This is a genomic window from Stenotrophomonas sp. Steno-Z4 (assembly GCF_056393145.1).
The window spans coordinates 342,661-395,892 of record NZ_JBWJPC010000004.1; the positions used below are offsets into that span (position 1 = coordinate 342,661).

Consider the following 53,232-nt stretch of genomic DNA (forward strand, 5'->3'; position numbering starts at 1 on the left):
ATGTCATGCACCAGCAGCGCGATGCGCGCCGGGTCAGGCTGCCACGGTCCGCGCGGAGTGGGCAGTTCGGCCGCCATGGGCAGCGCGTAGGATGGAATGGTGGGCAGCGCCATCAGCGCGGTTCTCCTGTCTGTTCGATATGGCGCGCGCGCAGCTGCGCACGCAGTTCGCGGCGGCTGACCTTGCCCACCGCCGTGGTGCCGAAGGCGTCCACGAAGACCACCTGGTCCGGCACCTTGAAGGCGGCAAGACCGCGGCTGCGCACCCACGCCTTCAGGCTGGCCGCGGTCGGGCGCTCGCCACGCGTGATGACGAAGGCACAACTGCGCTCGCCCAGGTACGGATCGGGCATGGACACCACCGCCGCGTCGAAGACGCTGGCGTGCGCGAGCAGGTGGTCTTCGATCTCCTCGGCCGAAATCTTCTCACCCGCACGGTTGATGTGGTCGCCGGCGCGACCCTGCACCACCAGGTAGCCGCCCGGCAGCTGCTGGACCCTGTCGCCGGTGCGATAGAAACCATCTTCGGTGAACGACCGCGCGTTCGCGCCGGGGTCGTTGTGGTAACCGCGGATGGTGTAAGGGCCCCGCGTCAGCAGGTGGCCCACCTCGCCCGGCGCGACCGGGTGGCCGTGGTCGTCCACCACCAGCACTTCATCGTCGGGCGAGATCGGGCGGCCCTGGGTGCTCAGCACGCATTCCGGCGCATCGTGCAGGCGGGTGTAGTTGACTAGGCCTTCGGCCATGCCGAACACCTGCTGCAGCTGGCAGCCCAGCCCGTCGATGACCCGGCGCGCGGCTTCCGGCACCAGCTTGGCCCCGCCGACCTGCAGCACCTGCAGGCTGGACAGGTCATGCGGGGTGCTGGCTGCGGCCTGTGCCCACAGCAGCGCCAGCGGTGGCACCAGGCCCACGCAGGTCACCCGCTCGCGCGCGATCAGCGGGAACGCGGTGTCCGGGCCTGCGCCGGGGCTGAGCACCACCCGTGCCCCGGCATACAGTGCGCCGAAGAAGCCCGGCGAACTCATCGGGAAATTGTGCGCGGCCGGCAGCGCCACCAGGTACACGCTGTCGCGGCCGATGCCACAGATCGCGTTGCTGGCGCGGAACGAATACAGGTAGTCGTCGTGGGTGCGCGGAATCAGCTTGGGCAGGCCGGTGCTGCCACCGGAGAGCTGCAGGAACGCCACCGACTGCGGGTCGGGGTCTGCCGGCAGCGCGTCAGCGGATCCGGCCAGCCCGGCGACGGAAAGGAATTCCGCTGCATCGCCGACAATCAGCACGTGGCGCACACTGGAGATGGACGCCTGCAGTTCGCGCGCGAGCGTGCGGTAGTCGAAACCCTCATATGCCGACGCAGCAATGTAGGCGCTGGCTTCGGCCGTGCGCACCACGTGCGCTATCTCGGTCAGGCGATGGGCCGGCAGTGCATATACCGGGATCAACCCGGCGCGGAACAGCCCGCAGACCACGCTGACGAATTCGACCGTGTTGCCCAGCTGCACCACCACCCGGTCACCCGGCGCCAAGCCAGCGGCCAGCAGGCCCGCACCGATGCGCCCTGCCTCCTGCCACAGCTGTGCGTAAGTCAGGCGGGTCTCGCCGCCGACCACGGCCACGTCGTCGGCGAACTGTGCGGCGCGCTCGCGCAGGAAACCGGGGAATGTTTCGCCACGCCAATAGCCGGCGGCGCGGTAGCGGGCGACCAGCGCCGGCGGCCAGGCCTGGCGCAGTGGCACACGCACCGGAGAAGCGACTGCATTCATCAGAGTGTCCATCCTTCAATCCGTAGGGCGGCGTCCGCGCCCAGCGCGGCCAACAAGGCCCCGAACTTCACCCCGGTCTCGGCAACCTCCGCGGCCGGCTCCGAACCGGCGACGATGCCGGCGCCGGCATGGATGCGGGCCTGGTGGCCCTGCACGCGTGCGCAGCGGATCGCCACGTACCAGTCACCGTCGCCGTGCGCGTCCATCCAACCCACCGCGCCTGCATAGAAGCCGCGCTGCACCGGCTCAAGGCGGCGAATGGTATCCAACGCCAGTGCGGCAGGCGTGCCGCACACCGCCGGCGTGGGATGCAGTGCAGCCAGCAGCGTGGCCACCGAGGTGGACGGATCGCGCAGGCGTGCTTCGATGCGCGTGCCCAGGTGCCACAGGGTGGTGGTGGCGTGCAGGGTCGGCCGCGCTGCAGCGTCGATCCAGTCGCAATACGGACGCAGCGCCGCCACGATGGCGTCGACCACATAGCGGTGTTCGTCATGGTCCTTCGCCGAGCCCAACAGCGCGCGGGCCGCCTGGGCGTCCTCATCCGGATCCGGGCGACGCCTGGCCGAGCCGGCCAACGGATGCGAAAACACCTGCGGTCCACGGCGCGACACCAGCAGCTCCGGGCTGGCACCGACCAGCCATGCTGGCGCATCGCCGGCGGCCACCGGCAGCGGACACAGGTAGGTGACCGCGTCCGGGTCCTGGCCCAGCCGCGCCACCAACGCACGCGGGTCGATCGCCGCGCGGCTGTGCACACGCAGCGTGCGGGCCAGCACCACTTTCTTCAGCTCGCCATCGCACAGGCCTGCCAGTGCATGCCGAACCGCGTCCGCGTACAGCGCAGCACTCGGCTCGGCATGGATGTCGCCGCTGAATGGAAGCGCCGGCGCGATTGCTTCCAACGCACCCTGCGCCAGTGACGCGGGCTGGTACAACGCATCGTCACCCTCGGGATCAAACGGCAGCACGCCCAACAGCAGTGCCGGTGCGCGCCCTTCGTGCGCGAAGAAGGTCCGCGCGCGGGCATCCAGCGTCGCGGTGCCGCCGGACGGAAGCGTGGCGTGGCAGCCACGTGCATCCAGCGTGCGCCCAGGCAGGCGCAGCAGGAAGTGCTCCGCTGCATCGCCGGCACCGGGATCGCACGCCTGCGCGATGGTGTCGCTGTCCGCGCGCAATGCGTCGTTCATGCCGCGCGCCTCCCACCCAGCGTAGCCGCAGCCGCCAGCCCCAACAGCACCAGACCCACCAGCAGGTACGGCGCACTGGGGGCCGCGCGATACAGCAGCGTACCCAGCATCGGCCCGATCACCATGCCCAGTCCCTGCACGGAAGCCACGGCACCGGCAGTCGCGCCCTGCTCGTGCGCCTGCACCGAATCGGCGGCCAAGGCCTGGAACGAGGGAAACACAAACCCCATGCCGAACGCCGCCACCGCATAGGTGGCCAGCAGCTGCCAGGGCGCCTGTACCAGCGCCACCGACGAAAACCCGATACCGGAGATCACTGCACCCAGCGCGATCCAACGGCGTGGCGGCATGGTCTTGAAGGTCATCACCAGCACCTGGGCCACGATCAGCCCAGCCCCGACCGCCGTCAGTGCCAGGCCGGCCATGCGCGCGCCGGCCGCCGGCGCCAGCTGCAGGCGGTCGATGGCGAAGAACCCCACTGTTACCTGTGCAATGGTCACCGAGATCATCGCCGCGAACACCGCCATCACCGGCAGGCGCAGGCGCCGGTCATGCCACGCCAGTGCCGCACGCGGGCCGCTGGCGGGCGCCGCCGGTGGTGGCGCCGACGGCAACCGCCAGGCGATCACCAGCAGCGCGAGCACCGGCAGCAGGGCGGCTACGTACAACGTGAGCGCAAGATCGTGGAACGCGACCCAGCCCGCTGCGGCGGGCCCGATCACCATGCCCAATGCATTGGCGCTGCCCAGTTTGGCCATCGCGCCGGCACGCTGCCCGGGAGCGGCTTCGTCGGCCACCAGCGCCGCGGCAGTGGGCGGCACGGCCGCATAGAACAGGCCGACCAGGGCGCGCGTGCCCACCAGCACCAGCACCGACAGCCACACCGCCGGCGGTGCCTGCAACGCAGTGTCCACGAACACCGCCATCACGATATAGATCACCGCATACGCGGCCAGTGCGATCAGCAGTACACGGCGGCGCCCGATGCGGTCGCTCAGTGCGCCCCACCGTCGGGCCGACAGCATCCACAGCACGCCGGCCGCGGTGACCGACAACCCCGCATGCCATTCGGACAGCCCCAGCAGGCGCACCACCGGGCCGATCACCGCCACGAACGCCATCATCGCCATGGTGCCGACCCACGCGGCGAAGACCAGAGCCGGCAAGCCGGATACCACGGGAATTGAACGCATGCATCACCACGACCGATCAGGATTGGACACGCACCGCGCGACGGCGGGCGTTTGATTGATTCGGCTTCGTCGATTCAAGGACCGGCGTGGCTATCGCTTCAAATGATAACAGCTCGCATTTAGGTTTGCGCGATCAATGGTTCCGGTGTTCATGATGCGGATCAACGCCGTCTTCCGCCGGCCCGACTAAGCTGCTGGCAACGTTCCACGGACATTCCCCCATGGCGTCACCTCCCCTGCCCGCACTGCTTGCCGACGCACAGGGCTTCTCGCTGCAGATCCTCAGCCTGGCCGGTGAACTGTGGAACGGCGAGGTGCGCGAGGTGAGCATGCCCGGCAGCAACGGCCGCTTCGGGGTGATGGCCCGGCACGCACCGCTGCTGGGCACGCTGCGCGAAGGCATGGTGTCGGTGTATCCGCTCACGGCCGAACCGCCGCTGCACGTGTACGTGTCCGGTGGTTACGTGGAAGTGCAGCCCGGCAAGGTGATCGTGATGGCCGACCTCGCCCTGCGCAGCGATGATCTCGATGAAGCACGCGCACGCGTGGCCGCAGAGGCCGCACGCTCACCGATGGCACAGGCGTTCACCGACGAGGACTACGTGCGCCTGCACGCCGAGCTGATGCACCAGCGCGCCCTGCAGCTGCGCGTGCTGCCCTGGAAATAGCACCTCCGCCTTCACGCGAGCCCCACATAGACGTGCTCATGCTGAACAGGCGGTAGTGATAGATGACGCATACAAGATGTTGCATGGATACAGCGGCCTTTGGACCGGAGGATTCGGTCCCTCGCTGATCCTGGTACGACGTTGTGGTGCTACGGGGGTCGTGCGGTCCACCCAGTTCCGTTTCGGAGTCCAGTCATGACAGCCATTACCCCATGCGGCCCGCGCCGCATGCTCGTTACGGCCATCGCCGTGACGCTCGCGACCCTGCCCCTTGCTGCAGCAGCAGGCACGCTCACCGGCCCCGGCAGCACGCACACCATCCAGCCCGGCGACCTGCGTGAGGACTGGACCGTGTCCGACGGCGCCGAACTCACCATCGCCGCAGGTGGCCTGGCAGGTCCCACCCAGGTCGACAATGCGAGCCTGATCGGCACCGACGTGGACATCAGCGGGCTGTTCGGGATCCGCGTCGCCAACGGCGGCAGCGCCGACATCAACGGCGGCACGATGACCTTCACCTCTCCCTTCGCCGACGCTGGCGGGGTCTCGTCTGGCAGCACCATGGGCATCAACGCGGTGACCGTCACTTCCGCCGGGCGCGGCTTCAGCGCCACCGGCGACGGCAGCGAACTCACGTTGACCAACACGACCATTACCGCCGGCGGCGAAGCGCTGCAGGTGGACGATGGTGCACTGCTGGTGCTGGACAACGTACAGGCCAGCTCGGATGGCAGCGCCAGTGGCGCGCTCGGCTACGGGCTGGAGATGGCCGGCGGCACCGCCCGCGTCAGCAACAGCACGCTGTCGGGCTCGCTGGCCGGGGTGGCCATGACCGGCGGCGAGCTGGTCATGGACGCCTCGACGATCACGTCCAGCGGCACCGCGCTGTCGATGGTCGGCACCGGCACGGCCGGGCCTGCCGCAACGCTGTCGGGCTCCCAGGTGGCCGGCAGCACCGGCGCCACCGTCACGCGCGGCGCCAGCCTCACCCTGGTGGGCAGCCAGGTGCGTGGCACGGCGGGCAGCGGCAGCGGTGCCAACAACGGCGTGGGCGTGGCGCTCAACAATGCCACGCTGGTCGTCTCGCAGGGCAGCACCCTGGAGGGCAGCAACAGTGCCCTGTCGATCACCGGCAGCGCGGCCGGCACCAGCAGCGTGGTGGTGGACCAGTCGCGCCTTGTCTCGACCAACGGCCCGGCGATTGTCATGCCGCAGTCCGGCAATGCCGACCTCCGCATCGCCAACGGCTCCACCGTCGAGGCCGGCAACGGCGTGATCCTGCAGGTGGGGTCAGGCGCTACGGCCAACCTGGAGGTGGTCGCTTCCGCGCTGGTCGGCGACATCATCGGGCAGACCCGCGGGACCAGCAGCGCCGAGGTCAACATCGCGCTGGGCGAAGGCGCATCGCTGACCGGCGCGATCGTCAACGGCAACACGGTGGCACTGACCGGCGCGCAATGGCGACTGACCGGCGACAGCACGGTGCAGGACCTGTCGTTGAGCGGGGCTTCGCTGCTGGCGCTGGGTGACGGCACCACCTTCAACACCCTGCAGGTCGCCGGCAATTACGTCGGCGACGGCGGCACGCTGCTGTTCAACACCGTGCTGGCCGGCGACGACGCGTCATCCGACCGGCTGCTGATCGACGGTGATACCAGCGGCCAGACCAACGTACGGGTCAACAACGTGGGCGGCGCCGGGGCGCAGACCAGCCAGGGCATCAGCCTGATCGAGATCGGCGGTGCGTCCAACGGCACCTTCGACCTTGCCGGGCGCGCGGTGGGCGGCCAGTACGAGTACTTCCTGTTCAAGAGCGCTGCCGACGGCAACTGGTACCTGCGCTCGGAACTGCCCGACCCGTGCGACGCCGACCCGACCCAGCCCGGCTGTGTCGATCCCGAACCCGACCCCTGCCTGATCGATCCGACGGCGCCGGGCTGCGTGGATCCCGAACCGGACCCGTGCGCGATCGATCCCACCCTGCCCGAGTGCGTGGACCCCGAGCCGGTGCCGGTGCTGCGGCCGGAACCGGGCGCGTACCTGGCCAACCTGCAGGCTGCCGAAGGCATGTTCCGGCTCGGCTACCACGAGCGCCACGCGGGCCAGAACAGCGGGCGTGCCTGGGTGCGCGTGGACGGCGCGCGCTCGCGCTTCGATGCCGACAGCCGCCAGCTCGACGTGCACGGCAGCAGCCAGGCACTCAGCGTCGGCACCGATCTGCTGCGCACCCCGCAGGGCAGCGGCTTCGGGGTGATGCTGTCCAGCGGCAATGCCTCCAGCACCTCGACCAGCACACTGACCGGGTACTACGCGCGCGGCAAGGTGCGCGGGGCCGCATTGGGCGTGTATGCCACCTGGCGCGCCGCCGGCGATGGCGACCCGTACACCGGTTTCTACCTGGACGGCTCGCTGCAGCACGCGCGCTTCTCCAACCGGGTGGAAGGCGCCGCGCTGGCCACCGAACGCTACGACACCCGCGCCTGGCAGGGCGCGCTGGAAGCCGGCCACGCGTTCCGCCTCGGTCGCGGCGAACACGGCGGCGTGTTCATCGAGCCGCAGCTGCAGGTGGGCTACACGCGCTGGAACGATGTGCGCCATCTTGAACAGAACGGCACCCTGGTCACCACCGAGGACGCCAACGGCACCTTCGGCCGCGTGGGTGTCCGCCTTTCCGGCGTGACCCGGTGGGACGGCCTGGCGGCCAGCGTGCAGCCGTACATCGCCGCGCACTGGATCCGCACCGGCGCGGACGCGCGGGTGCGCATGGATGATGAGCGGGTGGATGCACGCATTCCGCGCAACCGCGGCGAATTCAGTGCTGGTGCCTCGCTGGTGTTCGCCAACGGGTTTGGCGCGTGGGGCGGGTTGTCGCTGCAGCAGGGCCAGGGCTATTTCCAGCGCAGCGCGCAGCTGGGACTCAGCTATCGGTGGTGAGCCGCGTGGACAACAGGCCACGCCGCTTGAACCACCCTTCCAGCGGCAGCGTCACCAGCGGCGGCACCGCTGCCAGCAGCGCCAGGCCGACGGCCCACCACGGCCAGCGCAGCTTCACTGCCGCCAGCACGGTGACCACCACGTAGACCATGAAGGCCACGCCATGCACCGGCCCGAACAGCGCCACGCCGGCGGTGGTCGGCTCGGCGGCGTGGTACTTCAGGTACATGCCGACCAGCAGCCCGGCCCAGGTAAACGCCTCGAACAAGGCGACAACGGCAAACACACGACCCATCGGGTGCAACGGTACGGAAGCGCGCAAGACAGTCTCTGCAGGGGCGACAAGGCCGCCCATCATACCGTCTTGCGCGAATGCGACGCTTTCGCACTCAGACGAACATGCCGCCCGATGCTTCCACGCGCTGCCCGTTGATCCACGCCGTACGCGGCGACAGCAGCGCGGCGACGACCGGCCCGATATCGTCCGGCTGCCCTGCGCGACCCAGCGCGGTGTTGCCGGCCACCATCGCATTGATGTCGGCGTTGTCACGCACGTGCCCGCCGCCGAAGTCGGTTTCGATCGCGCCCGGTGCCAGGGTGTTGGCACTGATGCCGCGCGCGCCCAGTTCCCTGGCCAGGTACCGGCTGAAGACCTCGATGCCGCCCTTCATCATCGCGTAGGCCGAACTGCCCGGCAGCGAGAAGCGGGCCAGGCCACTGGACACGTTGAGAATGCGGCCACCATCGGCGATCAGCGGCAGCAGCGCCTGGGTCAGGAAGTACGGCCCTTTCAGGTGCACGGCGACCAGCTCGTCGAACTGGGCCGGCGTGGTGTCGGCGAAACCGGCATACAGGCCTTCGCCGGCGTTGTTGAACAGCCCCTGCAGGCCGGCCGCGCCCCAGGCCTGCAGTTGCGCCTGCACGGCCTCGGCGAAGCCGGCAAAGCCGGCGCTGTCCGCCATGTCCAGCGGCAGCGCGGCGGCACGTCGGCCCAGCGCCTGGATCTGGGCGACCACGGCGTCGGCCGCATCGGCCCGGCTGCGGTAGGTCAGCAGGATGTCGGCACCGTCGGCGGCCAGCGCCAGCGCAGCATTGCGGCCGAGACCGCGGCTGCCGCCGGTGATCAGGACAACGCGTGAGGGGGAGTGGGACATGGGGTGCTCCTGGGTGAGGTGTGACGCCAGACTATTGGCATTGCGCCATCACATAAACCGCGCGATCCTGATTTGACTGTCCAGCCAGAGCGAACAATCCATGGACCGCCTCGACCACCTGCGCAGTTTCCTGCGTGTTGCCGAACTGGGCTCGTTTACCGCCGCTGCCGAGCAGCTGGGCCTGCCCAAGGCCAGCGTGTCGCTGGCCGTGCAGCGGCTGGAAGCGGAAGTGGGCGTGCAGCTGCTGCACCGGACCACCCGCCGGGTGCGGCTGACCGCCGACGGCGCGCAGTTCCAGCAGCGCGCCCGCGACCTGCTGGACGACATGGAGGATCTGCAGGGCATGTTCCGCCGTGACACCCAGCTCAAGGGCCGGCTGCGGGTGGACATGTCCAGCGGGCTGGCCCGGCAGCTGGTGATTCCCCACCTGCCGGACTTCCTGGCCCGCCACCCGGGACTGGAGATCGAGCTGAGCGGCACCGACCGCCGCGTCGATCTGGTCCGCGAAGGCTTCGACTGCGTGGTCCGGGTCGGCCCATTGGACGACAACACGCTGGTGGCGCGCCCGCTGGGGGTGATGCACATCGTCAACTGCGCCAGCCCGGCCTATCTCACCGAACGCGGCGTCCCGCGCGCGGTGACGGACCTGGCGGCGCATGCGCTGGTGCATTACGTGGGCACGCTCGGCCAGCGTTCGCCAGGCTTCGAGTACCACGACGGCCAGGACTACCGCAGCCTGCCGATGGGCGGCGCCATCACCGTCAACAGCGGCGAGGCCTACAGCGCGGCGGCACTGGCCGGGCTGGGCATCATCCAGGTCCCGCGTCTGGGCGCCCGCGCGGCACTGGCGGCCGGAACCTTGGTGGAAGTGCTGCCGGACTGCGTGGCCGAGCCGATGCCGGTGACCCTGCTGTATGCCCAGCGACGGCATCTGCCGCGCCGGGTTTCAGCATTCATGGACTGGTTGGCGGCCCTGCTCACGCCCGAGCTGCTGCGGGCGTCGTGAACCGCAGAACTTGCAGGTAAGCTGGGCGCCCCTCGTGTAACCGTTTCCAGCGCCATGCAGGCATCGCCCGACGTTCTGACTGCCCCCCGCCAGCGCGCCGAACAGCACGCCACCCGTGCGGCGTTTTTCCTGCCCGGCTTCGCCACCGCCGCCTGGGCACCCCTGGTGCCGTTCGCCAAAACCCGTACCGGGCTGGATGAAGGCTCGCTGGGCCTGGTGCTGTTGTGCCTGGGCGCCGGTTCGCTGCTGGCGATGCCCTTGGCCGGCATCCTGGCCGCCCGCCATGGCTGCCGCGCGGTGATGATCGCCACCCTGCTGATGGTGATGGCCAGCCTGCCGCTGCTGGCCATCGCGCCCTCGCCATGGACGCTGGGCCTGGTCCTGTTCGTGTTCGGCGCCGGTGTGGGCGCCTGCGATTGCACCATGAACATCCAGGCGGTGATGGTGGAGCGCGACAGCGGGCGGCCGATGATGTCCGGCTTCCACGCCTTCTACAGCATCGGCGGTGCGGTGGGGGCCGCGGCGATGACCGCGCTGCTGTCGCTGCGGCTGCCACCGCTGTGGGTGTGCGTGCTGGCCTCGATGGCAATGGCGGTGCTGCTGGCGGTTTCAGTGCCGTACTGGCGGCGTGACCGCGCGCCGAGCGGCGCGCCGGTGTTTGCGATCCCGCATGGCGTGGTGCTGGCGATCGGCGTGCTCTGTTTCGTCGCCTTCCTTGCCGAAGGCGCCATGCTCGACTGGAGCGCGGTGTTCCTGCATGAAGTGCAGCAGGTACCGCCGGACCGCGCCGGCCTGGGCTTCATGACCTTCGCCATCGCCATGACGCTGACCCGCCTGGTCGGCGACGGCATCGTGGCGAAACTCGGCCGCCTGCGCGCGATCCTGCTGGGCAGCATCGTGGCCGCGGCAGGTTTCGGCATCGCCACCTTTGCCAGCGCCCTGCTGCCGGCCCTGCTCGGCTACGCACTGATCGGCCTGGGCTGCGCCAACATCGTGCCGGCGCTGTTCTCCATGGCCGGCAACCAGAAGACCATGCCCGAAAGCCTGGCCATCCCCGCCATCACCACGCTGGGCTACGCCGGTGTGCTGGCCGGCCCGGCCCTGATCGGTTTCGTCGCCCAGGCCAGCAGCCTGGTAACGGCCTTCTGCCTGGTGGCCGCTGCCCTGCTGCTGGTCGGCATCACCGCACGCTGGGTGAAGGCGTAGGACCACGCCCTGCGTGCCTGCAACGCTCAATCAATGGGCAAGCGCGTAATCGATTGCCGCGCACACTGCCGCCACCTGTGCATCGTTGCACTGCTGCGGAGTCGCACGCGGGCTGTCCGGATACACCTCGGTGGTGGTGGTGAAGCGCGCGCCGGTGATGCTGGCGCACAGCCCCAGCTTCTTCAGCGGATATTCGATCACGCCCGGCGCCACCACCGGCGAACCGATGATTTCGTTCTTGTCGTCGGCCGGGGCGATGTGGGTGACCTGCTCCACCGCCGCATTGACCGCCTGCTGGAACGCCGGCTGCGGGTTTTCGGTGTCGTCCACCAGGTAGAAGCCATCGGGAATCAGGCCCGGGGCGAACGGCTTGCCATCGCGCGCGGCCAGCGCCGGGCGGAACTCGCTTTCGTCGCTGTCGGTGGTTTCGTGCAGGTCGATGTGCAGCACCATGCCGTCACGCAGGGGTGCCACCAGCGCCATCAGCGCCGCCGATTCCTGCGCCGGGCTGTTGGCCACGAACGAGCGGTTCGGGTCGATCGCATCGGCATTCCAGCGCTGGAAGCGCTCGTAGCCCCACGGGCTCACGCACGGCGCCACCAGCACATTGGCACGCCCGGCGTAGTCGGCCGCACGCGTGGCCAGGAACTGCAGCGCGCCTTCCACGCCGCTGGTTTCGTAGCCGTGCACGCCACCGGTGACCAGCACCGACGGCAGCGCCGGGTTCCAGTCGCGGCTGCGCACGGCAAACAGCGGGTAGCGGTCCGGTGCGTACTCCAGGGTGCCGTACTGGACCACCTCGAACTGGGCGCGCAGCTGGTCCAGCACCGGCAGCACATCGTCGGCATAGCGCCGCACCGGCAACTGCCGCGCCCGCCACTCCGCCTTCTCTGCAGCGCCCCAGGGCTGGCCGGGGGTACCGATGGGATAGAAGCGGGTGTCATTCATGGCAGGGCTCGCGGTTGTCACGGAAGAACCGCGATTTTAGCCTGCACCCCACGCCCCTACCAATCGCCGTGGCTCCCGGCCATCATGGGCTGGCATGACCGTCATGCGCCTCCGCTGCCCTCATGGCCCGCGAAAACTTCAACGATCTGCAGGTCTTCGTGACCGTGGCGCGCGAGCGCAGCTTTACCCGCGCTGCGGCGCAACTGGGTGTTTCGCAATCCGCGCTGAGCCATACCGTGCGCGCACTGGAGGAACGGCTCGGGGTGCGGCTGTTGACCCGCACCACCCGCAATGTGTCGATGACCGAGGCTGGCGAGCGTCTTTACGTGAGCGTGGCACCGCGGCTGGAGGAAATCGAAGCGGAAATCGCGGCGGTGGCGGAGTACCGTGACCACCCGGCTGGCACCATCCGCATCACCGCGTCCGAACACGTGGCCAACACGGTGGTGTGGCCCCGCCTGGCCGACGTACTGCCGCGCTACCCTGATTTGAAGGTGGAACTGACCATCGACTACGGGCTGGCCGATATCGTCGAACAGCGCTACGACATCGGCATCCGGCTCGGTGAACGGGTCGCGCAGGGCATGATCGCCGTGCCGGTCACCGGCCCGCAGCGGATGGCGATCGTCGGCAGTCCGGCGTACTTCAGGACCCACGCCGCACCGCAGCGGCCGGGCGACCTGGCCGCGCATGACTGCATCGGTCTGCGCCTGCCCACCCATGGCGGTTTGATGGTGTGGGACCTGCGCAAGGACGAGCAGAACGTCAACGTGCGCGTACAGGGCCAGTGGACCTTCAACAGCAGCATCGCCATGCACCGCGCCGCACTGGCCGGCGCCGGGCTGGCCTACCTGCTGGAAGACATGGTGCTGGAGGACATCGCGGCCGGGCGCCTGCAACGGGTGATGCAGGACTGGTGCGATGTGTTCGACGGCTTCCATGCCTACTATCCCAGCCGCCGGCAGTCCTCCAGTGCGCTGCGGGTGGTGATCGACGCGCTGCGCGTGTAACGCCACGCCGTCACGGGCGCAGCAGCACCTTGCCGTTGCGGCCCGGTTCGAGGCTGGCTTTCGCCGCTTCGGCTACCTGGTCCAGCCCGAACACGGCGTCTACAGGCAGGCTCAACCCGCCCGTGGCGGCCAGCTTCAGCAGCTCGCCCACCAGCGCACGTTTCTTTTCCGGGGCCATGTTCTGGCTCACCTTGCTGCCCCAGAAGCCCTTCACCACGGCCTGCTTGAAGATCACATCACCCGAGCCCAGCTGCATCGGCTCGCCGGTCATGGAGCCGAACGACACCAGCGTGCCGCCCTCGCCCAGCAGGCCCAGCAACTCGCCGCTGGCACGCCCGCCGACCGAATCGACCGCCGCTGCCGCACCCTGGCCTACCCGCGCCTGCACCTGCGCCAGCCAGTCCACCTGCGTGGTGGAAATCGTGTTGTCGATGCCCAGCGCCGCCATTTCGGCCACGCCCGCATCGCGCCGCACCAGGTTCACGCAGTGCACGCCACGCGCCTTGGCCAGCATCGCCAACGCCTTGCCGACCGCACCATTGGCCGCGTTCTGCACGATCCACTGGCCGGCGTCCACCTGCAGGAATTCCAGCAGCATCAACGCGCTGAGCGGCATCGCGATCAGCTGCGCGGCCGTTTCATCGTTGATGCTGTCCGGCATCGGAATCACCATCCGCGCCGGCGCAATGAACTGTTCGGCCCAGGTGCCATGCACCGACGCGGCACTCACCCGCTGCCCCACCTGCAGGCCGGTCACGCCCTCGCCCAGGGCGTCGATCACGCCGGTGCCTTCGCTGCCGCCGATGGCAGGCAGCTCGGGCTTGTAACCGTACTGGCCGCGCACGGTCCACAGGTCATGGTTGTGGATCGGCGCCAGCACGGTGCGGATGCGCACCTCGCCCGCACCGGGTTCAGGCGTGGCGGCCTCACCGCCATGCAGGACGACGGTCGGGTCACCAAACTGTTCATGCAATGCAGCGCGCATGCGAATCTCCTGTATCAACGACGATGGCGGTGTGCGGCGACCACGCCCACGCGCGGTGCGCGCCAGGCCCGGGTGCGCAGCAGCAGGGTCTGCAGCACCAGCAGCGCGGCCACGGCCAGCGCCAGCACCGCAACGGTATCGGCACCCGGCAGGCGCCAGCCGGATTGCTTGATGTACACGCCCACCAGCGCCCAGATCACCGCCGCCGGGTAGGCGAAGTGCCCACGCAGGCGGTAATTCATCACCCACGCGAGCAGCGTGGCCAGCGCCAGCAGCACCACGCTCCACGACAGCATGTCGCCGGTCGGCAGCCACTGGTAGGCCACGATCACCTGGGCGGTGTTGAGGAAGGCGGCCATGGTCAGCCAGCCCGCGTGCAGCGCCAGCGGATAGGCGGCGAAGGCGCGCTGCCCGGCACTGGCGGTGGACGGCGCCGCGCGTACCGCAGCAACCAGCAGGCACACCAGCGCCAGCCAGATGATGGCCAGCGCCGGCAGGAACGCCTGGTTGGAGAACACCGGCATCCACGCCGCCGTCAGCGCGAACCCGGCGGCGGCCCAGCCGCGCGCGCCGGCGTTGTCATCGGGCCGGCGCTGGCGCAGCTGCCACAGCCCGAAGGCCACGTCCCACAGGAAGATCAGGCCCCAGATCGAAAACGCATAGCCGGCCGCGACCAGCAACGTGGGATAGCGGTCGGAGATCGCACCGTTGGTCGGGCCGAACTGACCGGTCTGGGACAACCACGCCACCAGCGGCATGGCCAAGGCGGCCAACAACACGATCCAGCGCATGCATCTACTCCAGCTCAAAGAGCACCGACCATACGCGCATTGCGGTTAAGAAGATGCCATCATCCCAGCGCCGGATGCTCGTGACCGTGCTGCAACGCCTTCAAGGCGCCGGTGCCGCCTACGAAATGGCGCACGATCGGCGCGTGCTCGTTGCGGTGCAGCGCCCTGACCTTTTCCTGCAGGATCCGGTCTTCAGCGGTGACCCGCTCATGCTGGCGCAGGTGCTCGATCCAGGACGGGGTCACGAAATATTCCAGGTGGATGCCCGGCGTGGCCACGTCCTCGGCCACGCCCCAGATCACCGCGCCATCGCGGCGGCGGGTACGGCCGAGCTCACCCAGCAACGCATGGAACGCGGCGCGGTCGGCGTCATCGATGTGGTACTCCACCGTCACCAGCACCGGGCCGCGGTCGTGGGTGACCGGCACCGCCAGCTCGGGCGCGGGCCAATGCCCGGCCGGGCGCAGGTCCAGTTCCTCGCTGCCGGCGATGCGCACCCGCCACACCAGCAACCCGCCGATCACTGCGCCGACCGCTGCGATGGTCAGCGCCAGCGGAATCGAGGTGCGCTGGGCGATGCTGCCCCAGCTCAGCCCACCGGCAGCCATGCCCAGCGAGAACACCATGATGTACAGCGACAGCGCGCGCGCCCGCACCCACGCCGGCACCGCGGTCTGCGCGGCGATCTGCAGCGAGGACAGCACCGTGATCCAGGCAAACCCGTTCACCAGCATCGCCAGCGGCAACAGCGCCATGTGCCGCAGCCAGGCCAGCCCGAACAGGCTCAGCGCGCAGGCCAGCGTGGCCAGCAGCACCAGCAGGTCGCGGTCCAGCCGCGCACGCAGGCTCGGCAGCACCAGCGCGCCGCTGACCGCACCGATGCCGATGCAGCCCAGCAGCAGCCCGTACGTGCCTGCCCCGCCGTGCAGTTCGCTGCGTACCACCAGCGGCAGCAGCGCGGTCACCGCGCTGGCGAAGAAGAAGAATCCGGCCGACTTGATCAATACCGCCTGCAGGCGGCCGGCGCGCAACGCGTAGCGCACGCCGGCGCGCAGCCCGGCGCCGAAGCCCTCCGGCGGCAGGTTGGATGCCGCCGCTTCCTGCTTCCAGTTGAACAGCACCCACAGCATGGCCGCGAAACTCAGTGCGTTCAGGCCGAACGCCCACCCCGCGCCCAGCTGCGCCACGATCAGGCCGCCGATGGCCGGGCCGAGCGAGCGCGCGATGTTGATGCCGATCGAATTCAACGCCACCGCCGAGGCCAGCATCGGCCGCGGCACCAGCTCGGACACGATGGCGGCCTGTGCCGGCATCGCCATGGCTGCGCCACAGCCCATCGCGAAGGTCAGCAGGACCAGCAGCGGGGGCGTGAGCATGCCCAGTGCCGTCAGGGTGGCCAACGTGGCGGCCACCAGCAGCATCCAGCCCTGGGTGAACAGCAGGTAGCGCCGGCGGTCGACGATGTCGGCCAGCGTGCCGGCGACCAGCGCCAGCAGCACCACCGGCACCGTGGTGGCCGACTGCACCAGCGCCACCATCAGCGGCGATCCGGTGCGCTCGGCCATCACCCAGGCGGCGGCAACGTCATTGACCCAGGTGCCGACGTTGCTTCCCAGGATGGCCAGCCACATCGCGCGGAACAGCCGGATCTTCAGCGGCGCCCACGCGCCGGGGGCGGCGCTGTCATGTGTACTTACCATTGCCATGCTCCTACTACCGATGCAAACAGGGTGTCGCGGCCGCCGGCCGCGCGCAGGCCGGGACCGGCCTCGAACCAGGCCAGCTGGCCTTTCCAGGTCCAGTGGTCACTGGCCTCCCAGCTGGTTTCCCACTTGTACTGCTGACCGATGCGACGCGGCGTGCCGGCCGTGCCCGGCACCGCGGCCAGTGGTGCCGGCGTGGTGTAGACCGCGTCGCTGCGGCGATGCTTCCACGCCAGCTGCCAGCCGATGTCGGTGGTCAGGCCCGGGCGCAGGGTCAAGGTCAGCGTCGGCTGCACGTCCATCAGGTTGGCCGGCGCCAGCAGGCTGGCTTCGCTGAAGTACGCCGACTTGGGGTACATCGCATTGAAGGTGTTCAAGCGGCCATCGCCGGGGTCCTGGTCGCCACTGGCGATGTCCAGCTTGACGCCCAGCCGCGGCTGCCAGCGCCGCGCGGGCCAGCGCAGCCCGCTGTCGGTGGCCAGCGTCCAGGCACGGATCGCCAGGTTGCCCTGGGCACGCGACAGGGTGCCGCGCTGCGCGACCAGCTCGATGTTGGCGTCCCAGCGTGGCTGCAGCACGAAGACGCGCGTGCCGAGCGAGGTACGGCGTTCGTCGCCGACCGCGCTGGCGAAGCGTGCGCCATCGCGACCGTAGTCGAGCACGTACAGGTCGATGCCGGTGCCCGGCCGCCCAGGCTGCCAGGTGGCGTAGCTGCCGAGCAGGTACTGGCCACGGTCGCCGCGGTCATCGAAGGCGCCGCTGCGGTTGTCGACCGGGCGCAGCGCCATCACGTCGAGTTTCAGCGCGCCCTGTTGCCACCGCCCGCGCACGCCATCGAACGCCAGCCGGATGTTGGGCCCATCGCGTACCGAGAGCAGGCGCGAGCTGCCATAAGCGGCCTCCTGTCGGCCGAATTGCCACGTGGCATGGTCGCCCTGCCACCGCACGAAGCCCTGCTGCAGATCGAGTGCGCCCTGGTCGGTGCCGCCGGGCCCGCCGGCGCGCCCCTGCTCTGCGTGCACGCCAAGCTGCACCAGCCCATCCCAGCGACCGCGGTGCGCCGCCACCGACCCCAGCGCGCGCAGCAGGCCGTATCCGTCCTCTCTACCCTGTATGCCGAACCGGGTCGGGTCGTAATACATGCCACGCAGGCGCAGCGAGGCATCCACCTGCACCCCACCGCCGCCGTCCAGCGCGATGCAGCGACCGGTATCGCCAGGCGTGCAGGCAGATGCCAGCGACGGCAGTGCCGTCGCCAACGCCAGGCTCAGAACGCGAAGCACGAACACCCCAGCGCGCCCCAGAACGCAGTGGGCGCGTCGGTCGGCACCGGGTGCGCTGCTGCATGGCCGTGGCCGTGGGTGCGGCAGGCGCCGCCGTGGGCGTGCGCATGCGCGACCAGGCCGGTGGCGGCACCGCCCACGTGGTACCCGCCAAAGCGGTTCACCGGCGACCAGTCCGGCATCGCCGGAGGAAGGGTCGGCGCAAGCGGAGCAAATTCGCCATCGCCGTGCACCACCCGCCCGCCGACCACGGTCAGCACGCTGGTGATATCGGCGATGCCGGCATCGTCCACCGCGAAGAAGTCCGACGAGAGCACGCAGAAGTCGGCCAGCTGGCCGACCGCCAGCGTGCCCTTGCGGTCCTCGTCGCCGGAGAACCAGGCACTGCCCTGGGTCCACAGCCGCAGCGCCTCTTCGCGCTCGAGCAGGTTCTCTTCGCCATACAGCGCCAGTCCGCCGACGGTGCGACCGGTGACCAGCCAGGACAGCGCCACCCACGGGTTGTAGCTGGCCACGCGGGTGGCGTCGGTGCCGGCACCGACCGGAACCCCGGCCTGCAGCATGCGCCGTACCGGAGGCGTGTGGCGCGCGGCGTCGGCGCCGTAGCGCTGCACGAACGCCTCGCCCTGGTAGGCCATGCGGTGCTGGATCGCCAGGCCACCGCCGAGCGCGCGGATGCGGTCGATGTTGCGCGGGGTGATGGTTTCGGCATGGTCGATGAACCAGTGCAGGCCATCGAACGGGATCTCGCGGTTGACCTGCTCGTACACATCCAGGATGCGGTCGATGCTCTCGTCATAGGTGGCATGGATGCGGAACGGCCAGCGCTTTTCCACCAGCAGCTTGACCACTTCCTCCAGTTCCGGCTCCATGCCCGGCGGCAGTTCCGGTCGCGGCTCGTTGAACAGTTCGAAGTCGGCCGCGGAGAACACCAGCATCTCGCCCGCACCGTTGTGGCGCAGCAGGTCGTCGCCCTGGCGCGGGGCCAGGATCTCGCTCCAGTGCTGGAAGTCCTGCGCTTCCTTGCCCTTGTTCTGGGTGAACAGGTTGTAGGCGATGCGCACCGTCAGTTCACCGTCGCGGTGCAGCTGCTCGATGACCTGATAATCCTCGGGGTAATTCTGGAAGCCACCGCCGGCATCGATCACCGAGGTGATCCCCAGCCGGTTCAGCTCGCGCATGAAGTGCCGGGTCGAATTGGCCTGGTATTCGATCGGCAGGCGCGGGCCCTTGGCGAGGGTCGCGTAGAGGATCAGTGCGTTGGGCTTGGCCAGCAGCAGCCCGGTGGGATTGCCCAGGCTGTCGCGCACGATCTGCCCGCCCGGCGGGTCCGGCGTGGTCTTGTCGTAGCCGCAGGCGCGCAGCGCGGCGCGGTTGAGCAGCGCGCGGTCGTACAGGTGCAGCAGGAACACCGGCGTATCCGGCGCCAGGCTGTTGAGCTCGGCCAGGGTCGGCAGGCGTTTCTCCACGAACTGCTCGGCGGTGAATCCGCCCACCACCCGCACCCACTGCGGAGCCGGCGTGATGTCGACCTGCGCCTTGAGCATGGCCATGGCGTCGGCCAGCGAGCGCAGCCCGTCCCAGCGCAGTTCCAGGTTGTAGTTGAGGCCACCGCGGATCAGGTGCGTGTGGCTGTCGTTGAGCCCGGGCACCAGGCGGCGGCCGCCCGCGTCGATCACGGTTGCCTCGGCCAGTCCGGCGCGCACCTCGGCTTCGGTGCCGATCGCGGCGATGCGCCCGTCCACCACCGCCAGTGCGTCGGCCTGCGGCAGGCGCGGGTCCAGCGTTGTGATGCGGGCATTGCGGATGAGCAACGTGGTCATGGGTTTCTCTCTTCAATCAAGGATGCAACGCCAGCGCGCCCGGACCGGCCAGGGCAATGGCCGACAGGGCCAGTGTCCAGAACAACGGATACTCGATCCCGCCCCGCATCCAGAACCAGCCCTTGGGCAGGGCCAGCACGGCGGTCATGGCCAGGAACAGCGCGCCCACCGTGGCGGCCGGGCGGGCCTGCCAGCCGATCAGCACGGCCAGGCCGGAAAGCACCTGCACCACGGCCAGCAGCAGTGGCACCGGTGCCGGCGCCGGCAGGTGGTACCCGCGCAGTTCCTCGGCAAAACCGGCCAGCCCGGGACCCCCGAACCAGCCGAACAGCTTGCCCAGCGCGTGCGGCAGCAGGAAACCGCCTGCCGCCAGCCGCAGCACCAGCAGCCCCACATCCAGGCCGGTGGCGCCGCCCATGCTCAGTGGCCGCCTTCCTGTGCGCCGAACATGCTCTTGGCGTACTGGATGCCCAGGCCATAGCCGCCGGCGTGTTCGCGGGCGATGCCGGTGGTGAGGTCGTAGGTGGCGCTGCGGCCCCAGTCGCGCTGCAGTTCCAGCAGGTACTGCACCGAGGTAAGCGGCACCGCGCCGGCCTGGACCATGCGGGTGACCGCACGCTCGTGCGCTTCGTCGCTGACATCGCCGCAGGCATCGGTGATCACATACACCTCGAAGCCCTGGTCGATCGCCGACAGCGCCGGCCCGACGATGCAGACGCTGGTCCACAGACCGGCGATGACCACGCGCTGCTTGCCGATGCGATTTATCTCATCGATCACCGCCTGGTCTTCCCAGCAGTTCATCGAGGTGCGGTCGAACACCTTCTGGCCGGGGAAGACAGGCGCGATCTCCGGGAACATCGGGCCGGAGAATGACTTTTCGGCCACGGTGGTCAGCACCACCGGCACCTTGAAGCCGGCGGCACCCTTGGCGATCAGCGCTACATTGTTGCGCAGCGCGGCGACATCGATGGTGCGCGTGGCGAATGCCATCTGCGACTGGAAGTCGATCAGCACCAGGGCGTGGTCGGCGGGCGACAGCAGCGAGGCGCCGGGAACGGCGGTGGCGGTGGTCATGGGACATCCTTGGTGGGCGGGTAAGGCCATGGTGGCGGCGGCGGCCCGGTTGCCCTACCCCCCTTGGGTGGTGAATGCAGCTACTCTTTTGGGGGAGGCGCTCACCCGAAAGAGGGGGCGTGGCCGGCCCCGCGCCTGCGACAATCCTTCCCTGGCGCTGGCGGCGCACCCTGGAGATCCCGCATGACCCCTTCCTCCCCGTCGATCGGCATCCTGGTGGTCGACGACCATCCCCTGCTGCGCGATGGCCTGGCTGCCCTGCTGGACATGCAGCCGGACATGCGCCTGCTCGGGGAAGCCGCCGATGGCGAGGAGGCCGTGGCCCAGTACCTCGCCCTGCACCCGGACGTGGTGCTGATGGACCTGCAGCTGCCGGGCGTGGATGGCGTGGAAGCGATCACCCGCATCCGCCACCATGACCCGCGCGCGCGCATCATCGTGCTCACCACCTACCGTGGCGACGTGCGGGCGGTGCGCGCGCTGCAGGCCGGGGCCAGCGGCTACCTGCTCAAGGACATGCTGCGCCACGAACTGGTGGACACCATCCGCACCGTGCACAGCGGCCGCCGCGCCGGCATTCCGGCCACCCTGGCCGCCAGCATCGCCGCGCACGTAGTGGAGGACAGCCTGTCCCCCCGCGAAACCGAAGTGCTGGGCCACGTCGCCAGCGGTCGCTCGAACAAGGGCATCGGCGAACAGATGCGCATCTCCGAACAGACGGTGAAGGCGCACATGAAGAACATCATGGAAAAGCTCGGGGCCCGCGACCGGACCCACGCGGTCACCCTGGCCCTCAAGCGCGGCATCATCAGCCTGGACGACGCCACCCACGACCGCTAGGGCCGGCAACCGCGGCCTCAGCGCATGCGGACCAGCAGGGCGGCGCCTGCCGACACGGTTGCCAGCGTCGCCACGCCCGGCCACCCAAAGTGCGCCAGCACCACCGCGCCCAGCGCACCACCGGCCGCCATGCCCAGGAATACCCCGGTGAACAACAGCGCATTGAGCCGGCTGCGCGCTTCCGGCGCCAGCCCATAGACCAGCGTCTGGTGCGAGACCAACGCGGCCTGGAAGCCAAAGTCGAACACCACCGCACTGATGGCCAGCAACGGCACGATCGCCACCCGCGGCAACCACGCATCCAGCAGCAGCATCGCAAAGCCCAGCAGCGCAATCCCGATGGCGATGCGCGCCACCGCGTGGCTGCCCAGCCGGTCGGCCCAGCGCCCGGCCAGCGGCGCCGCCAGCGCACCCGCAGCACCGGCAATGCCGAAGGCACCGGCCACCGCACTGCCCAGCTGGTAGCGGTCGTGCAGCATGACCGCCAACGTCGACCAGAACGCACTGAAGCCCACCGCCAGCAGCCCCTGCGCGAACACCGCACGGCGCAGCTGCGGCTGTCCACGCCACAGGTGGGCCAGCGAACGCAGCAACGCCGGATACCGCAACGACGTGGTCGGTGCCAGGTGCGGCAGCTCGCGCGCCAGTACCAGCGCCATCACCACCACCGAGCCGGCGGCAATACCGAACATCGCCCGCCAGCCCAGTGCCTCGGCGACCAGCCCGCTGGCCACGCGCGACAGCAGGATGCCCAGCAGCAGGCCGGTCATCACCTTGCCCACCACCGCGCCGCGTTCGGCTTCCGGCGCCAGCATCGCCGCCGAGGGCACCACGTCCTGGGCCACGGTGGCCATCAACCCGATCAGCAGGCTGGCCAGCAGCAGCGTCGGCAGGCTGCCCGACAGCGCCGCGCCGGCCAGCGCGGCGGCCAGCACCAGCGACTTGAGCAGGATCAGCTGCCGGCGGTCGACGCGGTCGCCCAGCGGCGCCAGCAGCAGGATGCCCAGCGCGTAGCCCAGCTGGGTCAGGGTCGGGACCATGCCCGTGGACTGCGCGTCGCTGCCCAGCCCGCTGGCGATGACGCCCAGCATCGGCTGGCTGTAGTAGATCGAGGCCACCGAAAACCCGGCCCCGGCCGCCATCGCGACGATCAGCCGCGACGGCACCGCAGGCCGGGGGACGGCGACCGCCGGAATATGCACGCTGGACATGAACCACTCCACGCCTGAAGAAAGTGGCGCCAGCATCCTCCTTGAACGAGAAGGCGTGTAGTAGGCTTCGGTACATATCCATCATACGAAGGTTGTATGAGCACTCCCTCCGCGGCACCGGGTGCGGACCGTATCGACCTGCTGGCCACCTTTGTCCGCATCGTCGAAAGCGGCAGCCTGTCCGCCGCCGCCGTACAGCTCGGCACCACCCAGCCCACCGTCAGCCGCCGCCTGCAGACCCTGGAACGGCTGTTCGGCCTGCACCTGATCAAGCGTTCCACCCACCAGATGACGCTGACCGAAGACGGCGAACGCTGCTATGCGCACGCCCGGGCCCTGGTGGACGACTGGGACGCGATCCAGGCCGACCTGCGTGGTGACGTGGACTTGCCACGCGGGCGCCTGCGGGTGGTGGTGCCACATGCCTTCGGCCAGGCCCAACTGCTGGAACCGATGCTGCAGTTCATGGCCCGCCATCCCCAGGTCACGCTGGAGTGGATGCTGGAAGACCAGCCGGTGGACTTCATTGCCGACGGGATCGACTGCGCCATCCGGGTGGGACGCGTGGAGGAACCACAACTGGTGGCGGTTCCGCTGGCCGAAGTACCGCGCATCGTCATCGCCGCGCCCTCGCTGCTGGAGGCGGCCGACCCACGCGACCCCACCCTGCTGCCCGGCCTGCCGTGGATCGCCCTGACCACCTTCTATCGCGACCGTTTCACCCTGCTGCCGGCCGATGACGGTCCAGCGCTGCGGGTCGACATCCAGCCGCGCCTGCTCACCGACAACCTGTTCGTGGCGCGCCGCGCGGCGGTGTCCGGACTGGGCGCGGCGGTGGTGTCGGCGTGGCTGGTGGGCGATGACCTGCGCGACGGCCGGCTGGTGCAGCTGGTGCCCGGCTGGGAGGCGCCGCCATTGCCGGTGCATCTGGTGTACCCGGCCGCGCGCCAGATCCCCTCGCGACTGCGCGCCTTCATCGATGCCATGAAGGCCAGCCTGCCGCACACCCATGGCATGCGTTCGTTGCCGATGCCCTCACCTTGATAACATAGCCTCTGCTATATTCGCCCGCATGAGCGCGGACCCCACCTCCCCGACCACCAGCGCATGGCCGCAGGCCACCGGCGATCGCCCCAGCCTGGGCGAGATGCACGCCAGCGTGGCCGTGCCCAGGGGCGGCCACTGGTGGTTCCGGCTGCTGGCCTTCCTGGGCCCCGGCTACATGGTGTCGGTTGGGTACATGGACCCGGGCAACTGGGCCACCGATATCGCCGGTGGCGCGCAGTTCGGCTACCTGCTGCTGTCGGTGATCCTGCTCTCCAACCTGATGGCCATCGTGCTGCAGGGGCTGTCGGCACGGCTGGGCATCGCCACCGGGCGCGATCTGGCGCAGGCCTGCCGCGACCATTTCTCCAGACCGGTGAACCTGTGCCTGTGGGTGCTGTGCGAGATCGCGATCATCGCCTGCGACCTGGCCGAGGTGATCGGCACCGCCATCGCGCTCAAGCTGCTGTTCGGGTTGCCGCTGATGATGGGGGCGATCATCACCGCCGTGGACGTGGTGCTGGTGCTGTGGCTGATGCACCGTGGCTTCCGTGCGCTGGAAGCGTTCGTGATTGCCCTGCTGCTGGTGATCTTCGCCTGCTTCGCGGTGCAGATCGCGCTGGCCGCGCCGCCGCTGCAGGCGGTGCTGGGCGGTTTCATCCCGCGCGCGGAGGTGGTCACCAACCCGCATGCGCTGTACCTGGCCATCGGCATCATCGGGGCCACGGTGATGCCGCACAACCTGTACCTGCATTCGTCCATCGTGCAGACCCGCGCCTACCCGCGCACCGACAGCGGCCGGCGCAGTGCGCTGCGCTGGGCGGTGACCGACAGCACCATCGCGTTGATGCTGGCATTGTTCATCAACGCCTCGATCCTGATCCTGGCCGCAGCGGTGTTCCATGCCAGCGGGCGCACCGATGTGCAGGAGATCGAACAGGCCCATGAGCTGCTGGCGCCGATGCTGGGAGTCGGGCTGGCATCGACCTTGTTCGCGGTGGCGCTGCTCGCCTCGGGCATCAACTCCACGGTGACCGCCACCCTGGCCGGGCAGATCGTGATGGAGGGCTTCCTGCGCCTGCGCATCGCGCCCTGGGCGCGCCGCCTGCTGACCCGTGGCATCGCCATCGTGCCGGTGGTGATCGTCACCGCGATCTATGGCGAACAGGGAACGGCGCGGCTGCTGGTGTTGAGCCAGGTGGTGTTGTCGATGCAACTGCCGTTCGCGGTGATTCCGCTGGTGATGTTCGTCGGTGACAAGGCACGAATGGGCACGCTGGTCGCGCCACGCTGGCTGTTGACGCTGGCCTGGGTGATTGCCGCGGTGATCGTGGTGCTCAACGTAAAGCTGTTGGCCGAGACGTTGATGGGGTGATCCGGGGTGATGCGCAGGCCCTGCCTGGCGCTTGACCTCAATCACGGTTGAGGTGGCACAGTGCGCGGAATCCTCCCGGAGTGCCCAACATGCCCCACGCCGCATCCCCGCCTTCGCAGCACGACCTCTGGAACGGCCCGGCCGGCGATGCCTGGGTACAGGCGCAGTCGCTGCTCGACGGCATGTTCGCCGGCTTCGAGCCGGTTCTTGCCGATCCCATTGCCGCCGAGCCCGATGCGCGCGTGCTGGACGTCGGCTGCGGCACCGGGGCGGTCTGCCTGGCCATTGCCGATCGGCTGGATCCGCAGGGCCGCTGCAGCGGGGTGGATATTTCCGCGCCGATGATCGCCGTGGCGCGCGAGCGGGCGCTGGCGGCGGGCAAGGCCATCGATTTCGCCGTGGGCGATGCCCAGCAGCATCGCTTTGCCCCCGCCAGCCTGGACCGCATCGTGTCGCGGTTCGGGGTGATGTTCTTCGATGATCCGGTGCGCGCGTTCGGCAACCTGCGGCAGGCGCTTCGGCGTGGTGGCCGCCTGCATGCCATTGCCTGGCGCAGTCCGGCCGATAATCCGTTCATGACCACCGCCGAGCGCGCTGCAGCGTCGCTGCTGACCCTGCCGGCGCGGGCCGAAGGTGGGCCGGGGCAGTTTGCGTTTGCCGATGCAGGCGTCGTGCGGAAGATCCTGGATGACAGTAGTTGGGATCACATCGACATCGCCCCGCTCGACGTGGAATGCAGCATCGCCCGCGACGCCTTGCCGACCTACGTGTCGTTGCTGGGACCGGTCGGACAGGCACTGCGCGCCGAAGGGCTGGATCCGGACGTCCGGCAGGGGGTGCTGTCGACCGTGGTCGACGCGTTCGCACCGTTCGTGCGGGGTGATCGGGTGGTGTTCACCGCCGCGTGCTGGTCGATCCGGGCCGAGTGACCGCGAAGCGGCCAACACCCACGTCACCCCGCGGCCACCATTCGTCCCGGGTGACCGTCATTCGGCCCCACGCCAATGACAGCAAGGATTGACGAGCACATGCTGGGTTCATCGCCCTCTGCCTGTGACTGCCATGAAACGTCGTGACTGCCTGAAAGCCGGCCTTGCCCTGCCCTTGCTCCCGCTGGTCCAAAAAGCGGCCGCCGGCAATTCAGCCGGGTCACGGAATGCCCTCGCCCGTGTCCGTCCCGGTACCGCCGGGTGGCCCTCTGCCAGCGAATGGGACCAGCTCTCCAACGCCGTCGGTGGACGGCTGTCGATCCCGGTTTCGCCTTTCCTCGGCGATGCCGGCACCCGCGCCGAGGCAGTGGCGCAGATCCAGAACCCGTTCTTCATCGGCGACCAGCCTGGGTTGACCCAGACCAGTGGCTACCACGGGGCCTGGCTGTCGCGGCCCAGCGCGCGGGTGGTAGCCGCCGCCAACAGCGCCGATGTGGCGGCGGCGGTCGATTTCGCGCGGCGGCACCGGCTGCGGCTGGTGGTCAAGGGTGGCGGGCACAGCTACCACGGCACCTCCTGCGCGCCGGATTCGCTGCTGGTCTGGACCCGCGCCATGAACGCGGTGGAACTGCACGATGCCTTCGTCGCGCAGGGCGCGCCCGCCGGTACCGCCGCGCAGCCGGCGGTCAGCCTCGGTGCCGGGGCGATGTGGATCGATGCCTACGATGCAGTCACCACCCGCGCCGGCCGCTACGTCCAGGGCGGCGGCTGCACCTCGGTGGGCGTGACCGGGCTGGTCACCGGCGGCGGCTTCGGCAGCTTCTCCAAGGGCTTCGGCACCGCTGCCGCCAACCTGCTGGAAGCTGAAGTGGTCACCGCCGACGGCCGTGTGCGGGTGGTCAACGCGACCCAGGATCCCGAGCTGTTCTGGGCACTGAAGGGCGGCTGCGCCGGCAGCTTTGGCGTGGTGACCCGGATCACCCTGCGCACCCATGCACTGCCCGCCACGTTTGGCGGGGTGTCGATGAAGGTGCGGGCCGACAGCGACGACAGCTTCCAGGCGCTGGCCGCCGAAGTACTGCGCTTCTACCGCGATGCCTTGTGCACGCCGCAATGGGGCGAACAGCTGCGCTTCGACAGCCATCGCACGTTCGGGGCGTCGATGGTGTTCCAGGGGCTGAGCCAGGAACAGGCCGCCGCGGTGTGGGCGCCGTTTGAAGCGTGGGTGGCCGCGCGCCCGCAATACACCGTGATCGATCCCCTGCAGGCGCTGGCGTTGCCCGCCCAGCACATGTGGGACGCGGACTTCTTCCGCAAGCATGCCCCGACGCTGATCGCCGAAGACACCCGCGCAGGCGCCGCGCCTGCCCACATGCTCTGGAAGGGCGACCAGGGCCAGGTGGGTTGGTACCTGCATGGCTATGCGTCGGCGTGGATGCCCTCGGCGCTGCTCGGCGATGCACAGCGCGATGCGGCGGCGGCAGCGATCTGCACCGCGGCCGCGCACATGCCGGTCGAACTGCACTGCAACAAGGGGCTGTTTGGCGCCCCGGCCGACGCCCTTACCGCCAGCCGCGACACCGCGACCCATCCGGCGGTGCTGGATGCCTTCGCGCTGGCGCTGATCGGGAATGCCGGTGGCCCGGTGTACGCGGGCAGTGGCGGAACGGTGGATGAGGCCAAAGCCCGCGAAGGGGCAGCGCGGGTCGGGCGTTCCTACGCCGCCCTGCGCGCGGTGCTGCCGAGTGCACCGACCTATGTGTCCGAGTGCGACTTCTTCCAGCGCGACTGGCAGCAGTCGTTCTGGGGCCCGCATTACCCACGCCTGCTGGCGGCCAAGCGGCGCTATGACCCGGACGGCCTGTTCGTGATCCATCACGGAGTGGGCAGCGAGGACTGGAGCGCCGATGGCTTCGAACGGCGCAGCTGACGCGGCGCCCGCACTGGCTTAGGCTGCGGGGCACCCGCCCGCTGCAGGAGTCCGCCCCGTGCCGTCGTTTACGCTCGCCGTCCCCGCCCTGCTCTGCCTCTCCATCGCCACCGCGCTGTTGCCGGTCACCGCCGCCGCACAGGCTGCACCCGCTACTGCAGGTGTGCCGCACGCGCAGAGCTTCAATGCACTGCTCGATGCGCAGACCATGGCCGCGATCAATGCCGATCCCGAACTGAAAACCCTGCTCGGGATCAGCGGCGACGGCGCGGCCGATACCTCCGACCGGCTCACCGACGTGTCGCTGGCCCAGCGTGAGGTCAACCGGCGCTTCCTGGCCGACAACCTGGCCGCGATCAAGGCCTGGAAGGGTGCACCGCTGGACCCGCAGCAACAGCTCAGCGACGGCCTGGCGCGCTGGTTCTACCAGGCACAGATCGACCTGATGGCGGTGCCGTGGGCCGCGGCATGGCTGCCGGTGGGGGGCAGCACCTATGCGGTGGACCAGTTGTTCAGCCTGCCGGTGAACCTGCCGCAGTTCTTCGACAACCAGCACGCCGTCACCGATGTGACCACTGCGCGCCACTACATCGCCCGCCTGGACGCCATGGGCAGCAAGCTGGACCAGGTGCGCGCAAACGTGGACATGCAGGCCGCGCAGGGCGTGGTGCCGCCGGAACTGGCCCTGGCCGGCGCGGCCAGCCAGTTCCGCACGCTGCTCAAACCGGCACCGGAGGACAGCCTGTGGGTGGCTTCGCTGCAGCGCAAGCTGGACAAACTGCCGGCGATTCCGGTCGCCGAGCGCGCCGCGCTGCTCGAACAGGCGACCGTGGCCGTTCGCGATTCGGTCAACCCCGGCTACCAGCGCCTGCTCGACCGCGTGCAGGCACTGCAGGCCACCCACCCCGGCAACAAGGGCATGTGGGCGCTGCCGCACGGCGATGCGTTCTATGACGCGGCCCTGCGCTGGTACACCAGCACCGACCTGGGCGCCGATGCCATCCACCAGATCGGCCTGGACGAAGTGGCGCGCCTGGAAAAGAGCATGGACGCGCGCCTGCGCGAGATCGGCCTGCGCGATGGCACCGTGGCCGAGCGCATCCGGGCCCTGGGCGACGATCCGCGTTACCGCTACGCCGACAGCGATGCCGGCCGCAGGGAACTGATCGGCGACATCGAACAGCGCCTGCGTGACCTCGACCCGCTGCTGCCCACCTACTTCGGCCACCTGCCGCCGCAGAAGCTGCTGGTGCAGCCGGTGCCGGCGCACATGCAGGCCACCTCGCCCGGCGGCTACTACTACCCGCCGGCGATGGACGGCTCGCGCCCGGGCACCTTCTTCATCAACCTGGGTGACATGGCCTCCAACACCCGCTGGAGCACGCCCACCCTGACCTACCACGAGGGGTCGCCGGGCCACCACTTCCAGATCTCGATCGGGCAGACCCTGACAGACCTGCCGCTGTTGCGCCGCAGCCTCAATCCCAGTGCGTTTTCCGAAGGCTGGGCGCTGTATGCCGAGCAGCTGATGGCAGAAGCCGGCGTCTACCGCGACGACCCGGCCGGCGACATCGGCCGGCTGCAGGCCGAGATGTTCCGCTCGGTGCGCCTGGTAGTGGACACCGGCCTGCACCGCAAGCGCTGGACGCCCGAGCAGGCCGTGGCCTACATGCGCGGGAAGACCGGCATGACCGAGTCCGACGTGCGCATCGAAGTCAACCGCTACCTGGTCCAGCCCGGCCAGGCCTCGTCCTACAAGATGGGCCAGCTGCGCCTGCTGGCGCTGCGCGCCAAGGCGCAGAAGCAGCTGGGCGATCGCTTCGACATCCGCGCCTTCCATGATCTGATCCTCGGCAACGGTGCGATGCCGATGACCGTGGTGGAGCAGGCCGTGGACGCGTGGGTGGCCGGTGGTGGCGGTGATCCACGTCGCGCGCCGTGACCGGTAGAAATACCTAGGCCGCGTCGGTGTAACTCCGGTTGTCCGCTCCGTAGCGGGTGCGCACAGTGGGGCATGGCCTGCCTGGCAGGCCCGGACCCACAGGAGAGCACCATGCGTCCTTGCCGTTGCTGCCTGCTGCTTGCAGCCTTACTGGCCGTTCCGCTGGCGTCGCATACCGCCAGCGCTGCGCCGTCCGTTGCCGATACCGCAGCGTCCGCCGCCGTCGATCCCGAGGCCATCGGCGCGCTGACCCGCATGGGCAAGGCATTGCGTGCGCTGCCGCAGTTCAGCATGGCCGCGACCACCCGCACCGACTACGTGCTCGATGACGGGCAGAAGCTCGCGCTGGCCGGCACCGTGGATTACAAGGTGCTGGGACCGGACCGCTTCTTCGTCGAAATCCGCAGCGACCACCAGCACCGGCAGCTGTTCTACGACGGCCACACCCTGACCATCCATTCGCCGAAGCAGAAGTACTACGCCACCGTGGAGAATCTGGACCGCAGCAGCCAGGCGCTGCTCAGCGATTCGGCGACCCGGCTTGGCGTGGAGTTCCCGCTGGCGGATCTGTTCCTGTGGGGTACCGCTGGGTTCCCGACCCAAGGCATCACCTCCGCATTGTTTGTCGGCACCGAACGCATCGATGGCGAGTCGACCCGGCACTATGCGTTTCGTCAGCCCGGCGTCGATTGGCAGGTTTGGATTTCAGACAAGAACCAGTTGCCCCGCCAACTGTTGATCACCAGCCATGCCGATCCGGCGCTGCCGAACTACCAGGCCACCCTGACCTGGGATACGCAGCGCGCCGTGGCGGCCAGCGACCTGGTGTTCCGCCCCGACGGCGCCACCCGGATCGCATTCGTGCCGGTGGCCATGGCCGACGGCAATGACGCAGACAACGGAGCGCGCTGACATGCACACCACCACGGCACTGCGTACCGCGCTCGCCACCGCACTTCTGTGCGCCACCACCGCGTCCCTGCTGGTGCCCGCCGACGCGCAGGCACGCCCGGGGCTCCGTGGCTTCGCCCATCCCTCGATTGCCAGCCATGGTGGCTTTGGCGGCGGTGGTGGCGGCTTCAGTCCGCACCCCGGCCCGGGCCCGGGTCCCGGACCCCACCCTGGACCCGGTCCTGGGCCTGGCCCTCATCCTGGCCCCGGGCCCGGCCCCGGCCCTGGGCCGCATCCCGGTCCGGGGCCCGGCCCAGGGCCACACCCGCCCGGCCCCCCGCCGGGCCCTGGCCCGCATCCGTATCCGCCGCCTCCGCCGCCACCGTATTGGGACCACCCGTTCTGGGATGCTGCCGCGGTCACCGCCGGCGTCGCGCTCACCGCCGCGGCGATCGGCTCGGTGGTGTACTCGCTGCCGGTGGACTGCACCACCATCGTGGTGGATGGCATCGGCTATCAGCAGTGCAGCGACGGCTGGTACCAGCCGCGCTACGTTGGCACCACCGTGCAGTACGTCGTGGTGGACGCGCCACGATGACGCTGCAGCACCCCTGGATCTGGTTCCTGGCCCTGTTCCTGGTGCCGCTGGTGGCCGCGTTGGTGGTGAGCCTGCTGGTGCGCAAGCGCGGCATCACCGCCAACGCAGTGCTGGCCTGGTTCGTGCTGGTGTGCTGGATCGGCGCACTGGCCGTAATCCTGTCGCAGGTGCTGTAACGCCTTCGGCGTACCGGGATGCGCTACAGCGATTGCCCCAACTCGATGAACACCACCCGGTCGCCGCCTTCGCGCATGCCCAGGCCGAAGATCAGCGGGCCGATCCACGAATCGAAGCCCAGGAACAGGCTGCCGTTCCAGATCCCATCGCTGATCGACATGTCCGAACGGCGCTGCCAGGCATTGCCGTACTCCACCGTGCCACCGACCTGCGCGGAGCGGCCCAGCACCTTGCCCAGTTCATAGGTGTAGCCGGCAAACCCCAGCGCATAGTCCTGGCCGGTCAGCTGGTTGTGCTGGAACCCGGCCAGCCGCCAGCGCCCGCCCAACCGGTAGATGCTCTGTACCGGTGCGGTCCCCGAGGAGGTCACGTGGTAGCGCAGGCCCAGCTGCACCGCGCTGCGTCCGAACGGAAACGCGCCCACCGCATCCAGGTCGATCTGGCCGAAGCGGGTATCGGCACCCAAGGCCTCACGCGACTGGTAGGTCCCCAGGTTGACCAGGAAGCCGTCGCGCGGGAAGTACAGGCTGTCGATGTTGTCGTAGGTGACGCTGGCGGTCAGCCCACCGTCGTCGAAATCGGTGCGTGGCACCCGGGGCGAGCCGATGTCCATGCGCGCGCTGCCGGTGTATCGCTCGATGCCGGCGCGTACCGACAACACGTTGGACACGTTGCGCACCAGGTCCACGCCCGCACCGGTGCGGCTGACCCGGTAGCGCGAGGTCTTGTTGCCCGCGTCGTCGAACACGTTGAAGCTGCGCGTTTCATAACCGCCCAGGGCTTCGAACGCGTAGCGGTTGCCCACGTCGAAGGGATGGTAGTAGCTCCCGCGTATCGCCGGTTCGCTGCCCACCTGCAGGGTCACCCTCGCTTCGGCGCCATACGGCGACAGCGGCGCGAACAGCAGGCCGGCGCGCAGGTTGCTTTCGTGGTTGCCATCCAGGTCGTTGCTCAGGGTCCAACCGGCCTCCAGGTAGCTCGGGCCGTTGGGCTTCTCGTACGCGGTGATCACCACCCCGACCTGGCCGTCGTCGCGGCGGTCCTGCTCGTAGCTGATGCTGGCCAAGGTATCCATGCCGTATGCACGCAGCACGCCTTCCTGCATGGCCTTGCTGTCCAGCGGCTTGCCGATCTCCACCGGCAGGTAGGACAACAGCAGTTCATCGGCATAGCCGGTGTGGTTGCGGACCTCGATGTAGGCGATCGGTGCCGGAGCCGACGGCGCGGCGCGCGTTTCACGGGTGGCGTACCAGCGCTGGTAGACCGGCGCCGGTTGCGAGAAGGCGCGCAGCGCCGGGGCCGCCTGGTCCGCAGCCTGTTGACCGATCGCCAGCGCTTCGGGCGCCTTGTCGAAATCGCCGGTAGCGACCTTGCCGGTAAGCTGGGGTGTGATCAACAGATCCTGCGGGCCGAGCGTGTCGAGCTGGCGCTGGGCATTGCGCGTGGTCAGAAATCCACTGAGCTGCCCGATCACGTCCACCAGGCTGGCGTCACGGTCGAGCGCGCTGAGCGGCGTGCCCACATCCACCGCGATCACCCGGTCGGCGCCCATCGCCCGCACCACGTCGATGGGCACCTGGTTGGACACGCCGCCGTCAAGCAGCACGCGCCCGTCGATGGTGATGGGCCGGAAGATGCCAGGCAACGACATGCTCGCGCGCATCGCCATCGGCAGGCTGCCGTGGTCCAGGATCACCGCCTCGCCGGTGTTGAGGTCGGTAGCGATCGCACGGAACGGGATGGACAGGTCGTCGAAATCACCGGTGACCCGGCTGCCGCCGGTGGCAGTCTCGAACAGCGCGATCAGGCGTTCTCCCTGCGACACGCCGCCGGAGATCTGCACCCGTTTGCCCTGCCCGCCCAGGCCGATCCCGATTGGCGCCAGCTGTTCGTAGTCGTCAGCCTTGCGCTGCAGCGACCGCTCACGGCGCGGCAGGGTGTCGCTGAACATCGCCATCCACTGCGTATCCAGCACCACCTGCTCGATCTGCGCCGGCGTCTTACCGGAGGCATACAGCGCTCCGACCAGCGCGCCGGCGCTGGTGCCGGCAATGCAGTCCACCGGAACATGCAGCGCCTCGAGCTGGCGCAGGATGCGTACATGGGCGATGCCACGTGCGCCGCCACCGCCCAGCGCCACGCCGATGCGGGGACGCGTGTCGCCACTGTCGCGGTGACCGCACTGCGTGCCGTCCAGCGTCGTGGCCGGCCCGGCGGCAAGCGATGCACCCGGCGCAAGCAGGCAGGCCAGCAGCAGGCGCATGCCCGCAGGCGTGGGAATCGCCAAGAGGCACCTCGATGGAAGTGCGCGGCGCCGGACCGGTGGGAGGGATGGGCCCCGGTGCGGCGCCGCGCGGTGAAACGTCGAAGGGTGTCAGCGCATCATTTGGCCGCCGCTGCACTGCCCGGCGGGAACCCGGCAAACAGCTTGTCCAGGCCGGCTTCCACCGCGGCGTTGGTGCGCTCCGGGGTGCTGGGCACCGTGCCGCTGGCCGTGCCGCGCCATACCGCCTGCTTGCTGCGCGCATCGAACATGTCCACCACCAGTGTGCCCACGTCGTAGGTGCGTACCGTGGTGGTGGCGCTGCCCATGCCCATGCCGCCGCCCCAGCCGCCGCCGCGCCAGCCCCAACCGCCCATGTTGCTGCCGGTGTAGAACGTGTCCAGGGTCTGCCGCTGGCTGGTCACGATATGCGCGGCCAGGGCCACGTCGCCGTTGGCGGACTGGGTCCAGCCGCGGGCCGCCAGGCGCGCGTCGATGCCGTCGACAATGCGCTGGGTGACCAGCGGCGAGGCGCCCTGCGGCTTCATCGCCCAGCTGTAGGTCCGGAAGGAGGCGAAGTTCGCCCCCGGGTCGAAGTCGGTGTGCACGGTGGGCGTACTGGCGCAGGCCACCAGCGAGGTGGCCAGGACCGCGATCGCAAAGGCTTTCATCACACGACACTCCGGGGCTGTGAACTGGCTTCCAGCCTAGCCCCCTCCTGCCTGCGTGGTCATCCGCATAACTACGCAGGCCAGCCAGAAAAACTACCGGTTGCTGCAACCGGCAGGGTCAACGCGGTGGATTGATCACCACGTACTGCACGGTGGTGCCGCTGTAGCGCGGCTCGTACCAGGTGTTGCCGCACTGCTGGTAGGCCATGCCGTTGATGACGGTGGTCACGCAGCTTGGCGGCACCGAGTAGACGATCGAGCCGATCACCGCCGAGGTCAGCGCCACGCCGGCGGTCACGGCGGCGGCCGTGGCGACCGGATGGTCATCCCAGTGGTTCCAGTGGTCGTCGTGGTAGTCCACGTCGACATGCACGTCGCGGTTGACGTTCCGGTTGACGTTCCGGTTCACGTCGCGGTTCACATTGCGATTGACGTCGCGATTCGCGCCGCCGCCCTGCGGCCGCTGCACCGGCCGGTTGATGTTGGCGTGGGCACCGGCTCGCGCAGCACCGCCGCCGCCGCGGTGGCCATGCTGTGCATTGGCCGGGCCGATGCCGATGGCAAGCAGCACCATGAGGCTGGCCGCGCCGGTCAGCATGGTGCGTCGGGTCTTGGGGAAGAAAGGCATGTCAGTTCTCCTGGCCGGCATCGGGAACCACCGCGGCGACCTCGACCGGCACCAGCTTGATCCGCGCGGCGTCGGCCGGCGGTGCGAACTGGAAGGCGGTCGCGGGTACCGGCGTGCGGGTATCCCACGCCAGCCGCGCGCGATACTGTGGCTGGGCCGGGTCATCCAGTGAATTGATGATCAGCTTCTTCGGCAGCGAGGTGGCCTTGGAAATCCACACCTGCCAGTCCACGGCGTCCTGCTTGAAGGCGTACTGCTCGATGGGTTCGCCATCCAGCGTGCCGCCTCCCACGTGCAGGGCGGCGCGGATCGCGGTCTTGGGCGCCTTGTCGGTGCCCCACAGGAACATGTCGGCCAGCGGCATTTCGATGCCGTAGCGGTCGGCCGCCTGGTCCACCAGCTCACCGAGCGTGGCCCCCACGCCGTCCACCTGCGCGTAGTAGTTCAAGCGCGGCGAATACACCGTCAGCGCGTTGCCGTCGTAGAACAGCTGGCGCAGCTGGCGGTCGCTGCGCAGCTCCAGGAACAACTGGTTCGGCGCCTTCACCTTGTAGGTCACCACGCCGTCCAGTTCGATCTTCTGCCCATCCTCCAGCACCACTTCGGTGCTGGCATCGGACGTCAGCGAGAACTGCTTGAGCGCACGCAGCGCGGCGCCCATGCGGTCCAGCGCGGCGAGCGCTTCGGGGTCGCGCTGGTCGCCGTCGGTGCTGGCCGGCGGCGTGCGCGCCGGGGCGGCCGCGAGCGGCAACGCGCCCCCGGCCAGGCCGCCGAGCAGCAGGCAGGCGGTACGGGCGAAACATAGTGCGGCGGTGGCCATGGCATGTCTCCGGAGGCGAAAAGGACGGATGCGCGGCTCAGAAGCCGGCGCTGATCGACACGCTCCAGGGATCGCCCTCGAAGCGGTTGCGCACGCTGAATTCACTGAGGTACCGGAACGACACATCCACGTGCTCGCCCCCCGGCCACTTCTTCCCATAGGTCAGCACCGGTCCGGCGCCGAACGCGCGGCCCTTGAACCCGTTGAGCCGGTCGGCCAGGTCACCGTCGTCGTCCTGGACCTGCTGCAGCCAGCCCGCCGCCGCGCCGAAGCCCCAACCGCTGGCCGTGCGCTTGACCAGCAGTGCATCGGTGCGCAGTACCAGGCCGTTCTTGTAATCGGTGTCGTCGTTGCGGCTGTACCAGTCCATGCCGCCGAGCACGCTGAACTCCAGCGTGCCCTTCTGGAACAGGTGGGTGTACCCCACCGCTGGCGACACGGTCCAGACATTGAGCCCGGGGTTGGCCAGCTTGCCCGGGGTGTACTTCGCCGTGGGTGCATACACGTACAGGCCGAACGAGACGTGCTGTACCTGGTCGATATGGAAACCGGCAATCACCGGTGCGAAGTACACGTCGAACAGGTTGGACGCACTGTCCTGCACCCGCACCTGGTTGCCGAGCGGGCCCTGCAGGCCGGCGGTCACATCGGCATCGATGTAGGGCACGGTCAGCATGGTGGCGAAGTTCCACCTGCCGGCCTTGGTCGGCCACACGTACACCCCGGTGGCCGCGGTCAGGCTGACATCGGCTTCCAGGCCCAGCGAAACCTGCCCGGCGATGGGTGCCGGTCGGCTGCCGCCGATCCTGCCGTCATAGTGCACGTAGCTCAATGACCACTGCATGCCCGGCTCGGGCGGAATGACGCCCACGTACGAGGTGATCTGCATCCCGGTGATGGAGCGCCCCAGCCCGCCTTCGACAGCGTGCGCCGGCAGCGCGGCCACCAGTGCCAGCGTGCCCAGCAGCACGGCAGTGGCCACGCAGCTGCGACGGTAATGCAAAGCGGATGGGCAGGTCATGGCAGTCACCTCATGCGGTTGTGGACGGTGGGCGCGGTGGCGGCGCATCAGCGTTCCACGCAGCGGAAGCCGACGTGGCAGGTGGAGGTGTCGATCGGCTGGGCCATCCGCGCGGCGGGCCGGTAGCGGCGGCAGTAGTTGGGCGCGCACAGGTGCGAGCCGCCCTTCATCACCCGCCGCGGGATGCCGCTGCGGTCGGCCGGGTCGTGGCTGCGCTGGCGCTCGCCGCCGCGCGGGTTGTCGATCGCGCAGCAGGCCCTGCTCTGCAGCTGGTCGTGCTGCTGGTACCAGTCGCTGGTCCACTCCCACACGTTGCCGATCATGTCGTACAGCCCGTAACCGTTCGGCGGATAGCTGCCCACCGGCGAGGTCCAGCGGTGCCCGTCTTCCTCCACGTTCATCCACGGGAACTCGCCCTGCCAGGTATTGGCCTGGTGCCGCCCGCGCACGGTGAGGCTGTCGCCCCAGGCGAACTCGCTGGGCTCCTGGCCGCCACGTGCGGCGTACTCCCACTCCGCCTCCGTGGGCAGGTCCTTGCCGATCCATTTCGCATACGCCTGCGCATCGGCGAAGTTCACATGGACCACCGGGTGGTCATCCAGGCCGTCCAGTTGGGTGAAGGGTCCGCGCGGATGGCGCCAGTTGGCGCCTGAAACGTAGTGCCACCAGTTGTGGGTGTTGGACATGTCCACCGGGCCGGAGGGCTGCACGAACACCACCGACGAGGGCACCAGCAGCGCCGGGGCCGCGCCCGGGTAGTCGCGCGGATCGGCCGGCCGCTCGGCCGCGGTCACATAACCGGTGGCGCTGACGAAGCGCGAGAACTCGCGGTTGGTGACCGGATAGCGGTCGATCCGGAACGGCGCCACCCGCACCTTGTGCGCGGGGCGCTCTTCCGGGTAATGGTCGTTGGAGCCCATCAGGAAGACCCCGCCGTCGATCTCGATCATGGTATCGGCCACGACACTCATCTCTTCCCCTCAGCCGAAAGGCGCAACATTGAAGGTCATGCTCACGATCGCCAGCAGGCCAAGCAGCCAGAGCAGGCCGGCGGTGATCAGGGTCAGCGATATCGGGTAGTGGCTTTCGCCGTGGATCAGGCCTTCGCCCATCATCAGGGCACGCTCGCTGCGCAGCTCCTTCATGTAGCGCAGGTGGTAGACGATGCCCAGGGTCAGCATGACCATGCCCAGCGCGACCAGGGCCACGCCGAAGTTGCGTGGCGCATGCGGGCGAAGCGCGGTGCCCGGCACCTCCAGCATGTGGCCGAAGAACTGGTAGATGGTGAAGCCGAATCCGATCAGCGACAGCGCGGTGCGGATGATCGACATCAGCGTGCGGTCGGCGCTCATCCGCGTGCGCTGGAACGACATGCCGGTGCGCCGCGAGGACAGCTCCAGCGATGCCTGGTCGGTGCCGCCCAGCGTCTGCCGTGCCTGCTCGATGGTGATGGCGCGGTCGGACAGTGCCTTCGCCGGATCTTTCTCGGTCATGGCCGGGAATCCTTGCCGTGGTGGGGATGACGCCGCAGCCAATGGCCCGCCAGGCGGGTGAAGGGGCCACGCAGGATGAGGTAGGGAATGAACCCCAGTACGACCGCAAGCACGAACGCTTCCAGCGGGTAGCGGAAGCCGCCGTACACGCGCACCTGGTAGATCACGTCCATGACCACGCCCAGCAACAGGATCCGCGTCGTTGCGGTAACCCCTTCGCGCCACGTGGCCAGGCGCTCAACGCCGCTGCTGTGGGCGATGAGCCACGCATAGGGCGGCTTGCCCGCCCGCGCGGCGCGGATGCCGTCGATCAGCGCGGTGATCAGCGCCATGGTCGGCTGCAGGAAGAACCGGAACGTCATCGGACCGTCGGCACGACCGATCATGTCCGTCCAGAAACGCGTCAGGAAATCGATGGCCAGGAGCATTGCCGGGTCCCGTTCAACAGGATTCCAGCTTGGCGGCGGCAACCGCAACGCACATCGGGATAGGTACTGCACCGGCTTCAGTATTTTTACTGCGCCGGCCACCCTGCATGGCAAGCGTATGCTCCATCCGCATGAGCCAGGACAGCTACTCATTGATGCGCGGTGGACTGGTGCATCGCCTGCTGCACGCCAGCGGCGCGCTGCACGGCAGCCGGCGGCTGTCGTGGTGGCTCGCCGGAGCGCTGCTGGCAATCACGTTCCTGCCCTTGCTGCCGCTTGCGGCGACGGACGCCATGCTGTGGCCGCGTCCGCGGGCCATGGCGCTGCTGGGCGACTACGCCACCCTGTCGCGCCTGCTGCTGGCCCTGCCGCTGCTGGTGCTCGCCGCGCCACGCGCCGACGCTCTGCTGCACGGTGCCCTGCGCCAGTTGACCCATGCCAGCCTGGTCCATCCGCGCCGCCAGCCGCGATTGCAGGCACTGCTGGCCAGCATCCGTCGGTGGCGCGACAGCCGTTGGCCGGAACTGGTGTGCATCGTGCTGGCCCTCCTGCCGGTGTTCGTACAGGGCGGCACGGTGGATCTGCTGTCCGGCGTCCCGGACTGGCGCAGCCACGCCGGCGTGATCACCCCGGCCGGGCACTGGTACGCCTGGGTAGGCATGCCCTTGTTCCGGCTGGTCGGCCTGCTGTGGCTGTGGCGGTTCCTGCTGTGGGCGGTGCTGCTGGCACGGTTGCCGGCGGTAGGCCTGAACCTGCACGCCGAACACCCGGACGGGAGCGGTGGGCTGGCGTTCCTCGGCCTGGCGCAGGCGCGTTTCGGCATGCTGGCGGCGGCCGGTGCGCTGGTGCTCTCTGGCGCCTGCCTCAACCACATGACCTATCTGGGCGATTCGCTGTACGCCATGCGCCACCTGCTGGCCGGCTATGTCATCGGCTCGACCCTGCTGCTGATCGCGCCGCTGCTGCTGCTGACGCCCTCGTTGATCCGCACGCGGCGCCACGCGCTGTACCGCTTCAGTGCACTGGGCAACCGCGCGGCAGCGGCATTCGACCAGCGCTGGAAAGCCGCCAGCGAGAACACCGCCGGCAACGCGTCCCTGCTCGATCACAACGACGCCTCGGCCTTCGCCGATTTCAGCGCTGTCTACCAGGGCACCGCCGCCATGTCGGTCGTGCCGCTCACGCGCTGGAACCTGGTGGGCATGATCCTGCCGGCGGTCGTCCCGCTGCTGCCGTTGGCCCTGGTGGCGATGTCGGTGGACGAGCTGGTCGCCAAGCTGGCCGGCATCCTGGTCTGAGCGCGCAACCGCCTCAGAGCGAGCGCGAAATGAAGCGCTCTCCGCGCAGCGCGGCCTGCACGGCCAGCGCCAGGTCGTCGCCGGCATCGGACTTGAGCACATAGCTGCACGGGCCCAGGGCCATGGCCTGGTCCACCATCTGCGGCTCGGCATGCACGGTGATGAACACCACGCCCAGTACCGGCCGCTGCACGCGCAGCCGCCGCGCCGCTTCCAGGCCGTTGAGCTCGGGCATGGCGATGTCGGTCACCACCACGTCGGGCAGCATCGACTGCGCTGCCTTGACCAGCGAGGCGCCGTCCTGCACCAGGCCGATCACCTCGAACTGTTCGGCAAGCAGGCCACGCAGTTGCCGGCCCATGGCGGAGCCGTCTTCGGCAAGCAGCACACGGGCAGCATTCATGGTTCCCGCCAGGTCGACGCGTTCCCTGATGGTGTGCCGTGCCTGTCCCCCGGACAAGGGAAAAACAACCGGACGCGGGCAAGTAAATCTACTTGCCCGCGTCCCGTATGCAGACGGTGCTCAATGCCGGATGAGGCCTTCGTGTTCGGCCTTGCGCACCAGTTCCAGCGTGCCGTGCACGCCGAGCTCCTGCATGATCGCGTACTTGTGCGATTCGATCGTGCGCACCGACACCCCAAGTTCGTAGGCGATCTGCTTGGAGCGCAGGCCGCGCGCGACGTACTCCAGGATGCGCAGCTGCTTGTCGGTCAGCACGTACTGCTGCCGGCCCGCATTGGTGATGGCATCCACCGCCAGGGTCGGGGTCACATACGTGTGCCCGCCCATCACGCCCGCCAACGCCCGCACCAGTTCCTCACCCGCCGCACTCTTGAGCACATAGCCGCGGGCGCCGGCGCGGATCGCCTCGGCGGCGACGCTCGACTCGTCATGCATGGTGAGGAACACCACCGGCATCTCGTAGCCCTCTTCGCGCATCCGACGCAGTGCCTGGATGCCGGTCAGGCCGGGCATGCTGATGTCGGCCACCACGACGTCGGGCGGATCCCGCCTTACGGCGTCAACCAGTTCCTGTCCGGAAGACACCAGTTCGATCGACTCGAACCGGTCCTCCAACAGATGCTCGATGCCCTGCGCCACCACGCGGTGGTCGTCGGCCAGCACTACCCTGCGATACCGGCACTCCGCCGGCGAATACGAAACCTGCATGTTGTCGTCTCCCGTGGCATCAATCGTCCCCTGATTGAAGTGCTCTGCGGGCCAGCGGTAGCGCCAGCCCCGCACAACGATTCGACCTTGATGGTGCCGACGTGATGGCGCCGTGACGTTGTTTCACACTGTGACGGACGTTCAAAACGGTTCAGCCACGCAGGGTATCCCGGGGGCTTTCGCCGAACACGTCGCGGTACATCACCGAGAAGCGCCCCAGATGCGCAAAGCCAAAACGCGTCGCCACCTCGGTCACCCCGACCGAGCCCCGGGCATGCCGCAGGGCACTGCGGGCCAGGTTCAACCGCGCCAGCTGGTGCCAATGGCACGGGCCATGTCCGTAAGCATCACGAAAAAGACGCTCCAGCTGGCGTTCGCCCACGCCCAGGTGCCGGGACAGCGCCCGGCTGTCATAGGGATTGTCCAGCTGCAATTTCAGATAGGCCTCGGCCTGGCGCACGATGGCGTCGCGGCGGCGCTCGTTGCAGCTGCCCAACCCCCGCCGTTCGGGTCCGCCATCGGACGCCGCCACGGCATCGATGAACACCCCGAGCAGGGTGGCTGCCTGCATCTGCAGCTGTTCGGGCGGAACGATCCCCTGCCAACCGGCGGCGTCCTGCAGTACCGTGAACACCCCTTCGCGCAGGTTGCGCGCGTCCGTGGGGGCCGCCGCGCGGCTGTACCAGCCGACCCGCGGCAGCCGCAGTTCGCGCCCGACCCGCTGCACCGCTTCACGCTGCAGCACGGTGCGCGGAATGAGCATCACGGCCCATTGCCAGCCCCCAGGACTGGGGCGCACGTTCAACTCGCTGTCCTCGGCAAACACCATGATCTGGCCCGCCTCGATCCAGCGTCCGTTGGCCCACATGGGTTGCGCGCACGTGACGGCCAGCGCCAGCGCGATCATGCCCTGGCTGAAGCTGCCACTGGCAAAGATCGGCAGCGTGTAGGCGCCGCTGTCCAGACTGAACTCGGGAAAGACCAGGCGCTGCACGCAGGCGCGGAAGTGGCCGGCGGCCAGCAGCCGCTGTTCGAAGCGGGTATCGCGCACCACCCCCAGCAGGGCGTCCGCATCGAAGCCGTCAACGACAAAACGGCTGTAGGGGGACATCGGTTCGTCCATCGCCAGCTCCCGGATTCGTCGGAATGTGGATAGCGCGCGTCGAGTCAACCTGTTCTCATCGGCGCGATTGTGGGGCCGTTACGACATGGCGACAAGTCGTGCCGCCAAAGCCCCCAGCCGTGACCGGTCGCAGTCCGTTGCTCACCCGAAAGTCGTACCACGTTATGGCGCATGGATTGCCAGTGTGGTGATCCCGCGCATCTCCCGAGGTGCAGAGTGCAGGCCAGCAGCCAGGTGAACCAGGTCGGGACGCCCCCGGCCGACACTACCCGCAACCGCTTGTCCTTGCGTCGGAGTGAGCGCTTCACATCGTCTCCACTGGATGTGCGCATCCTCATAACAAACGTGCTCCCGCTCCTGCTCGGCTGCATGCTCGGCCAGTGGCTGCCCACGCTTGCCCCCAACCCGCAGCTGCATGTGCTGTGGATACCCGGCCCGGTACTGCTGGGCTGGTTGCTGTTCACACCACGCAGCCAATGGCGCGGGTGCATCCTCGCCGCCTGCGCCGGCACCGTGCTGTCGTTGCTGCTGGTGCCGCTGTCGGCACTGCCACGCCTGCTGGCCAGCCTGGGCGAGTTCGCCATGGTGGCAATGGTGGCGTGGCTGCTGCTGCGCTGGCGCGGCGAGCGCGCTGCGCTGGAGGACTACCGCGACCTGACCCTGTTCCTACTGCTGGCCTGTGTGCTGCTGCCCCTGTGCGGGGCGTGGTGGTACGCGCTGGCGCTGGGTGGACGCGGTCCTGCGCTGGCGCCCGCCACGATGCGCGAGTTGGCCCTCACGAGCAGCGTCAGTTACCTGCTGATCGTGCCGGCCCTGGTCAACGTGGCCCGCATCCTTGAAGCGCCCGAGCGCCGCCACGGCTGGCATTGGCAGACGCTGGGCCTGGCCCTGCTGCTGCTGGGCCTGCTGGTGGTGCTGTGGACGGTGGACTGGCAGGACGGGGTGGTCACCCCGCTGCTCACCCTGGCGCCGATTCCGCTGCTGGTCTGGGCACTGATCGTGTTTGGCATCGCGGGGGCATCCTTGACCATGGTGGTAGTCGCGGTGCTGGGGATGCAGCTGGGCGTGGAAGCGATGGGACCGTTCGGCTTCTGGACGCCCGAGCGCAACCTGCTCACCGGCCAGGCCTGGACCCTGTGCACGGGGTTCGCACTGCTGTTCCTGGGCGCACTCTCCGAGCAGAAGCTGTCCAACCGGATAAAACTGCAGCGTGCGTACGCGCGCCTGGGCGAGGTCACCGGGAGGATGCTGGTGGTGCAGGAAGAGGAACGCACCCGGATCGCGCGCGACCTGCATGACGACGTCAACCAGTCGCTGGCCGCGATCTCGATCCGGCTCAGTACCCTGCGCAACCACATCCCGCCTTCCGAGCGCCCCAGCGTGGTGGAACTGCAGGACCAGCTGCTGTCGGTGTCCAACGACATCCGCGCCATCTCGCACGAACTGCACCCCAGCATCCTGCGCTTCACCGGGCTGGCCAGTGCGCTGGATGCGTTCTGCATCAAGCGCAACGCACGCGGACGGCTGCGGCTGCGCTGCAGCATCGAGGACGCGCCACGCCTGAACGACGATCAGGAGCTGAGCCTGTTCCGGATCGTCCAGGAAGCGGTCAACAACGTGGACAAGCACGCGCGCGCCAGCGTGGCCGACGTGCTGGTGTGCGTGCGTGGCCAGAACGTGGTGCTGCGGGTGGATGACGATGGCGTGGGCATCCTGGCCAGCCACCTGCGGCGCACGCCCGGGCTGGGCCTGATCAGCATGGAAGAACGCGCACGCCTGCTGGCCGGCACCCTGCACGTGGGCACCAGCCCGCTCGGCGGTGCGCGGATCGAGGTGCGCTTTCCCCTGCGCGATGCCGCGCCGCGTGGTGCGGCCGGCCAGTAGAACCCTACGGATGGAGGTGTCCATGCCCGCTCATCGCAAGGCGTCTTGGCTTGCCGTCGCGCTGTTGGTCGGCTGCGCCACCGGCCCATTGACCAGCCCATCACCGGCGCTGCTCCCCTCCGCGCTGCCGCCACCGCCGGCGCCCGTTCCGGAGCTGCGCCCGGGCGTGCCCGCCGGCTATCTGGGACGTGCGCTGCCCGACAGCCTGGTCCTGCTGCCGCCGCCTCCCGCCAAGGGTTCGCCCGGGTTTGCCCGTGACCAGGCGACCAGCCGGGCATCGCAGAAGTTGAAATCCAGTCCGCGCTACGCACTGGCCAGCCGCGATGCCGACCTGCGCTTCCCGCACGTCGCCAGCACGTTTTCCTGCGCGCTGGGGGTGCCGATCAGCCAGCAGGATACGCCGCGCCTCTACCTGCTGCTGCAACGCAGCCTCGTCGATGCGGGCCTGGCCACGTACGCGGCCAAGGACCATTACAAGCGCACACGGCCGTTCGTGTTCTACAAAGAGAAGACCTGCTTCCCGGCCGATGAAGCCTCGCTGCGCACCGACGGCTCCTATCCGTCCGGCCATGCCTCGATCGGCTGGGCCTGGGCACTGCTGCTGAGCGAGCTGAGCCCGGCGCAGGCCGATGCCGTGCTCGCCCGCGGTCGCGCGTTCGGCGAAAACCGGCTGATCTGCAACGCGCACTGGCAAAGCGATGTACTGCAGGGGCGTGCGGTCGGCGCTGGCGCCGTCGCGGTGCTGCACGCCAATGAAACCTTCAACGCGGATATGAGGGCGGCCCGTGCGGAGATCGACAGCCTGCGCGGCAGCGGCGTGGTGGCCCAGGACTGCGAGGCCGAGGCGACCGCATTGAAGGTGAAGATACCCGGCGTGGAGTAGCCACCCGCGAAGGCAACAAACCGTCCCGCCGCTGGCCGGCTGCGCGCAGCCAGCCGGCGTGGCATGCTCGGCGCCCCACATTCCCGTTGCAGAGCGTACGCCATGGCACAGGTCAAGATTGTTTCCGACGGCCCCAACTACCGTCACCAGATCCAGGCCGGTGCACACCACGTGGTGGCCGATGAGCCTGCCACGCTCGGCGGACAGGGCGCGGGCATGGCGCCGTTCGAGCTGTACCTGGCGGCGCTGTCGGCCTGCACGGCCATCACCCTGCGCATGTATGCGGAGAAGAAGGGCTGGGACCTCGGCGAGTTCCGCGCCGAACTGTCCTCCTCCCGCGACGCCGACAACCGCCTGCTGGTCCACCGGGTGCTGCATGCCAGCGGTGCGCTTGATGACGCGCAGTGGCAACGGTTGCTGGACGTCGTGGAACGGACGCCGGTGACCCTGGTGATGCGCGAAGGTGCGGTGATCACCAGCGAGCGGGCTGCCGGCTGAGACGGATCGCAAGCGAGAAATGGCCTGGCTCGCTGCCCCCTGAGCGATGACGGGGGAGACATCCCGCGGTTGACAGCGAGCCAGGACAAAGCGTGCCGGTCGCGTGCTCCTGGACCTACAGGGCCCTGTCCACGCGTTGGCGCTTCGTGGTCATTAGAACGCCGGTGTGGATGCGCAGACGCTTCGATCCGGCAGCACGAACGTGCGTTCCGGCAAGACGAGGGAGGAATGCGGCATGTGGATGCGCAATTCCGGCACGTTGCCGGAAACGTGCCTTCAGGCCGGGATGCCCGCCGAGGCAGGCGCACGCATCAGGGTGTCCCGGGGCAGCTCACCGAACACGCGCCGATAGTTGTCGGCGAACCGCGACAGATCCCACAGGCCACAGCTGAGCGCCACCGCCTTGACCGACTTGCGGGTGGCGTCGGCCATCGACAGGCCGCGGCATGCGGCGCACAGCCGCAGCATCGACAGGTACCGGTTGGGCGAGGTGCCGAACAGGTCCTCGAAGGCATAGCGCAGGGCACGCTCGCTCACGCCCGCTGCGGCGCAGATCTCGTGCATGTAGATGTTGCGCCGCAGATTCTGCCGCATGAAGGATTCGGCGCGCTGTGAGATCAGATAGTGCGCGCGGCGCGCACGGGAATTGGCCGTCCGGCTCTGGCCCTGGGCCGCGAGCAGGGCCTGCACGTGTTCGTGCACCAGCACGGCCGCAGCGTCAGCAGGCAGCGCCGGATCCGCTCCGCCGAGCCATGCGGGAAGCTGCGCGTAGCGCCCGGCAAGCCCGCAACCGCTGGCGCCCGCATCGAACAGCGTCAGTGCCTGCCCGAAAGGCAGGTTCGAACGCAGGCTGAGTTCGGTGAGTTTGCGCTGCACCCGGTGCATGGGCGTAAGCAGGAAGCTGAAACGGCTGCCGGCACTGAGCGCGAATTCACTGGCGCCTTCTGGAAACACCGTCAATGCCGTACCCGCGCCCAGGCTCACGCCGTGGCACCAGCTTCGCGATGGGTCGGTCTCGTGGATGAAACCCAGCAGGCACCATTCCGGCGGCAACACGAAGCGTCCGCGGAACTGGAAACCGCAGCTGACCGTGCAGAACAGCGATTCATCATGCACCTGCGACTGGATCGATGCGCGCGGCCCGTTGTCGTCCAGCAGCACCATTTCCAGTTCGCAGACCCGGAGCACACCGCCCAGTGACGCCAGGTCATGCTGGCGTAACGCGGTACCCTGAACCTCCTGCACTTCACCATCGGCCATGACAGCGGTTTCCCCGTTTGGCGTGGACTCCACGATGGTCGCCATCCACCGTGCAGGCCCCTTCCTGGTTTGCTGGGCATTCCCCCCTTCGGAATGCGTCGCTGGTTCTACCGGACAGAATATCGGTGTGTTTTCGCGGAGTTTCTGCGTGAAGGTGTTTACACGGCGTCAATATCCTCCATTCACTTGATGTCCATGGGGCCATCACGGGGTGGCATGCAACACCCTGCCGATTTTGTGCATCCGCCGGGGCCAGCGGTGGCGGAACATCGTCCGACGTGCCCCGCGCGCAAGGACGCCTCCCATGGCCGCTCCCCTCCAGCTGCTGCACCCCAGGCCGCCACCGATGACCCTCGTCCTCTACGCCCCGGCCAGCCACCTGGCCGCCCTGCTCGAAGCCCGGCTCCCGGTCGGCATGCGCGTGCACTGGCAGGACAGTGCCGCGCCGGCGGGTGCCCTCGACGTCCATCGTCGCAGCGGCCCCTGCGTGGTGCTGCTGGATTATCTGCGCGGGGCCGCCCAGGCCTCGAGCGAGCTGGCCAGGCGGCTCCAGCGCAGTCATCCCGACCTGCCGCTGGTCGCGGTAGGGTCGACCTCGTCGAAAGAGGAGGATGGCATTGTCGCGGCGGTACGGGCGGGCCTGCGCGACATTCTCGACCTGGAAGCGAGCACCGCCGAGATCGACGCCGTGCTGCGCCGCGCCGCCGCCGTGCCTGCCAATGTTCCCGACCTGCCTGCGCCGGGCGCTGCGAAGGCCCGGCTGATCCTGCTGCTGGGCGTACGCGCCGGGGTCGGCACCAGCACGCTGGCCACCCATCTGGGGGTGATGGCGCAACAGCTCGCCGTGCCCCGCGCCGGAGAGGACGACGCCACGTGCACCCTGCTGGTCGATCTCGGCCATCCGGCCGGCGATGCCGCGCTGTACCTCAACGTGGACAGCCAGTTCCACTACGAGGATGCGCTGCGCCATGCCAACCGCATCGACGCCAACCTGGTCCGCACGGTAGTGACCCGGCACGACGGCGGACTTCACCTGCTGGGACAGCCGGCAGGCGGAGATGGCGGTGCCCTTGCCGATCCGGCGGTCCTGATGCAGCGCCTGCGCGGCGTGTTCGGCACGGTGCTGTGCGACCTGGGTGGTGTTCCGGTCCGCCAGGTTCCCCGCTCCCTCCTCAACGGTGCCGACGAGATCTGGCTCGTCGCCGACCCGGCGATCGGCACGCTGGTCTCACTCGACCAGGTGTTGAAACACCTGGACGCCATCGGCAGCCGCGACGCGCGCCTGCAGTTGGTCATCAACCGCCACCACCAGGGCGGCGGACTGGGCCCGGCCCAGATCGCTGACCGGTTCGGCCTGCCGCTGCTGGCTGCCCTGCCCTGCTGCGAACGCCTGCGCACCAGCGCCAACCATGGGCACCTGCTGTTGCACGATGCCCCCCGCGCGCCCTACCTGCGCGCGCTCGCGCCCTTGCTGGCGCGCCTGTGCCCTGCCGCGCCGCCTGCGCGGCCGCACACACCGCTGGAAACCCTCATGCGCTTCCTGGACAGCCGTCAATGGAAAAGAAAGTAGCCCCGCTCGGCCCGGTCGCTGCGCATGCGGATTCCGTGCCGGCGGATCCGGCAGCGGACCCACGGGTGCCGTTCGCGCAGTCCGAGGACTTCCTGCGGGTGCTGGCCGCTGCCCATGAGCACCTGCTCAACAGCATCGAGGATGGCCAGGTCGACATCGACGCCTGGTCGCCGGTCACGGTAGCCCGCTACGTAACCACCCAGACCGACCGGTTCGTGCAGGAATGGCGCATCCCGGTCAATGCCGCCGAAATGGAAATCGTGGCAGCCGCGCTGGTCAAGGAACTGACCGGCTTCGGCCCGTTGGAAGACCTGCTGCGCGACCCCGCCATCGATGCCATCCTCATCAACGGCTACCGGGATATCCATGTCTCCCAGGCCGGGCAGCTGGTACCGATCAACCAGCGTTTCACCGATGATGACCACCTGCTGCGGATCCTGCGCCGCATCCTGGCCCCGCTGGGGCGCCGGCTGGACGAAGACTGCCCGATCGCGGACGTACGCCTGCCCGCTGGTGGCCATCTCAACGCGATCATCCCGCCGCTGGCGCTGGATGGCCCGGTGGTCTCCATCCGCAAGTTCCGCAGGACCCCGTTCACCTGTGACGAGCTGCTGCGCATGGGCACGTTCGATCCCGCCGTGCATGCGCTGTTGAACGCGATGGTGCTGGGCCGCTGCAACGTCCTCGTCTGCGGCACCGCCGATTCGGGGAAAACCGCGCTGCTCAACGCCATGGCCGGATACATTCCGGCCGACGAGCGCATCGCCACCGTCGAAGAGGTTGCCGAACTGACGCTCAAGCACCCGCATGTCGTGCGCTTGGAAAGCCGCGCACCGGGCGTGGACGGCCAGGGCGCGGTCGGCATCCGCGAGCTGATGCGCAGCAGCCTGGGCATGCGCCCCGACCGGATCCTGGTCGGTGAACTGCGCGGCGCCGAGGTCATCGAGATGCTGCAGGCGATGGCGACCGGGCACGATGGTTCCATGGCCACTGTGCGCGCCAGCTCCGCGCGCGACTGCCTGCAACGGCTGGAGATCCTGGCAGGACTCGCGGGCTTCCAGGGCAGCGAAGACAACGTGCGTCGGCAGATCGCCAGTGCGGTTGATTTCGTGGTGCATGTCCAGCGGCTGGGCAGCGGTCGCCGCGTGGTGGCGTCGATCGGCGAGGTGACCGGCATCAGCGACGGCGCCATCGGCACCCGCGAACTGTTCCATCACGAACTGCAGATCGATGCCGATGGCCGCGAGCAGGACCGCTGGGTCGGGATCGACCTCCAACCCCGCTCCAGCAAGCTCGAGGCGTTCCGACGGCAGCTGCGCCAGGCACGGGGCAGCCGTTCCTGATGCCGGGACAGACAGAAACGGCGGCCCTGCGGCCGCCGTTTTCTGTCCTCACACGCCATTGCGTGATCAGGCCGCGGCAGCGACCTGCGCGCTCTGGCGCTGCACCAGCGCATTGAAGCGCGCCAGCGAGCTCAGGTGGTGGTGGATCGAGGCCAGCCAGCCGTTGCGATGCCAGGCGAGGACGATGGCGTCAGGCAGCTTGGCGAACTTCTCGACGTCCACCACGTGGAAGCCGTTCACCGACATCTTTTCACCGCTGGGCAGGGTCACGTCGATGCTGCGCTCGACCAGCAGGTCCTGTTCCTTCAGCGCGGCGCTGAACTGGCGGGTCTGCTCGTATTCGCGGGTGAAATCAGCGCAGAACTTCATGGCGTTGTCGACCAGTTCGGTCGCCTTGCCATCAACGAACAGCGGCTCGCCTTCGTCGCTGACGCCCTGGTTGACCTGTTCCGAATCGGCATCCAGCGCCAGCAGGAAATTATCATCCTCGGCCTGCACGAACACGAACGGATAGCGGCGCAGGTAGGCCGGGGCGTAGGTGTCATCGGCCCACTTGCCGTCGGTCACGAACAGGTTGCGGCGGGCCAGGCCCACGGCCACGATCGGCGAGGCATCCTGTCCGGTGAACAGGATGGGGAAATGCTGGGCGGCCATGCCGAATTCGCCGATCACCGCCGGAATGGCGTTGGTCTCGGCGGCAAACGCCAGCGAACCCGGACGCAGGCGCCAGTTGGCGTGCTTGTCCGATTGCAGCGGCAGCGGCTGGCGGTAGAACAGCGGACCGGAAGCCTGGGCCGGAGCGGCCGGCGGAGTAGTCGTTTCAGCAGTCATGAATTTGGTCAGGTACGACGCGCCATACAGCCCGGGCACGAAAGCGGGCACCGCATTGATCGACCACTATAGCGTGGCTGTTTTGCAGCCGGCTACCGCCCGGTGAATTCGCTGCATTGCAGCAACACGGGCTCGAGGGGTCAATTCGGGCCCTCGAAACGAGCCGGTCGCGACGCGGTGCGTGGTCATGCGGGCAGGGGATGGGTAATGATCACGGCAGCTATGCGACGACCCCCATGCACGATCCCGCCTGCCCGCCCCGCCTGTTCCGCCTGCGCAACCCTGCCCTGATGGGGGCCGCCTGCCTGGCGCTGGCCGCCTGTGCCGACCAGGGGCCGGCTGCGGCGGTGCACGAACTGACCCTGCTTCCCGAACCGGTGGCCACTGCCGCGCCGCTACCGGGGGGCGACCACGTGCTTCGGCGCGTGCATTTCCGCGACCGCCACGGGGAAGGCCTGCTGGTGCTGGAGCGAAGAGACGAAACCCTTGAGGATGCCGACAGCGGCAACGTGCTCGACGTCGCGGTACTGACCGCGCAACTGCATGCCCGGTTGGACCCGCGCGGGGCCTGGAGCAAGCAATGGCAGCGTCAGATCCGCCAGCCCTGCGCCGGACTGGACCTGGAAGCGGGCTGGTTCCTGGAGCACGTGGGCGTGACCGACCTGGATGGCGATGGCCAGGCAGAGATCACGTTGGCCAGCCACACGTTCTGTGGGGGCGGCATCGACCCGCACCAGCTGCACATCAGCCTGATAGACGGCGGCACCGGCTACGGAATCGAAGGTGAAACGCGGGTGTCGCTGCCCGGGGAGGAGCCCTTCGGCGGCGAACATCACGGCAGCGCGAACCTGGCGACCGCGCCGGCAGCGTTCGTGCAGCACCTGGAGGCGCTGTGGTCGACGCTGCGCGCTCAGCCGATCACGATGTAATCGCTGACCTGTTCGATGCCCGCATGCGCAGCGCGCACCAGCTGCACATGGCGGCCCCCCACCTGGTCGATGGCGATGCAGTCATCCACCTCCAGCAACGCGTCGGTATGCGGCTTGTCCCAGCGCGCATCCTGCAGCGCCTTGGCCTTGCGCCGGGCCGCCGCCAGATCGGGCGCGACCAGCAGCAGGTAATCATGCGCTTCGCCCAGTGCGCCGGGCACATAACCACCCAGATTGACGAAGAACAGCCGGGGCTCGTCCGCCGCCGGGGCGGCGTCGCCAAACCCTACCCGATAGTCCTCGACCCCATCGACGGCCAGCCAGCCATCGACATGCAGGCCCTTGGCCTCGCCAAACCAGTCCCGGCGCAGCTGCGGATACGCATCTTCGATGCGTTCAACGTTGGCGAACGCCACGTCATGGACTTCGATCCGCGCGCGGGCATGACGCCCACCCAGCATGAACACGTGCAGCACCACCGGCTCCTTGGTCGACTCCGGCCACCAGTGTAGCGGCGCCCACCCCGGGGCCACCACGGCGGTGGTATGGTCGGGGCTGGCAACCGCAGGAGCAACCCATGACGACCCGTTCGCGCAACGTGCTTCCGCTGGTGGCCCTGGCCACCCTGTCCCTGTCCGCCTGCGCCACCGCGCCCGGGCCGGAAATCACCGGCAGCGGCGAATGCCACGCCGAAGGCCTGACCTGGGCCATCGGCAAGAATGCCGACGAAGCCACCATGCGCACTGTCTTCAAGCAGAGCGGCGCCGGCCTGATCATCCCCATCGGCCCCGGCTCCACCGTCGCCACCCGCGACCATCGTTCCGACCGCCTGCGTGTCTACCTCGACAAGGACAACATCATCACTGCAGTCCGCTGCGAGTGATGTTGGTTTAGCGCGTACGGCGCAGAGCAAGAGCAAGAGCAAGAGCACAAGCAAAAGCAAAAGCAAAAGCAAAAGCAAAAGCCCTGGTCTGCGAACGTCCTCGGCTTGGCCGGCGGGTGTGGGTTTGCGGGACACGCTGCAAGTCCCGCTCCGCGGCCCGGCCCAGCCGCCAGCGGCTGTGCGTTCAGTCGCACGCGAGGCAGTGCCTCGCAAGCAGTGCGCCTTCACCCATGTAAGCTCGTTCGCGCCATCCATGGCGCTCTACGGTCCCGCAAACCCACCCCCGCCAGCCATTGACAGTTGGCTGGTTGCCCACGGAAATCAAACGCAAGGCAACGGCAACGACAGCCGCGACGCTGTCGCTTTTCCCTGGCCACCGACTCACTGTCAAAGGGTCGGCGGGCATGGGGGTACGGGGGCTTTGCGAAACATGGATGTTTCGCAAGAGCCCCCATGGGTGAAGGCGCACTGCTTGCGAGGCACTGCCTCGCGTGCGACTGAACGCACAGCCGCTGGCGGCTGGGCCGGACCCCGGAGGGGGGTTTACGGCGCCCCCCGTACCCCC

Annotated in this window: 51 protein-coding genes (1 of these 51 only partly in view); 22 read left to right on the forward strand and 29 right to left on the reverse strand. The window is 68.9% G+C overall.

The window, feature by feature from the left end:
- The 4 genes in view from AC06E7_RS12295 to AC06E7_RS12310 are tightly spaced (each overlapping or abutting the next) and all read right to left on the reverse strand, a layout consistent with a single transcriptional unit that may run on beyond the window.
- On the reverse strand, positions 1-113 hold the beginning of the coding sequence (locus AC06E7_RS12295; protein WP_478064906.1) for an isochorismatase family protein. It extends 523 nt beyond the left edge of the window; 113 of the gene's 636 nt are visible here — the first part of the coding sequence; it begins with the start codon at positions 111-113; the stop codon falls past the left edge of the window.
- Positions 113-1,765, reverse strand: coding sequence for a (2,3-dihydroxybenzoyl)adenylate synthase (locus tag AC06E7_RS12300; protein WP_478064907.1), 1,653 nt, complete (start codon positions 1,763-1,765; stop codon positions 113-115). Before AC06E7_RS12300 ends, AC06E7_RS12295 begins: the two co-directional genes overlap by 1 nt.
- Entirely contained in the window at positions 1,765-2,952 is a 1,188-nt protein-coding gene (locus AC06E7_RS12305; protein WP_478064908.1) for an isochorismate synthase, read from the reverse strand. The genes AC06E7_RS12300 and AC06E7_RS12305 overlap by 1 nt, the downstream gene beginning before the upstream one ends.
- On the reverse strand, positions 2,949-4,145 hold the full coding sequence (locus tag AC06E7_RS12310) for an MFS transporter (protein WP_478064909.1): 1,197 nt from the start codon (positions 4,143-4,145) through the stop codon (positions 2,949-2,951). The genes AC06E7_RS12305 and AC06E7_RS12310 overlap by 4 nt, the downstream gene beginning before the upstream one ends.
- Positions 4,146-4,366: 221 nt before the next feature.
- Here AC06E7_RS12310 and atpC point away from each other — a divergent pair, with 221 nt between their 5' ends.
- A complete protein-coding gene (gene atpC, locus AC06E7_RS12315; RefSeq protein WP_478064910.1) occupies positions 4,367-4,813 on the forward strand; it encodes an ATP synthase F1 subunit epsilon in 447 nt (148 codons plus the stop codon).
- Positions 4,814-5,008: 195 nt separating this feature from the next.
- Entirely contained in the window at positions 5,009-7,747 is a 2,739-nt protein-coding gene (locus AC06E7_RS12320; RefSeq protein WP_478064911.1) for an autotransporter family protein, read from the forward strand.
- Here the strand turns inward: AC06E7_RS12320 and AC06E7_RS12325 are convergent.
- Together AC06E7_RS12325 and AC06E7_RS12330 are read right to left on the reverse strand one after the other, a co-directional pair.
- The gene (locus tag AC06E7_RS12325; RefSeq protein ID WP_478064949.1) at positions 7,731-8,042 is read right to left on the reverse strand and encodes a DUF3817 domain-containing protein; all 312 of its coding nucleotides are present in this window, start codon (positions 8,040-8,042) and stop codon (positions 7,731-7,733) included. The two genes, AC06E7_RS12320 and AC06E7_RS12325, sit on opposite strands and share 17 nt — an antisense overlap.
- A gap of 94 nt (positions 8,043-8,136) precedes the next feature.
- On the reverse strand, positions 8,137-8,901 hold the full coding sequence (locus tag AC06E7_RS12330; protein WP_478064912.1) for an SDR family NAD(P)-dependent oxidoreductase: 765 nt from the start codon (positions 8,899-8,901) through the stop codon (positions 8,137-8,139).
- A 100-nt stretch (positions 8,902-9,001) separates the two neighbouring features.
- On the opposite strand from AC06E7_RS12330, the gene AC06E7_RS12335 reads away from it, so the two are divergent.
- Positions 9,002-9,907: a LysR substrate-binding domain-containing protein gene (locus tag AC06E7_RS12335; RefSeq protein WP_478064913.1), complete on the forward strand. Its 906-nt coding sequence runs from the start codon at positions 9,002-9,004 to the stop codon at positions 9,905-9,907.
- Positions 9,908-9,961: 54 nt separating this feature from the next.
- Complete coding sequence (locus tag AC06E7_RS12340; RefSeq protein WP_478064914.1) at positions 9,962-11,113, forward strand: MFS transporter; 1,152 nt, start codon at positions 9,962-9,964, stop codon at positions 11,111-11,113.
- A 30-nt stretch (positions 11,114-11,143) separates the two neighbouring features.
- On the opposite strand, the gene AC06E7_RS12345 is transcribed toward AC06E7_RS12340, so the two are convergent.
- Positions 11,144-12,061 (reverse strand): M14 family metallopeptidase, encoded by a 918-nt coding sequence (locus AC06E7_RS12345; RefSeq protein ID WP_478064915.1) that lies wholly within the window; start codon positions 12,059-12,061, stop codon positions 11,144-11,146.
- Between the two features lie 122 nt (positions 12,062-12,183).
- Between AC06E7_RS12345 and AC06E7_RS12350 the strand changes: the two genes are divergently transcribed.
- A complete protein-coding gene (locus AC06E7_RS12350) occupies positions 12,184-13,071 on the forward strand; it encodes a LysR family transcriptional regulator (protein WP_478064916.1) in 888 nt (295 codons plus the stop codon).
- 10 nt (positions 13,072-13,081) lie between these two features.
- Here the strand turns inward: AC06E7_RS12350 and AC06E7_RS12355 are convergent, their stop codons facing one another.
- The 7 genes from AC06E7_RS12355 to AC06E7_RS12385 are packed head-to-tail and all read right to left on the reverse strand — an operon-like array spanning position 13,082 to position 20,733.
- A complete protein-coding gene (locus AC06E7_RS12355; protein ID WP_478064917.1) occupies positions 13,082-14,056 on the reverse strand; it encodes a zinc-binding dehydrogenase in 975 nt (324 codons plus the stop codon).
- Positions 14,057-14,070: 14 nt separating this feature from the next.
- Complete coding sequence (locus AC06E7_RS12360; RefSeq protein WP_478064918.1) at positions 14,071-14,847, reverse strand: hypothetical protein; 777 nt, start codon at positions 14,845-14,847, stop codon at positions 14,071-14,073.
- Positions 14,848-14,906: 59 nt separating this feature from the next.
- Positions 14,907-16,547: an MFS transporter gene (locus AC06E7_RS12365; protein WP_478064919.1), complete on the reverse strand. Its 1,641-nt coding sequence runs from the start codon at positions 16,545-16,547 to the stop codon at positions 14,907-14,909.
- Positions 16,541-17,833 carry an alginate export family protein gene (locus AC06E7_RS12370; RefSeq protein WP_478064920.1) on the reverse strand — a complete coding sequence of 431 codons (1,293 nt, stop codon included), beginning with the start codon at positions 17,831-17,833 and terminating at the stop codon, positions 16,541-16,543. The genes AC06E7_RS12365 and AC06E7_RS12370 overlap by 7 nt, the downstream gene beginning before the upstream one ends.
- Positions 17,818-19,656: an amidohydrolase gene (locus tag AC06E7_RS12375; protein WP_478064921.1), complete on the reverse strand. Its 1,839-nt coding sequence runs from the start codon at positions 19,654-19,656 to the stop codon at positions 17,818-17,820. Before AC06E7_RS12375 ends, AC06E7_RS12370 begins: the two co-directional genes overlap by 16 nt.
- A 16-nt stretch (positions 19,657-19,672) precedes the next feature.
- The gene (locus AC06E7_RS12380; RefSeq protein WP_478064922.1) at positions 19,673-20,074 is read right to left on the reverse strand and encodes a DoxX family protein; all 402 of its coding nucleotides are present in this window, start codon (positions 20,072-20,074) and stop codon (positions 19,673-19,675) included.
- 2 nt (positions 20,075-20,076) lie between these two features.
- Positions 20,077-20,733 carry a hydrolase gene (locus AC06E7_RS12385; protein ID WP_478064923.1) on the reverse strand — a complete coding sequence of 219 codons (657 nt, stop codon included), beginning with the start codon at positions 20,731-20,733 and terminating at the stop codon, positions 20,077-20,079.
- Positions 20,734-20,916: 183 nt separating this feature from the next.
- On the opposite strand from AC06E7_RS12385, the gene AC06E7_RS12390 reads away from it, so the two are divergent.
- Entirely contained in the window at positions 20,917-21,573 is a 657-nt protein-coding gene (locus AC06E7_RS12390) for a response regulator (protein ID WP_068852421.1), read from the forward strand.
- Positions 21,574-21,590: 17 nt separating this feature from the next.
- Here AC06E7_RS12390 and AC06E7_RS12395 read toward each other — a convergent pair whose 3' ends face one another.
- The gene (locus AC06E7_RS12395; protein ID WP_093535878.1) at positions 21,591-22,715 is read right to left on the reverse strand and encodes an MFS transporter; all 1,125 of its coding nucleotides are present in this window, start codon (positions 22,713-22,715) and stop codon (positions 21,591-21,593) included.
- Positions 22,716-22,880: 165 nt separating this feature from the next.
- Between AC06E7_RS12395 and AC06E7_RS12400 the strand changes: the two genes are divergently transcribed.
- From AC06E7_RS12400 to AC06E7_RS12435, 8 genes are all read left to right on the forward strand, one after another.
- Positions 22,881-23,828 (forward strand): LysR family transcriptional regulator, encoded by a 948-nt coding sequence (locus tag AC06E7_RS12400; RefSeq protein ID WP_478064924.1) that lies wholly within the window; start codon positions 22,881-22,883, stop codon positions 23,826-23,828.
- Between the two features lie 28 nt (positions 23,829-23,856).
- Positions 23,857-25,203, forward strand: a complete 1,347-nt coding sequence (locus tag AC06E7_RS12405; protein WP_093535784.1) for an Nramp family divalent metal transporter — start codon at positions 23,857-23,859, stop codon at positions 25,201-25,203.
- An 89-nt stretch (positions 25,204-25,292) separates the two neighbouring features.
- Positions 25,293-26,132, forward strand: a complete 840-nt coding sequence (locus AC06E7_RS12410) for a class I SAM-dependent methyltransferase (RefSeq protein ID WP_478064925.1) — start codon at positions 25,293-25,295, stop codon at positions 26,130-26,132.
- Positions 26,133-26,265: 133 nt separating this feature from the next.
- On the forward strand, positions 26,266-28,062 hold the full coding sequence (locus tag AC06E7_RS12415; protein WP_478064926.1) for an FAD-binding oxidoreductase: 1,797 nt from the start codon (positions 26,266-26,268) through the stop codon (positions 28,060-28,062).
- A 58-nt stretch (positions 28,063-28,120) separates the two neighbouring features.
- Positions 28,121-30,004 carry a DUF885 domain-containing protein gene (locus AC06E7_RS12420; RefSeq protein ID WP_478064927.1) on the forward strand — a complete coding sequence of 628 codons (1,884 nt, stop codon included), beginning with the start codon at positions 28,121-28,123 and terminating at the stop codon, positions 30,002-30,004.
- Between the two features lie 111 nt (positions 30,005-30,115).
- Positions 30,116-30,916, forward strand: a complete 801-nt coding sequence (locus AC06E7_RS12425; RefSeq protein ID WP_184123381.1) for a DUF2092 domain-containing protein — start codon at positions 30,116-30,118, stop codon at positions 30,914-30,916.
- 442 nt (positions 30,917-31,358) lie between these two features.
- Positions 31,359-31,493, forward strand: coding sequence for a hypothetical protein (locus AC06E7_RS12430; protein ID WP_478064928.1), 135 nt, complete (start codon positions 31,359-31,361; stop codon positions 31,491-31,493).
- Complete coding sequence (locus AC06E7_RS12435; RefSeq protein ID WP_184123379.1) at positions 31,490-31,669, forward strand: hypothetical protein; 180 nt, start codon at positions 31,490-31,492, stop codon at positions 31,667-31,669. The genes AC06E7_RS12430 and AC06E7_RS12435 overlap by 4 nt, the downstream gene beginning before the upstream one ends.
- Before the next feature lie 23 nt (positions 31,670-31,692).
- On the opposite strand, the gene AC06E7_RS12440 is transcribed toward AC06E7_RS12435, so the two are convergent.
- The 8 genes from AC06E7_RS12440 to AC06E7_RS12475 all read right to left on the reverse strand — a co-directional run bounded on the left by AC06E7_RS12440 (position 31,693) and on the right by AC06E7_RS12475 (position 38,994).
- Entirely contained in the window at positions 31,693-33,957 is a 2,265-nt protein-coding gene (locus AC06E7_RS12440; protein WP_478064929.1) for a patatin-like phospholipase family protein, read from the reverse strand.
- A 95-nt stretch (positions 33,958-34,052) separates the two neighbouring features.
- Entirely contained in the window at positions 34,053-34,604 is a 552-nt protein-coding gene (locus AC06E7_RS12445) for a DUF4136 domain-containing protein (protein ID WP_478064930.1), read from the reverse strand.
- 118 nt (positions 34,605-34,722) lie between these two features.
- Complete coding sequence (locus AC06E7_RS12450) at positions 34,723-35,232, reverse strand: hypothetical protein (RefSeq protein WP_478064931.1); 510 nt, start codon at positions 35,230-35,232, stop codon at positions 34,723-34,725.
- Position 35,233: 1 nt separating this feature from the next.
- Positions 35,234-36,052 (reverse strand): DUF2092 domain-containing protein, encoded by an 819-nt coding sequence (locus AC06E7_RS12455; protein WP_478064932.1) that lies wholly within the window; start codon positions 36,050-36,052, stop codon positions 35,234-35,236.
- 37 nt (positions 36,053-36,089) lie between these two features.
- Positions 36,090-37,073 (reverse strand): SphA family protein, encoded by a 984-nt coding sequence (locus AC06E7_RS12460; protein ID WP_478064933.1) that lies wholly within the window; start codon positions 37,071-37,073, stop codon positions 36,090-36,092.
- Positions 37,074-37,120: 47 nt separating this feature from the next.
- The gene (locus AC06E7_RS12465) at positions 37,121-38,044 is read right to left on the reverse strand and encodes a formylglycine-generating enzyme family protein (protein ID WP_478064934.1); all 924 of its coding nucleotides are present in this window, start codon (positions 38,042-38,044) and stop codon (positions 37,121-37,123) included.
- A 9-nt stretch (positions 38,045-38,053) separates the two neighbouring features.
- Complete coding sequence (locus AC06E7_RS12470) at positions 38,054-38,566, reverse strand: DUF202 domain-containing protein (RefSeq protein WP_184123373.1); 513 nt, start codon at positions 38,564-38,566, stop codon at positions 38,054-38,056.
- Positions 38,563-38,994: a hypothetical protein gene (locus AC06E7_RS12475; RefSeq protein ID WP_478064935.1), complete on the reverse strand. Its 432-nt coding sequence runs from the start codon at positions 38,992-38,994 to the stop codon at positions 38,563-38,565. The genes AC06E7_RS12470 and AC06E7_RS12475 overlap by 4 nt, the downstream gene beginning before the upstream one ends.
- Before the next feature lie 107 nt (positions 38,995-39,101).
- Here AC06E7_RS12475 and AC06E7_RS12480 point away from each other — a divergent pair, with 107 nt between their 5' ends.
- Positions 39,102-40,292, forward strand: coding sequence for a hypothetical protein (locus tag AC06E7_RS12480; protein WP_478064936.1), 1,191 nt, complete (start codon positions 39,102-39,104; stop codon positions 40,290-40,292).
- 13 nt (positions 40,293-40,305) lie between these two features.
- Here AC06E7_RS12480 and AC06E7_RS12485 read toward each other — a convergent pair whose 3' ends face one another.
- The 3 genes from AC06E7_RS12485 to AC06E7_RS12495 form a co-directional block, all read right to left on the reverse strand.
- Positions 40,306-40,695, reverse strand: a complete 390-nt coding sequence (locus AC06E7_RS12485; protein ID WP_184123370.1) for a response regulator transcription factor — start codon at positions 40,693-40,695, stop codon at positions 40,306-40,308.
- 120 nt (positions 40,696-40,815) lie between these two features.
- Positions 40,816-41,463 (reverse strand): response regulator, encoded by a 648-nt coding sequence (locus tag AC06E7_RS12490; protein ID WP_184123369.1) that lies wholly within the window; start codon positions 41,461-41,463, stop codon positions 40,816-40,818.
- A gap of 151 nt (positions 41,464-41,614) precedes the next feature.
- Positions 41,615-42,574, reverse strand: coding sequence for a helix-turn-helix domain-containing protein (locus AC06E7_RS12495; protein WP_184123368.1), 960 nt, complete (start codon positions 42,572-42,574; stop codon positions 41,615-41,617).
- A 357-nt stretch (positions 42,575-42,931) separates the two neighbouring features.
- Here AC06E7_RS12495 and AC06E7_RS12500 point away from each other — a divergent pair, with 357 nt between their 5' ends.
- From AC06E7_RS12500 to AC06E7_RS12510, 3 genes are all read left to right on the forward strand, one after another.
- On the forward strand, positions 42,932-44,470 hold the full coding sequence (locus AC06E7_RS12500) for a sensor histidine kinase (RefSeq protein ID WP_478064937.1): 1,539 nt from the start codon (positions 42,932-42,934) through the stop codon (positions 44,468-44,470).
- Between the two features lie 22 nt (positions 44,471-44,492).
- Complete coding sequence (locus tag AC06E7_RS12505; RefSeq protein ID WP_478064938.1) at positions 44,493-45,353, forward strand: acid phosphatase; 861 nt, start codon at positions 44,493-44,495, stop codon at positions 45,351-45,353.
- A 102-nt stretch (positions 45,354-45,455) separates the two neighbouring features.
- Positions 45,456-45,851: an OsmC family protein gene (locus AC06E7_RS12510; RefSeq protein WP_093535850.1), complete on the forward strand. Its 396-nt coding sequence runs from the start codon at positions 45,456-45,458 to the stop codon at positions 45,849-45,851.
- A gap of 276 nt (positions 45,852-46,127) precedes the next feature.
- On the opposite strand, the gene AC06E7_RS12515 is transcribed toward AC06E7_RS12510, so the two are convergent.
- Positions 46,128-47,111 carry an AraC family transcriptional regulator gene (locus tag AC06E7_RS12515; protein ID WP_478064939.1) on the reverse strand — a complete coding sequence of 328 codons (984 nt, stop codon included), beginning with the start codon at positions 47,109-47,111 and terminating at the stop codon, positions 46,128-46,130.
- A gap of 304 nt (positions 47,112-47,415) precedes the next feature.
- On the opposite strand from AC06E7_RS12515, the gene AC06E7_RS12520 reads away from it, so the two are divergent.
- A complete protein-coding gene (locus AC06E7_RS12520; protein WP_478064940.1) occupies positions 47,416-48,681 on the forward strand; it encodes a CpaE/TadZ family protein in 1,266 nt (421 codons plus the stop codon).
- A complete protein-coding gene (locus AC06E7_RS12525) occupies positions 48,666-50,024 on the forward strand; it encodes a CpaF family protein (RefSeq protein WP_478064941.1) in 1,359 nt (452 codons plus the stop codon). Before AC06E7_RS12520 ends, AC06E7_RS12525 begins: the two co-directional genes overlap by 16 nt.
- Positions 50,025-50,090: 66 nt before the next feature.
- On the opposite strand, the gene AC06E7_RS12530 is transcribed toward AC06E7_RS12525, so the two are convergent.
- Positions 50,091-50,855: a SapC family protein gene (locus tag AC06E7_RS12530; RefSeq protein ID WP_068854682.1), complete on the reverse strand. Its 765-nt coding sequence runs from the start codon at positions 50,853-50,855 to the stop codon at positions 50,091-50,093.
- A gap of 236 nt (positions 50,856-51,091) precedes the next feature.
- Here AC06E7_RS12530 and AC06E7_RS12535 point away from each other — a divergent pair, with 236 nt between their 5' ends.
- Positions 51,092-51,784: a M949_RS01915 family surface polysaccharide biosynthesis protein gene (locus AC06E7_RS12535; protein WP_478064942.1), complete on the forward strand. Its 693-nt coding sequence runs from the start codon at positions 51,092-51,094 to the stop codon at positions 51,782-51,784.
- On the opposite strand, the gene AC06E7_RS12540 is transcribed toward AC06E7_RS12535, so the two are convergent.
- Complete coding sequence (locus tag AC06E7_RS12540; protein ID WP_345776809.1) at positions 51,766-52,260, reverse strand: DUF1543 domain-containing protein; 495 nt, start codon at positions 52,258-52,260, stop codon at positions 51,766-51,768. The genes AC06E7_RS12535 and AC06E7_RS12540 overlap by 19 nt on opposite strands.
- A 101-nt stretch (positions 52,261-52,361) precedes the next feature.
- Between AC06E7_RS12540 and AC06E7_RS12545 the strand changes: the two genes are divergently transcribed.
- Complete coding sequence (locus AC06E7_RS12545) at positions 52,362-52,667, forward strand: hypothetical protein (RefSeq protein ID WP_068852538.1); 306 nt, start codon at positions 52,362-52,364, stop codon at positions 52,665-52,667.
- Positions 52,668-53,232: the final 565 nt, after the last annotated feature.

Excerpts from the sequence above, each read along its gene's own strand:
- AC06E7_RS12385 (WP_478064923.1), bottom strand. The coding sequence starts at position 20,733 with ATGACCACCGCCACCGCCGTTCCCGGCGCCTCGCTGCTGTCGCCCGCC.
- AC06E7_RS12345 (WP_478064915.1), bottom strand. The coding sequence starts at position 12,061 with ATGAATGACACCCGCTTCTATCCCATCGGTACCCCCGGCCAGCCCTGG.
- AC06E7_RS12375 (WP_478064921.1), bottom strand. The coding sequence starts at position 19,656 with ATGACCACGTTGCTCATCCGCAATGCCCGCATCACAACGCTGGACCCG.
- AC06E7_RS12510 (WP_093535850.1), top strand. The coding sequence starts at position 45,456 with ATGGCACAGGTCAAGATTGTTTCCGACGGCCCCAACTACCGTCACCAG.
- AC06E7_RS12455 (WP_478064932.1), bottom strand. The coding sequence starts at position 36,052 with ATGGCCACCGCCGCACTATGTTTCGCCCGTACCGCCTGCCTGCTGCTC.
- AC06E7_RS12515 (WP_478064939.1), bottom strand. The coding sequence starts at position 47,111 with ATGGCCGATGGTGAAGTGCAGGAGGTTCAGGGTACCGCGTTACGCCAG.
- AC06E7_RS12400 (WP_478064924.1), top strand. The coding sequence starts at position 22,881 with ATGAGCACTCCCTCCGCGGCACCGGGTGCGGACCGTATCGACCTGCTG.
- AC06E7_RS12410 (WP_478064925.1), top strand. The coding sequence starts at position 25,293 with ATGCCCCACGCCGCATCCCCGCCTTCGCAGCACGACCTCTGGAACGGC.
- AC06E7_RS12490 (WP_184123369.1), bottom strand. The coding sequence starts at position 41,463 with ATGCAGGTTTCGTATTCGCCGGCGGAGTGCCGGTATCGCAGGGTAGTG.
- AC06E7_RS12525 (WP_478064941.1), top strand. The coding sequence starts at position 48,666 with ATGGAAAAGAAAGTAGCCCCGCTCGGCCCGGTCGCTGCGCATGCGGAT.
- AC06E7_RS12465 (WP_478064934.1), bottom strand. The coding sequence starts at position 38,044 with ATGAGTGTCGTGGCCGATACCATGATCGAGATCGACGGCGGGGTCTTC.
- AC06E7_RS12480 (WP_478064936.1), top strand. The coding sequence starts at position 39,102 with ATGGCAAGCGTATGCTCCATCCGCATGAGCCAGGACAGCTACTCATTG.
- AC06E7_RS12335 (WP_478064913.1), top strand. The coding sequence starts at position 9,002 with ATGGACCGCCTCGACCACCTGCGCAGTTTCCTGCGTGTTGCCGAACTG.
- AC06E7_RS12305 (WP_478064908.1), bottom strand. The coding sequence starts at position 2,952 with ATGAACGACGCATTGCGCGCGGACAGCGACACCATCGCGCAGGCGTGC.
- AC06E7_RS12365 (WP_478064919.1), bottom strand. The coding sequence starts at position 16,547 with ATGGTAAGTACACATGACAGCGCCGCCCCCGGCGCGTGGGCGCCGCTG.
- AC06E7_RS12505 (WP_478064938.1), top strand. The coding sequence starts at position 44,493 with ATGCCCGCTCATCGCAAGGCGTCTTGGCTTGCCGTCGCGCTGTTGGTC.
- AC06E7_RS12485 (WP_184123370.1), bottom strand. The coding sequence starts at position 40,695 with ATGAATGCTGCCCGTGTGCTGCTTGCCGAAGACGGCTCCGCCATGGGC.
- AC06E7_RS12460 (WP_478064933.1), bottom strand. The coding sequence starts at position 37,073 with ATGACCTGCCCATCCGCTTTGCATTACCGTCGCAGCTGCGTGGCCACT.
- AC06E7_RS12405 (WP_093535784.1), top strand. The coding sequence starts at position 23,857 with ATGAGCGCGGACCCCACCTCCCCGACCACCAGCGCATGGCCGCAGGCC.
- AC06E7_RS12450 (WP_478064931.1), bottom strand. The coding sequence starts at position 35,232 with ATGCCTTTCTTCCCCAAGACCCGACGCACCATGCTGACCGGCGCGGCC.
- AC06E7_RS12340 (WP_478064914.1), top strand. The coding sequence starts at position 9,962 with ATGCAGGCATCGCCCGACGTTCTGACTGCCCCCCGCCAGCGCGCCGAA.
- AC06E7_RS12320 (WP_478064911.1), top strand. The coding sequence starts at position 5,009 with ATGACAGCCATTACCCCATGCGGCCCGCGCCGCATGCTCGTTACGGCC.
- AC06E7_RS12475 (WP_478064935.1), bottom strand. The coding sequence starts at position 38,994 with ATGCTCCTGGCCATCGATTTCCTGACGCGTTTCTGGACGGACATGATC.
- AC06E7_RS12380 (WP_478064922.1), bottom strand. The coding sequence starts at position 20,074 with ATGGGCGGCGCCACCGGCCTGGATGTGGGGCTGCTGGTGCTGCGGCTG.
- AC06E7_RS12545 (WP_068852538.1), top strand. The coding sequence starts at position 52,362 with ATGACGACCCGTTCGCGCAACGTGCTTCCGCTGGTGGCCCTGGCCACC.
- AC06E7_RS12425 (WP_184123381.1), top strand. The coding sequence starts at position 30,116 with ATGCGTCCTTGCCGTTGCTGCCTGCTGCTTGCAGCCTTACTGGCCGTT.
- AC06E7_RS12360 (WP_478064918.1), bottom strand. The coding sequence starts at position 14,847 with ATGCGCTGGATCGTGTTGTTGGCCGCCTTGGCCATGCCGCTGGTGGCG.
- AC06E7_RS12535 (WP_478064942.1), top strand. The coding sequence starts at position 51,092 with ATGCACGATCCCGCCTGCCCGCCCCGCCTGTTCCGCCTGCGCAACCCT.
- atpC (WP_478064910.1), top strand. The coding sequence starts at position 4,367 with ATGGCGTCACCTCCCCTGCCCGCACTGCTTGCCGACGCACAGGGCTTC.
- AC06E7_RS12330 (WP_478064912.1), bottom strand. The coding sequence starts at position 8,901 with ATGTCCCACTCCCCCTCACGCGTTGTCCTGATCACCGGCGGCAGCCGC.
- AC06E7_RS12415 (WP_478064926.1), top strand. The coding sequence starts at position 26,266 with ATGAAACGTCGTGACTGCCTGAAAGCCGGCCTTGCCCTGCCCTTGCTC.
- AC06E7_RS12300 (WP_478064907.1), bottom strand. The coding sequence starts at position 1,765 with ATGAATGCAGTCGCTTCTCCGGTGCGTGTGCCACTGCGCCAGGCCTGG.
- AC06E7_RS12435 (WP_184123379.1), top strand. The coding sequence starts at position 31,490 with ATGACGCTGCAGCACCCCTGGATCTGGTTCCTGGCCCTGTTCCTGGTG.
- AC06E7_RS12445 (WP_478064930.1), bottom strand. The coding sequence starts at position 34,604 with ATGAAAGCCTTTGCGATCGCGGTCCTGGCCACCTCGCTGGTGGCCTGC.
- AC06E7_RS12470 (WP_184123373.1), bottom strand. The coding sequence starts at position 38,566 with ATGACCGAGAAAGATCCGGCGAAGGCACTGTCCGACCGCGCCATCACC.
- AC06E7_RS12390 (WP_068852421.1), top strand. The coding sequence starts at position 20,917 with ATGACCCCTTCCTCCCCGTCGATCGGCATCCTGGTGGTCGACGACCAT.
- AC06E7_RS12355 (WP_478064917.1), bottom strand. The coding sequence starts at position 14,056 with ATGCGCGCTGCATTGCATGAACAGTTTGGTGACCCGACCGTCGTCCTG.
- AC06E7_RS12310 (WP_478064909.1), bottom strand. The coding sequence starts at position 4,145 with ATGCGTTCAATTCCCGTGGTATCCGGCTTGCCGGCTCTGGTCTTCGCC.
- AC06E7_RS12395 (WP_093535878.1), bottom strand. The coding sequence starts at position 22,715 with ATGGCGGCCGGGGCCGGGTTTTCGGTGGCCTCGATCTACTACAGCCAG.
- AC06E7_RS12325 (WP_478064949.1), bottom strand. The coding sequence starts at position 8,042 with ATGGGTCGTGTGTTTGCCGTTGTCGCCTTGTTCGAGGCGTTTACCTGG.
- AC06E7_RS12530 (WP_068854682.1), bottom strand. The coding sequence starts at position 50,855 with ATGACTGCTGAAACGACTACTCCGCCGGCCGCTCCGGCCCAGGCTTCC.
- AC06E7_RS12495 (WP_184123368.1), bottom strand. The coding sequence starts at position 42,574 with ATGTCCCCCTACAGCCGTTTTGTCGTTGACGGCTTCGATGCGGACGCC.
- AC06E7_RS12350 (WP_478064916.1), top strand. The coding sequence starts at position 12,184 with ATGGCCCGCGAAAACTTCAACGATCTGCAGGTCTTCGTGACCGTGGCG.
- AC06E7_RS12520 (WP_478064940.1), top strand. The coding sequence starts at position 47,416 with ATGGCCGCTCCCCTCCAGCTGCTGCACCCCAGGCCGCCACCGATGACC.